The 56,955-nt window shown below is 72.3% G+C and carries 52 protein-coding genes and 1 pseudogene (1 of these 53 only partly in view); 37 read left to right on the top strand and 16 right to left on the bottom strand.

Going from position 1 to position 56,955, the window contains the following annotated elements; all coding sequences use genetic code 11:
• Positions 1–689, top strand: the 3' portion of a protein-coding gene (locus tag IEZ04_RS32120) for a zinc-dependent alcohol dehydrogenase (protein WP_189220509.1). 502 nt of this gene lie to the left of the window's left edge; 689 of the gene's 1,191 nt are visible here — the last part of the coding sequence; its start codon lies beyond the left edge, outside the window; the stop codon is at positions 687–689.
• A gap of 49 nt (positions 690–738) precedes the next feature.
• Here the strand turns inward: IEZ04_RS32120 and IEZ04_RS32115 are convergent, their stop codons facing one another.
• Positions 739–1,800: an ATP-dependent DNA ligase gene (locus tag IEZ04_RS32115; RefSeq protein ID WP_189220508.1), complete on the bottom strand. Its 1,062-nt coding sequence runs from the start codon at positions 1,798–1,800 to the stop codon at positions 739–741.
• A gap of 94 nt (positions 1,801–1,894) precedes the next feature.
• On the opposite strand from IEZ04_RS32115, the gene ligD reads away from it, so the two are divergent.
• Positions 1,895–2,911: a non-homologous end-joining DNA ligase gene (gene ligD, locus IEZ04_RS32110; RefSeq protein WP_189220507.1), complete on the top strand. Its 1,017-nt coding sequence runs from the start codon at positions 1,895–1,897 to the stop codon at positions 2,909–2,911.
• Between the two features lie 62 nt (positions 2,912–2,973).
• Here ligD and IEZ04_RS32105 read toward each other — a convergent pair whose 3' ends face one another.
• Positions 2,974–5,184: an OmpL47-type beta-barrel domain-containing protein gene (locus IEZ04_RS32105; RefSeq protein ID WP_189220536.1), complete on the bottom strand. Its 2,211-nt coding sequence runs from the start codon at positions 5,182–5,184 to the stop codon at positions 2,974–2,976.
• 44 nt (positions 5,185–5,228) lie between these two features.
• Positions 5,229–7,658, bottom strand: coding sequence for a ThuA domain-containing protein (locus IEZ04_RS32100; protein ID WP_229821422.1), 2,430 nt, complete (start codon positions 7,656–7,658; stop codon positions 5,229–5,231).
• A gap of 269 nt (positions 7,659–7,927) precedes the next feature.
• Between IEZ04_RS32100 and IEZ04_RS32095 the strand changes: the two genes are divergently transcribed.
• The 3 genes from IEZ04_RS32095 to IEZ04_RS32085 all read left to right on the top strand — a co-directional run bounded on the left by IEZ04_RS32095 (position 7,928) and on the right by IEZ04_RS32085 (position 10,423).
• Entirely contained in the window at positions 7,928–8,896 is a 969-nt protein-coding gene (locus IEZ04_RS32095) for a multicopper oxidase domain-containing protein (RefSeq protein ID WP_189220505.1), read from the top strand.
• A 111-nt stretch (positions 8,897–9,007) separates the two neighbouring features.
• Complete coding sequence (locus IEZ04_RS32090) at positions 9,008–10,066, top strand: LacI family DNA-binding transcriptional regulator (protein ID WP_189220504.1); 1,059 nt, start codon at positions 9,008–9,010, stop codon at positions 10,064–10,066.
• Between the two features lie 105 nt (positions 10,067–10,171).
• Positions 10,172–10,423: a WhiB family transcriptional regulator gene (locus tag IEZ04_RS32085; protein ID WP_189220503.1), complete on the top strand. Its 252-nt coding sequence runs from the start codon at positions 10,172–10,174 to the stop codon at positions 10,421–10,423.
• Between the two features lie 88 nt (positions 10,424–10,511).
• On the opposite strand, the gene IEZ04_RS32080 is transcribed toward IEZ04_RS32085, so the two are convergent.
• From IEZ04_RS32080 to IEZ04_RS32070, 3 genes and pseudogenes are all read right to left on the bottom strand, one after another.
• Positions 10,512–11,486: an acyl-ACP desaturase gene (locus IEZ04_RS32080; RefSeq protein WP_189220535.1), complete on the bottom strand. Its 975-nt coding sequence runs from the start codon at positions 11,484–11,486 to the stop codon at positions 10,512–10,514.
• Between the two features lie 235 nt (positions 11,487–11,721).
• Positions 11,722–12,379 (bottom strand): annotated as a pseudogene (locus tag IEZ04_RS32075) (hypothetical protein); the annotation flags it as partial.
• A gap of 204 nt (positions 12,380–12,583) precedes the next feature.
• On the bottom strand, positions 12,584–14,200 hold the full coding sequence (locus IEZ04_RS32070) for an ABC-F family ATP-binding cassette domain-containing protein (protein ID WP_189220502.1): 1,617 nt from the start codon (positions 14,198–14,200) through the stop codon (positions 12,584–12,586).
• Between the two features lie 345 nt (positions 14,201–14,545).
• Between IEZ04_RS32070 and IEZ04_RS32065 the strand changes: the two genes are divergently transcribed.
• Complete coding sequence (locus IEZ04_RS32065) at positions 14,546–15,208, top strand: GOLPH3/VPS74 family protein (protein WP_189220501.1); 663 nt, start codon at positions 14,546–14,548, stop codon at positions 15,206–15,208.
• 15 nt (positions 15,209–15,223) lie between these two features.
• Here the strand turns inward: IEZ04_RS32065 and ssgD are convergent, their stop codons facing one another.
• A complete protein-coding gene (gene ssgD, locus IEZ04_RS32060) occupies positions 15,224–15,640 on the bottom strand; it encodes a spore wall synthesis regulator SsgD (RefSeq protein WP_189220500.1) in 417 nt (138 codons plus the stop codon).
• A 310-nt stretch (positions 15,641–15,950) separates the two neighbouring features.
• Here ssgD and IEZ04_RS32055 point away from each other — a divergent pair, with 310 nt between their 5' ends.
• From IEZ04_RS32055 to mmpA, 3 genes are all read left to right on the top strand, one after another.
• Positions 15,951–16,280 (top strand): plasmid stabilization protein, encoded by a 330-nt coding sequence (locus IEZ04_RS32055; RefSeq protein ID WP_189220499.1) that lies wholly within the window; start codon positions 15,951–15,953, stop codon positions 16,278–16,280.
• 47 nt (positions 16,281–16,327) lie between these two features.
• The gene (locus IEZ04_RS32050; RefSeq protein ID WP_189220498.1) at positions 16,328–17,020 is read left to right on the top strand and encodes an endonuclease V; all 693 of its coding nucleotides are present in this window, start codon (positions 16,328–16,330) and stop codon (positions 17,018–17,020) included.
• A 62-nt stretch (positions 17,021–17,082) separates the two neighbouring features.
• Positions 17,083–17,229 carry a morphogenic membrane protein MmpA gene (mmpA, locus tag IEZ04_RS32045; protein ID WP_189220497.1) on the top strand — a complete coding sequence of 49 codons (147 nt, stop codon included), beginning with the start codon at positions 17,083–17,085 and terminating at the stop codon, positions 17,227–17,229.
• Between the two features lie 60 nt (positions 17,230–17,289).
• Here mmpA and IEZ04_RS32040 read toward each other — a convergent pair whose 3' ends face one another.
• Complete coding sequence (locus tag IEZ04_RS32040) at positions 17,290–18,468, bottom strand: saccharopine dehydrogenase family protein (protein WP_189220496.1); 1,179 nt, start codon at positions 18,466–18,468, stop codon at positions 17,290–17,292.
• A gap of 186 nt (positions 18,469–18,654) precedes the next feature.
• Between IEZ04_RS32040 and IEZ04_RS32035 the strand changes: the two genes are divergently transcribed.
• From IEZ04_RS32035 to IEZ04_RS32020, 4 genes are all read left to right on the top strand, one after another.
• Entirely contained in the window at positions 18,655–19,788 is a 1,134-nt protein-coding gene (locus tag IEZ04_RS32035; RefSeq protein ID WP_189220495.1) for a CaiB/BaiF CoA transferase family protein, read from the top strand.
• A gap of 79 nt (positions 19,789–19,867) precedes the next feature.
• Positions 19,868–21,082 (top strand): acetyl-CoA C-acetyltransferase, encoded by a 1,215-nt coding sequence (locus IEZ04_RS32030; protein ID WP_189220494.1) that lies wholly within the window; start codon positions 19,868–19,870, stop codon positions 21,080–21,082.
• A gap of 45 nt (positions 21,083–21,127) precedes the next feature.
• Positions 21,128–23,302, top strand: coding sequence for a 3-hydroxyacyl-CoA dehydrogenase NAD-binding domain-containing protein (locus IEZ04_RS32025; protein WP_189220493.1), 2,175 nt, complete (start codon positions 21,128–21,130; stop codon positions 23,300–23,302).
• 98 nt (positions 23,303–23,400) lie between these two features.
• Complete coding sequence (locus IEZ04_RS32020; RefSeq protein ID WP_189220492.1) at positions 23,401–24,063, top strand: SDR family NAD(P)-dependent oxidoreductase; 663 nt, start codon at positions 23,401–23,403, stop codon at positions 24,061–24,063.
• A 21-nt stretch (positions 24,064–24,084) separates the two neighbouring features.
• On the opposite strand, the gene IEZ04_RS32015 is transcribed toward IEZ04_RS32020, so the two are convergent.
• The gene (locus IEZ04_RS32015) at positions 24,085–24,840 is read right to left on the bottom strand and encodes a MerR family transcriptional regulator (protein ID WP_189220491.1); all 756 of its coding nucleotides are present in this window, start codon (positions 24,838–24,840) and stop codon (positions 24,085–24,087) included.
• Positions 24,841–25,078: 238 nt separating this feature from the next.
• Between IEZ04_RS32015 and IEZ04_RS32010 the strand changes: the two genes are divergently transcribed.
• The 4 genes from IEZ04_RS32010 (at position 25,079) to IEZ04_RS31995 (ending at position 30,245) form a co-directional block, all read left to right on the top strand.
• Positions 25,079–26,545 (top strand): amino acid permease, encoded by a 1,467-nt coding sequence (locus IEZ04_RS32010; protein WP_189220490.1) that lies wholly within the window; start codon positions 25,079–25,081, stop codon positions 26,543–26,545.
• Between the two features lie 127 nt (positions 26,546–26,672).
• Complete coding sequence (locus IEZ04_RS32005) at positions 26,673–27,080, top strand: hypothetical protein (protein ID WP_189220489.1); 408 nt, start codon at positions 26,673–26,675, stop codon at positions 27,078–27,080.
• Between the two features lie 144 nt (positions 27,081–27,224).
• Positions 27,225–28,949 (top strand): BCCT family transporter, encoded by a 1,725-nt coding sequence (locus tag IEZ04_RS32000; RefSeq protein ID WP_189220488.1) that lies wholly within the window; start codon positions 27,225–27,227, stop codon positions 28,947–28,949.
• Positions 28,950–29,201: 252 nt separating this feature from the next.
• Positions 29,202–30,245 carry an oxidoreductase gene (locus tag IEZ04_RS31995; protein ID WP_189220487.1) on the top strand — a complete coding sequence of 348 codons (1,044 nt, stop codon included), beginning with the start codon at positions 29,202–29,204 and terminating at the stop codon, positions 30,243–30,245.
• 69 nt (positions 30,246–30,314) lie between these two features.
• On the opposite strand, the gene IEZ04_RS31990 is transcribed toward IEZ04_RS31995, so the two are convergent.
• The 3 genes from IEZ04_RS31990 to IEZ04_RS31985 all read right to left on the bottom strand — a co-directional run bounded on the left by IEZ04_RS31990 (position 30,315) and on the right by IEZ04_RS31985 (position 33,986).
• Positions 30,315–32,702 (bottom strand): Tex family protein, encoded by a 2,388-nt coding sequence (locus IEZ04_RS31990; protein WP_189220486.1) that lies wholly within the window; start codon positions 32,700–32,702, stop codon positions 30,315–30,317.
• Positions 32,703–32,868: 166 nt separating this feature from the next.
• Positions 32,869–32,994: an LPFR motif small protein gene (locus tag IEZ04_RS35715; RefSeq protein ID WP_268245711.1), complete on the bottom strand. Its 126-nt coding sequence runs from the start codon at positions 32,992–32,994 to the stop codon at positions 32,869–32,871.
• Between the two features lie 125 nt (positions 32,995–33,119).
• Entirely contained in the window at positions 33,120–33,986 is an 867-nt protein-coding gene (locus IEZ04_RS31985) for an SCO6745 family protein (protein WP_189220485.1), read from the bottom strand.
• A 151-nt stretch (positions 33,987–34,137) separates the two neighbouring features.
• Between IEZ04_RS31985 and IEZ04_RS31980 the strand changes: the two genes are divergently transcribed.
• A complete protein-coding gene (locus IEZ04_RS31980) occupies positions 34,138–35,109 on the top strand; it encodes a GlxA family transcriptional regulator (RefSeq protein WP_189220484.1) in 972 nt (323 codons plus the stop codon).
• Between the two features lie 15 nt (positions 35,110–35,124).
• Positions 35,125–35,766, top strand: a complete 642-nt coding sequence (locus IEZ04_RS31975; protein WP_189220483.1) for a DJ-1/PfpI family protein — start codon at positions 35,125–35,127, stop codon at positions 35,764–35,766.
• Between the two features lie 9 nt (positions 35,767–35,775).
• Here the strand turns inward: IEZ04_RS31975 and IEZ04_RS31970 are convergent, their stop codons facing one another.
• Positions 35,776–36,525, bottom strand: a complete 750-nt coding sequence (locus IEZ04_RS31970) for an enoyl-CoA hydratase/isomerase family protein (protein ID WP_189220482.1) — start codon at positions 36,523–36,525, stop codon at positions 35,776–35,778.
• Positions 36,526–36,594: 69 nt separating this feature from the next.
• On the opposite strand from IEZ04_RS31970, the gene IEZ04_RS31965 reads away from it, so the two are divergent.
• Positions 36,595–37,311 (top strand): HdeD family acid-resistance protein, encoded by a 717-nt coding sequence (locus IEZ04_RS31965; protein ID WP_189220481.1) that lies wholly within the window; start codon positions 36,595–36,597, stop codon positions 37,309–37,311.
• A 173-nt stretch (positions 37,312–37,484) separates the two neighbouring features.
• A complete protein-coding gene (locus IEZ04_RS31960) occupies positions 37,485–37,997 on the top strand; it encodes an ATP-binding protein (protein WP_189220534.1) in 513 nt (170 codons plus the stop codon).
• Positions 37,998–38,016: 19 nt separating this feature from the next.
• Here the strand turns inward: IEZ04_RS31960 and idi are convergent, their stop codons facing one another.
• The 3 genes from idi to IEZ04_RS31945 form a co-directional block, all read right to left on the bottom strand.
• Positions 38,017–38,610 (bottom strand): isopentenyl-diphosphate Delta-isomerase, encoded by a 594-nt coding sequence (gene idi / locus IEZ04_RS31955; RefSeq protein ID WP_189220480.1) that lies wholly within the window; start codon positions 38,608–38,610, stop codon positions 38,017–38,019.
• A gap of 123 nt (positions 38,611–38,733) precedes the next feature.
• Positions 38,734–39,264: a GNAT family N-acetyltransferase gene (locus tag IEZ04_RS31950; RefSeq protein ID WP_189220479.1), complete on the bottom strand. Its 531-nt coding sequence runs from the start codon at positions 39,262–39,264 to the stop codon at positions 38,734–38,736.
• A gap of 43 nt (positions 39,265–39,307) precedes the next feature.
• On the bottom strand, positions 39,308–40,246 hold the full coding sequence (locus IEZ04_RS31945) for a cation diffusion facilitator family transporter (protein ID WP_189220478.1): 939 nt from the start codon (positions 40,244–40,246) through the stop codon (positions 39,308–39,310).
• A 485-nt stretch (positions 40,247–40,731) separates the two neighbouring features.
• Between IEZ04_RS31945 and IEZ04_RS31940 the strand changes: the two genes are divergently transcribed.
• The 16 genes from IEZ04_RS31940 to IEZ04_RS31870 all read left to right on the top strand — a co-directional run.
• A complete protein-coding gene (locus tag IEZ04_RS31940) occupies positions 40,732–42,549 on the top strand; it encodes a DUF5941 domain-containing protein (protein ID WP_189220533.1) in 1,818 nt (605 codons plus the stop codon).
• Positions 42,546–43,298 carry a phosphocholine cytidylyltransferase family protein gene (locus tag IEZ04_RS31935; RefSeq protein WP_189220477.1) on the top strand — a complete coding sequence of 251 codons (753 nt, stop codon included), beginning with the start codon at positions 42,546–42,548 and terminating at the stop codon, positions 43,296–43,298. Before IEZ04_RS31940 ends, IEZ04_RS31935 begins: the two co-directional genes overlap by 4 nt.
• Positions 43,286–44,347 carry an iron-containing alcohol dehydrogenase family protein gene (locus tag IEZ04_RS31930; RefSeq protein WP_189220476.1) on the top strand — a complete coding sequence of 354 codons (1,062 nt, stop codon included), beginning with the start codon at positions 43,286–43,288 and terminating at the stop codon, positions 44,345–44,347. Before IEZ04_RS31935 ends, IEZ04_RS31930 begins: the two co-directional genes overlap by 13 nt.
• On the top strand, positions 44,325–45,104 hold the full coding sequence (locus IEZ04_RS31925) for a CDP-alcohol phosphatidyltransferase family protein (RefSeq protein ID WP_189220475.1): 780 nt from the start codon (positions 44,325–44,327) through the stop codon (positions 45,102–45,104). Before IEZ04_RS31930 ends, IEZ04_RS31925 begins: the two co-directional genes overlap by 23 nt.
• The gene (locus IEZ04_RS31920; protein WP_189220474.1) at positions 45,105–45,989 is read left to right on the top strand and encodes a glycosyltransferase family 2 protein; all 885 of its coding nucleotides are present in this window, start codon (positions 45,105–45,107) and stop codon (positions 45,987–45,989) included.
• Between the two features lie 96 nt (positions 45,990–46,085).
• The gene (locus IEZ04_RS31915) at positions 46,086–47,015 is read left to right on the top strand and encodes an ABC transporter permease (RefSeq protein WP_189220473.1); all 930 of its coding nucleotides are present in this window, start codon (positions 46,086–46,088) and stop codon (positions 47,013–47,015) included.
• A complete protein-coding gene (locus IEZ04_RS31910; protein ID WP_189220472.1) occupies positions 47,008–47,784 on the top strand; it encodes an ABC transporter ATP-binding protein in 777 nt (258 codons plus the stop codon). The genes IEZ04_RS31915 and IEZ04_RS31910 overlap by 8 nt, the downstream gene beginning before the upstream one ends.
• A 481-nt stretch (positions 47,785–48,265) precedes the next feature.
• On the top strand, positions 48,266–49,168 hold the full coding sequence (gene hpnC, locus IEZ04_RS31905) for a squalene synthase HpnC (protein ID WP_189220471.1): 903 nt from the start codon (positions 48,266–48,268) through the stop codon (positions 49,166–49,168).
• Positions 49,165–50,115: a presqualene diphosphate synthase HpnD gene (gene hpnD, locus IEZ04_RS31900; protein ID WP_189220470.1), complete on the top strand. Its 951-nt coding sequence runs from the start codon at positions 49,165–49,167 to the stop codon at positions 50,113–50,115. The genes hpnC and hpnD overlap by 4 nt, the downstream gene beginning before the upstream one ends.
• The gene (locus IEZ04_RS36115; protein WP_373296392.1) at positions 50,115–50,291 is read left to right on the top strand and encodes a DUF6380 family protein; all 177 of its coding nucleotides are present in this window, start codon (positions 50,115–50,117) and stop codon (positions 50,289–50,291) included. The genes hpnD and IEZ04_RS36115 overlap by 1 nt, the downstream gene beginning before the upstream one ends.
• Positions 50,288–51,769, top strand: coding sequence for a hydroxysqualene dehydroxylase HpnE (hpnE, locus tag IEZ04_RS31895; RefSeq protein WP_189220469.1), 1,482 nt, complete (start codon positions 50,288–50,290; stop codon positions 51,767–51,769). The genes IEZ04_RS36115 and hpnE overlap by 4 nt, the downstream gene beginning before the upstream one ends.
• Positions 51,766–52,902: a polyprenyl synthetase family protein gene (locus IEZ04_RS31890; RefSeq protein WP_189220468.1), complete on the top strand. Its 1,137-nt coding sequence runs from the start codon at positions 51,766–51,768 to the stop codon at positions 52,900–52,902. The genes hpnE and IEZ04_RS31890 overlap by 4 nt, the downstream gene beginning before the upstream one ends.
• 169 nt (positions 52,903–53,071) lie before the next feature.
• Positions 53,072–55,075 (top strand): squalene--hopene cyclase, encoded by a 2,004-nt coding sequence (gene shc / locus IEZ04_RS31885; protein WP_189220467.1) that lies wholly within the window; start codon positions 53,072–53,074, stop codon positions 55,073–55,075.
• A 1-nt stretch (position 55,076) separates the two neighbouring features.
• Positions 55,077–55,718, top strand: a complete 642-nt coding sequence (locus tag IEZ04_RS31880) for a 5'-methylthioadenosine/S-adenosylhomocysteine nucleosidase family protein (RefSeq protein ID WP_189220466.1) — start codon at positions 55,077–55,079, stop codon at positions 55,716–55,718.
• A gap of 5 nt (positions 55,719–55,723) precedes the next feature.
• Positions 55,724–56,785 carry an adenosyl-hopene transferase HpnH gene (gene hpnH, locus IEZ04_RS31875; protein ID WP_189220465.1) on the top strand — a complete coding sequence of 354 codons (1,062 nt, stop codon included), beginning with the start codon at positions 55,724–55,726 and terminating at the stop codon, positions 56,783–56,785.
• Positions 56,782–56,955, top strand: a 174-nt coding sequence (locus tag IEZ04_RS31870) for a flavodoxin-dependent (E)-4-hydroxy-3-methylbut-2-enyl-diphosphate synthase (protein ID WP_189220464.1), incomplete at its 3' end; no start/stop codon positions are given. The genes hpnH and IEZ04_RS31870, both read left to right, overlap by 4 nt.

Raw genomic sequence — 56,955 nt, 5'->3', positions numbered from 1 at the left:
GGCAGGCCGTGCAGTACGCGCACGTCCCGCCCGGCGGCACCGTCGCCGTGCTCGGCCTCGGGCCCATCGGGGACATGGCCTGCCGGGTCGCCCAGGTGCAGGGCGCCTCGCAGGTGTTCGGCGTGGACCTGGTCCCGGAGCGGCTGCGCCGGGCGCGCGAGCGGGGCGTGGAGACCTTCGACCTGACGGAGTTCGACGACCGGAAGGACCTCGTCGCGGCGATCCGCGACCGCACCGGCGGGCGCGGCCCGGACTCCGTGATCGACGCGGTCGGCACGGAGGCCCACGGCAGCGAGGCGGCCCGCTTCGCCCAGACGGCGGCCGGGCTGCTGCCGCGGGCGGTCGGCGCGAAGGTCGCCGAGCACATGAACGTGGACCGGATGGCCGCCTTCTACACGGCCATCGACCTGGTGCGGCGCGGCGGCACCATCTCGCTGTCCGGCGTGTACGGCGGTACGGCCGACCCGCTGCCGATGCTCACCATGTTCGACAAGCAGATCCGGCTGCGCATGGGCCAGGCCAACGTCCGCAACTGGATCGACGAGATCCTGCCGCTGCTGACGGACGACGACCCGCTGGGCGTCGAGACCTTCGCCACGCACCGCGTACCGCTGGACGAGGCGCCCCAGGCGTACCGGCGGTTCCAGAAGAAGGAGGAGGGGACGGTGAAGGTGCTGATGAAGCCGTAGCACCTGTGCAGGGGCGCGGGGCCGTGCCGATGTGCGGCCCCGCCGTGCGTCACCCGAGAATCCGCCGGAGGTCGTACCGCACCGGCTCCTCCAGTTGCTCGTACGTGCAGCTGGAGGCCGTGCGGTCCGGGCGCCAGCGCCGGAAGCGGGCCGTGTGTCTGAAGCGGGTCCCGTTCTCCATGTGGTCGTAGGCCACCTCCGCCACCCGTTCGGGCCGCAGCGGCACCCAGGACAGGTCCTTCTTCCCCGTCCACCGGCTCGGCCCCCCGGGCAGCCGCGCCGTCTCGTGTGCCTCCTCGTCCGACCACGCCGCCCAAGGGTGTTCCGCCGCGTCCGCCAACCGCAGCGGCTCCAGTTCCGCCACCAGCTCCGCGCGCCGCTTCATCGGGAACGCCGCGCTCACGCCGACGTGCTGGAGGGTGCCCCCGGTGTCGTACAGGCCGAGGAGGAGCGAGCCGACCACGGGGCCGCTCTTGTGCAGCCGGTAGCCCGCGACCACCACGTCCGCCGTGCGCTCGTGCTTGATCTTGTACATGGCGCGCTCGCCCTGCCGGTAGGGCAGCGTGAGGGGCTTCGCGACCACCCCGTCGAGGCCGGCCCCCTCGAACTCCTCGAACCACTTCCCGGCCACCTCCCGGTCGGTCGTCGCGGGAGCGATGTGCACGGGCGCGGTCGCCCCGGACAGGGCCCGTTCCAGCAGGGCCCGGCGGTCGGCGAGCCGCACGTCGAGCAGTGTCTCGTCGCCGAGTGCGAGCAGGTCGAACGCGACGAAGGACGCGGGGGTCCGCTCGGCGAGGGTGCCGACCCGGGAGGCGGCCGGGTGGATGCGCTCGGTGAGCGCGTCGAAGTCGAGTCTCCCCTCACGTGCGATCACGATCTCGCCGTCCAGCACGCACCGCTCCGGCACCCGCTCCCGCACCGCCTCCACCAGCTCGGGGAAGTACCTGGTCAGCGGTTTACCGTTGCGGCTGCCCAGCTCGACCTCGGCGCCGTCGCGGTACACGATCGCCCGGAATCCGTCCCACTTCGCCTCGTACTGCATGCCGGGCGGGATCCGTGCCACGGGCTTGGCGAGCATCGGCATGACGGGAGGCATCACCGGGAGATCCATGCTGCCGATTCTGACCAATCACGTGTCGCTTCGCCCGATGTGGTCCGGAATGTCCGGTGTGCGAGGTATGTGTGATACGCCTACCGTGGCTCGCATGGGTGAAGCGGTGGAGCTGGAGGCGGGCGGCAGGACGGTACGGCTGTCCAGCCCGGACAAGGTCTACTTCCCCGAGCGCGGTTTCACCAAGCTCGACCTGGCCCGGTACTACCTCGCCGTCGGCCCCGGCATCCTGCGCGCCCTGCGCGACCGCCCCACCACCCTGGAGCGCTACCCGGAGGGGGTGGCCGGCGAGTCGTTCTTCCAGAAGCGGGCCCCCGGGAACAGGCCCGACTGGATCCCCACGGCCCACATCACCTTCCCCAGCGGCCGCAGCGCCGACGAGATGTGCCCCACCGAGGCCGCCGCGGTGCTGTGGGCCGCCCAGTACGGCACGTTCACCTTCCACCCCTGGCCCGTACGGCGCGCGGACGTCGACCACCCGGACGAGCTCCGCATCGACCTCGACCCGCAGCCCGGCACGGACTACGCCGACGCCGTGCGCGCCGCCCGTGAACTGCGCGAGGTGCTCCACGAGTACGGCGGACTGCGCGGCTGGCCCAAGACCTCGGGCGGCCGTGGCCTGCACGTCTTCGTACCCATCCGGCCGGACTGGACCTTCACCCAGGTGCGGCGCGCCGCCATCGCCGTCGCGCGGGAGCTGGAGCGGCGGATGCCGGACCAGGTGACCAGCGCCTGGTGGAAGGAGGAACGGGGGAGCAGGATCTTCGTCGACTACAACCAGACGGCGCGGGACCGCACGATCGCCTCCGCCTACTCCGTGCGCCCCCGCCCGCACGCCCCGGTCTCGGCCCCGCTGACCTGGGAGGAGGTCGGAGACGCGGTACCGGACGACTTCGACCTCGCCACCATGCCCGCCCGCTTCGCCGCGCTCGGTGACGTGCACGCGGACATGGACGACCACGCCTTCTCCCTGGAGGCCCTGCTGGAGCTGGCCTTCCGCGACGAGCACGACCACGGGCTCGGCGACCTGCCGTACCCGCCGGAGTACCCGAAGATGCCGGGAGAGCCGAAGCGGGTGCAGCCGAGCCGGGCGAGGAAGACGGCGGGCTGACCGCAGGAGTGCGTGGTGGGGAGGGCGTCCGCCCTCCCCACCACGACCGGCACCACCGGTCGTCACAGCTCCCTGATCCGGACGTCCCGGTACGACACCACGTCCGTCACGCCGTGGACCTGGAGCCCGATGTAGCCGGAGGAGTACCGCCGGCCGTCCGTGCCCGGGTCGTCGGAGCGCGCCGGGTAGAACTCCTGGCCGCCCGTGTTGTCGAACTCGTTGATCAGCACGCCGTTGCGGTACACCGAGTAGTGCTGGTCGACCACGCGGATCTCGTAGTCGTTCCAGGTGCCCTTCTCGGTGACGCCCGCACCCGCCAGACCCACCCGGTCGAAGCCGTAGACCGAGCCGGTCTTGTACATGTCGCCGTCGGGCCGGTCGTGCACCTGGATCTCGTGCCCGTACTTGATGGCGACCCACTCGGGCCGCGACTCCTCCGGATGGTCGTGGACGTACGGGAACCGCACGAACACGCCGCCGTTGGTGTACGCCGTGCCCGGCGCGTCGTCACGCCACTGGAGCTTCAGCGAGAAGTCGCCGTACTTGCGCTCCGGGAACCACAGCATGCCCATGCCGTCCCGGGTGGTGCCCGAGGTGATCGAGCCGTCCTCGTTCAGCCCGAAGGAACCGCCGCCCACCTGCTGCCACTTGGCGAAGGACTCCTCGGTACCGTCGAGGATCGCCTGGTAGCCGTCGGTCTGGCCGGGCGTGCCGAGGCCGGACTCACGGGCCGCCGTCCGGATGGCGGTGAGCTCGCGCCGGTCGATGACGCCGTCCTTGCGCAGCTTCTCCGTGACCTCCCGCACGTGCTTCAGGAAGAGCTGCTGGGACGTCCACTCCTTCTCGTCCTCGATCAGCTCGTTGATCCGGCAGCGGTTGTTCGTGAGCCGGTTCGGCACACCGGAGTCGACCGTGCCGACGATGACGGTGAGCCGCTCGTCCCACTCGGCGCACGCGGGCGCGGGCACCCCGCCACCGGCGGCGACCGTGAAGCTCACCGTGCGCGCCTCGGAGGTGTTGCCCGCCTTGTCGCTCGCCCGGTACGCCAGCGAGTGCGCGCCCACGCGGTCCACCACCACGGGGGCGGTGTACGCGAGGTACGGGCCGCCGTCGAGCGAGTACTCGACCGACGCGACACCCGAACCGCCGTGCTCGTCGGTCGCGCTCACCGTGACCTCGGCGCTCTTGAGGTACGCACCGGCGGAGTTCCGCTCGCCCTCGACCGTCACCCCGGTCACCGGCGGTGTGGTGTCCGCCACCGGCGGCTCGGCCACGGTGAACGCCACGCTCTTCACCTCGGACACGTTCCCGGCCCTGTCCGTGGCCCGGTACCGCACCGTGTGCGCGCCCACCTCGTGCACCATCACGGGCGCGGTGTACGGCTGCCACGCGCCGGACTCGCCGAGCGCGTACTCGATGGTGTTGACGCCCGAGCCGGTGTCGGACGCGGAGACGGTGACGGTCGCCATCGCGACGTAGTCGCCCGCGTCGTTCCGCTCACCGGTCACGGTCGCGGACGTCTCCGGGGGTGCCGTGTCGTCCGTGTCCGGTGCGACGACGGTGAACTCGACGCTCTTCTCCTCGGCCGTGTTGCCCGCCGCGTCGACCGCCCGGTAGCGCACCGTGTGGGTGCCGACCTGGTCGACGACCACGGGCGTGGTGTACGGCTGCCAGGCGCCGTCGTCGCCGATCGCGTACTCGACGCGCTCCACGCCGGAGCCGTCGTCGGTGGCGCTGACGGAGACGGTCGCCGAACCGACGTACGCGCCGTCCGCGTTCCGCGTGCCCGCCACCTCGGCCGAGGTCTCCGGCGCGGTGGTGTCCTCGCCGCCGCCCTCGGTGACCACGAGGACGCCCTGCATCTGGCCGTGGCCCGGGATCGTGCAGTGGTAGCGGTACCGGCCGGGCGTCAGCGTGACCTCGGCGGTGTGCCGGCCGCCCTGCGCGTCGAAGGGGTTGGCGAGGATGTTGAGCTGGACGTCGTTGTTGTACTCGGGGTCCGAGACGTCGAACGTCAGCGTGTGCGGCATGCCGGTGGTGTTGCCGGTCGCCTCGCTGTTCTCGAACACGATGGTCGCCGGGCCCGCCACCGCGGTCTCGGGGGCCGTCGTGTAGGAGTTGATGTCGTTGCCGGCGGTCCAGGTCAGCACCTGGTCGGCGGCGGCGACAGCCTCGCCCCCCGCCTCGGCCCCGGCCGCCCCGGGCCGGTCGGCGACGGCCGTGGACGTCAGGCCGAGCACCATCAGCAGGGACGCCAGCAGGGCCGTCCACAGATGCGGACGGGGCCCTCTCGTGGTTCTCGGGTGTCTCGTGGACATCACTGTGCCTTCCTCGCGAGCTGGCCGGCCGCCGGGGTCGGGCCGCCACCGGTGTAGGTGACGCGCCACAGCGCGGACTTGGCGTCCGAGGTGAAGAAGCCGCGCCCGTAGTCGAGGACGTACAGCGCGCCGTCCGGGCCGAACTTCCAGTCCATGAGGTTCTTGATGCCGTCGTTGCCGATCGGCACGATCCCCTTCAGCGACTCGGAGTGGATGGGCACCCCGCCGTCGCCGACCGTCTTCGGGTCGGTGAGGACCGCGTTGCGCGGCTGGTCGGCGTCGTACAGGTCGCCGACGAACCACTTGCCGTCCCAGTAGGCGGGCCACTGCCCGGCGCTCGCGAGGGTCTCGTCGTACCGGAAGACCGGCCCGTTCATCGCGGCCTGCCCGCCGCCCTTCAGCCACGGCAGCAGATAGGTGGCCTCGTCGTTCTCGTACGAGGGCACGCCGCTCGCGTCGCGCGGGAAGTCCGGGGCGCCGCCCTGCGGGGAGTACCAGATGTTGTTGCCCGTCACCGGCGGCAGGTTGACCAGGCCGTCGTTGTTCGGGGACTCGTTCTTCGGCGCGTCGCAGTCGTACCAGCCGAGCGGCTTGGTCGGGTCGGGGAGGTTGCGGTCGCGGTAGGGCTGCTTGTTGCCCATGCAGTACGGCCAGCCGCGGTTGCTCGCCTCGGTGATCGCGGCGAACGTGTCGTACTTGGCCGGGCCCCAGGTCGTCGACGGCGCGCCCGCGTCCGGGCCGACCCAGCCCGCGTAGAGGATGTCGGTCTGCTTGTCGACGAAGATGCGGGCGGGGTTGCGGACGCCCATCACGTAGATCTCACCGCGCGTCTTGCCGCCGCCCTCGGCGGTCTCCTTGCCGGTGAAGAGGTTGCCGTCCGGGATCGTGTACGTGCCGTCCTGCTCGGGGTGGATGCGCAGGATCTTGCCGTTGAGGTTGTTGGTGTTGCCGGCGGTGCGGCGCGCGTCCGCGAACGAGACGCCCTTGTAGTTGGGCTGCGGGTTGTTGCCGGAGTAACCGTCGCTGAACTGGCTGGAGTTGTTGTCGCCGGTGGCGATGTACAGGTTGCCCTTGGAGTCCCAGGCCATCCCGCCGCCCGCGTGGCAGCAGCTGTGGATCTGCACCGGCCACTTCAGCAGCACCTTCTCGCTGCTCATGTCCAGCTTGTTCGTGGCGCGGTTCAGGGTGAAGCGGGAGACGTACCGCTCGGCCATGCGCCTGTCCCGGTCGATGCGGGAGTGCGGGGTGTAGTGCAGGTACACCCACCCGTTCTCCTCGAACCGCGGGTCCAGCTCGATGCCGAGCAACCCCTCCTCGTTCTTGACCAGTTCCTCGCCGCCGCCCTTGTTGCCGAAGACGGTCAGCGACCCGACGAGGGTGACCTGCTTCGTCTTCGGGTCGTAGACGTGGATCTCGCCCTGGCCCTTGCCGATGTCGGGGTTGTTCCAGTCGGTGATGACGGGCTGCGAGGAGTCCTTGCCGCCGCGCCCGATGTAGAAGACGCGCCCGTCGGGCGCCGTCACCAGGCCGTGCGGCTCGCCGATCTGGTCGTTCTGGCCCGGCTGGTTGGGCCGGGTCAGCCGCTCCGCCTCGTAGTTGGACTCGATGGTGGCCGTGCAGTCGGCCTGCGACAGCCGGGTCGTCCACTGCAGGGCGCCGCGCAGGTGCGCACGGAAGTCCGTCTCGTCGTACGACGACACCGTGCCGCCCATGGCCGTGTAGAAGGAACGGCCGCCGTCGTAGTCGCGGCACCAGCTCACCGGGTGGTCCCAGCCGTTCGCGCTCGCGCCGGGGCTGTACGTCGACTCGCGCACCCGCGCCACGGTGTGGACGTCGCCGGAGGGGTTCTCCACCCAGTTCAGCCACTTGTCGAGCCGTTTCCACTGCACCGGCAGGTCCTTGGTCGCCGGGTGCCGCCGGTCGCCCACCTCGACGGTCGCGCGCTGGACGGCCGTCGGGCTCGACGCGGCCGGACGGGCGCCGATCAGCCCGGTGAACCAGTCCGAGTACGGCTCGGCGCGGGCCGCGTCATGGATGCCGAGGAAGCCGCCGCCGGCCTCCATGTACGCCTCCAGACCGGCCTCCTGCTCGGCGTTCAGGACGTCCCCGCCGCCGGTGAGGAAGACGACGGCGTTGAACCGGCTCAGCCGGGTCTCGTTGGTGAAGACGTCGGCATTGCCGGTGGCGACGGTCGTGAACCGCTGGTCGGCCGCGCCGGTCAGCCCGATCTGCTCGACGGCCTCGATGCCCGCGTCGACGAGCGGGGACTCCTCTCCGGCCGCCGCCGACCCGTAGAAGACGAGAACCCGGGCGTCGGCGCCGCCCGGCGGGGACTTGATCGACATCGTTGTCAGGGCCGGATCGGACGCGGGCCGGGCGTTCGCGGCGGGGCCCGTGAGGACTCCCGCGACGACGACACCGGCGGCCAGAGCGGCAGCCCGGCCGCGTCTCGCTCCGCGCGAACCTCTCAGGGGCCAGGGTCGGTGATGCGGTGTGCGCCGCATGTGGTCCTCCACCCTCGTTGGTCACAGCAACAGCGCCAAGAAGCTAGACCTCTTTTCACGGCACGCCAATAGGTATGACCGGGATGGAACGAACTTTGTCCTGAGTGTGGAAAAACGAGGACGACGCGGCTACGGTCGCACAGGCTCTTCTCAGTCAGCTCCGTCTTTTCTCGTACACCGGTGGGGAGTTCGGCATGGACAGGCGCGGCTTCAACCGGCGGGTGCTCCTGGGCGGAGCGGCCGTCGCGACATCGACATCGTTGTCACTCGCCCCGGAGGTCAGCACCGCCGCGGCCGGGCCGCGCACGGCGCCCGCCGGCGGCGAGACGCGGCACATGAAGCTCTACATCGAGGAACTCGCCGACGGGCAGATGGGCTACGGCCTGGAGAAGGGCAGGGCGACGGTGCCCGGGCCGCTGATCGAGCTCAACGAGGGCGACACCCTGCACATCGAGGTGGAGAACACCATGGACGTGGCAGCGAGCCTGCACGTCCACGGGCTGGACTACGAGATCACCAGCGACGGCACCAGGATGAACAAGAGCCATGTCGAGCCGGGCGCCACCCGCACCTACACCTGGCGCACCCACGCCCCGGGCCGCCGCGCGGACGGCACCTGGCGGCCGGGCAGCGCCGGTTACTGGCACTACCACGACCACGTGGTGGGCACCGACCACGGCACCGGCGGCCTGCGCAAGGGCCTGTTCGGCCCGGTGATCGTCCGCAGGAAGGGCGACATCCTGCCCGACCGGACCGTGACGGTCGTCTTCAACGACATGCTGATCAACAACCGGCCGGCGCACTCGGGGCCCGACTTCGAGGCCACGGTGGGCGACCGGGTCGAGTGGATCGTGATCACGCACGGCGAGTTCTACCACACCTTCCACATGCACGGTCACCGCTGGGCGGACAACCGCACGGGCCTGCTGACCGGCCCCGACGACCCCAGCCAGGTCATCGACAACAAGATCTGCGGGCCCGCGGACTCCTTCGGTTTCCAGGTGATCGCGGGAGAGGGCGTGGGTGCGGGCGCGTGGATGTACCACTGCCACGTCCAGAGCCACTCCGACATGGGGATGGTGGGCCTGTTCCTGGTGAAGAAGGCGGACGGGACGATCCCCGGGTACGACCCGGGGGACCACGGGCACGGCCACGGGCACTGAGGCCGGGGGCCGAGGGCTCGGCGGCGCGCGGTCCACCCGGCTCGGGGAGCGTTCCCACACGGGCACGTACCGGGACTATCCTGACCGGGACCGCCGATGAGGAGTCCCGAAGTGACCGAGACAGCGCCCCGTCCCACCCTGGAGGCCGTGGCCGCGCTGGCCGGGGTGTCGCGGGCGACCGTCTCCCGTGTCGTCAACGGCGGCGCGGGCGTGCGCGAACAGCTGGTCGAGCGGGTGCGCCGGGCCGTCGAACAACTCGGGTACGTGCCGAACCAGGCCGCCCGCAGCCTGGTCACCCGGCGGCACGACGCCGTCGCCGTCGTCATCGCCGAGCCCGAGACACGGGTCTTCGCCGACCCCTTCTTCGCGCTCCAGCTCCGCGGCATCAGCAAGGAACTGACCGAGCACGACTGCCAGCTGGTCCTGCTCCTCACCGAGGGGCGGGACGACCACGCGCGCGTGGCCCGGTACCTGGCGGGCGGGCACGTCGACGGCGCGCTCGTCTTCTCCCTGCACCTCGACGATCCGCTGCCGCGGCTGATCCGCGGTGCCGGCGTGCCGACCGTGTTCGGCGGCCGGCCCGGCTGGGGGAACGGCGCGCGCGGCACGACGCCCACGCTGTACGTCGACAGTGACAACCGGGGCGGCGCACGGGACGCCGTGCGGCACCTCGTCGGTCTGGGCCGCACACGTGTCGCGCACATCACCGGCCCCCTCGACCAGACCTCCGCCGTGGACCGGCTCGACGGGTACCGGGACGTCATGGAGGACGCCGATCCACGACTGGTCGTGGAGGGCGACTTCACCCCGGCGGGCGGTGAACGCGCCGTGCGTCAACTTCTGGACCGCTGCCCGGACCTGGACGCCGTCTTCGCCGCGAACGACCTGTCCGCGTCGGGCGCCCTGCGGGCCCTGCGCGCGGCCGGGCGCCGCGTTCCCGAGGACGTCGCCGTGGTCGGCTTCGACGACATGCTCCCGGTGGCCGAACAGACCGACCCGCCCCTGACGACGGTCCGGCAGGACACCGAGGAGATGGGCCGCCTGATGGCCGGCCTGCTGCTGCGCGGACGGGGCCGCCGGGGCGGCGGCCGCCAGGCCGGGGAGGACGCGGAAGGCACACCGTCCGGCGTCGTCCTGCCGACCAAGCTGGTGCGGCGGGTCTCGGCCTGACGCGAGCGGCCGGACGGACACCGTGCCGAACCCCGAACAAGCAGGTGCGCTGTCGTTGACGCGGCGTTGATCGAACGTTTTTCGCCGCCCGGCACGATCTCCCTCATGTACATCGAGACACCCGCCCCGCCCCACACGGCCTGGCCGGAGCAGGCGCTGTGCGCGGAGACCGGGGCCGACTTCTTCTTCCCCGAGCCGGGGAGCTCCGTACGGGAGGCCAAGCGCATCTGCGGCATGTGCGCGATGCGTTCCGCCTGCCTGGAGTACGCCCTCGCCAACGACGAGCGCTTCGGCGTCTGGGGCGGCCTGTCGGAGAAGGAACGGCTCCGTCTCCGGCGGGCGCACCAGCAGACATGAGTGCGTGAGCGCGAAGCGCGGCGCCGGCGGCCGAGGCGGGGGGCGTCCGGGTGACCCGGCGTCCCGCCCCGGCCGGAGCGGGACGCCGCTACTTCTGGCCCCGCGCCGCCATCCGCGCCCGCCGGGCCGCCAGCCTCTCGTCGAACTTGCGCGCCTCCGCGTCCAGTCCGTCCATGTAGAGCCCCAGCTCCTCCTGGGCCTTCAGGCCCTCCGGGCCGAGCCCGTCGATCTCCTCGAGCTTGAGGAAGCGCAGCACCGGCTGGAGCACGTCGTCGTGGTGGATGCGCAGGTTGTACACGCCGCCGATGGCCATCTGGGCGGCGGCGCGCTCGAAGCCGGGCATGCCGTGGCCCGGCATGCGGAAGTTCACGACCACGTCGCGGACCGCCTGCATGGTCAGGTCGGGCGCGATCTCGAACGCCGCCTTCAGCACGTTCCGGTAGAAGACCATGTGCAGGTTCTCGTCGGTCGCGATGCGCGCCAGCATGCGGTCGCAGACCGGGTCGCCGGACTGGTGGCCGGTGTTGCGGTGCGAGATGCGCGTGGCCAGCTCCTGGAAGGCGACGTACGCGACGGAGTGCAGCATCGAGTGCGCGTTGTCCGACTCGAAGCCCTCGCTCATGTGCGCCATGCGGAACGCCTCGAGCTTGTCCGGGTCCACCGCGCGCGAGGCGAGCAGGTAGTCGCGCATCACGATGCCGTGCCGGCCCTCCTCGGCCGTCCACCGGTGCACCCAGGTGCCCCACGCGCCGTCGCGGCCGAAGAGCGTGGCGATCTCGTGGTGGTAGCTGGGCAGGTTGTCCTCGGTCAGCAGGTTGACCACGAGGGCGATGCGACCGATCTCGGTGACCTTGGACTGCTCCTTGTCCCAGGCCTCACCGTCCTCGAAGAAGCCGGGGAAGTTGCGGCCGTCGCTCCACGGCACGTACTCGTGCGGCATCCAGTCCTTGGCGACCTTCAGATGCCGGTTGAGTTCCTTCTCGACCACTTCCTCCAGTGCGTACAGCAGCCGGGCGTCGGTCCATTCGGACGGGCTGCCGAGGTGGGGAGAGGCGATCGACACAGTGGTCTCCAGGGGGACGGGGACAACGTACACATGCATGGCCACGCGCGCGTGGCCCGAACCTACGGCATCGTAGGCTACGAGACCGTAGGTTACGAAACCGTAGGTTAAGAATGGCGTAAAGGGTGCTGATCAGCGGCTTTTTCGGGCGCGTGACGGTATGCCGACGGCCCCACGGACCGTGAGGTCGCGGGGCCGAACGGGTGAGGGTGCGTCAGGTCCGTTCACCCGGACGGGCGCGCGGCCGGCGCCGTACGCCCTGGTCGCCGCCCCGGCCGTCGAAGAGGTCCGGGGCCTGCTCCGCCGCCATGTCCAGGGCGTCGGCGACGGAGTGGCCGCCCCCGGCAGTCGCCGCAGGTCGTCGTCACCGGGTCCATGAACGCCAGGTCGGTGCAGAGGACGCCCCGCCCCTGGCAGGTCCCGCACGCCCCCGCCGAGTCGAAGCTGAACAGTCCCGCGTCGGCGCCCGTCTCGCGCGCGAAGATCTTCCGTACGGTGTCCACGACGCCGAGGTACGTCGCCGGCGTCGACCGTGCGGAGATGCCGACCGACGACTGGTCGACCACCACGGCGTCCGGGTGCGCCGCCGTGAACTCGCCGGACGCCGGCGTGCTCTTGCCGGACCCGGCGACCCCGGTGGCCCCGGTGACCCCGGCGACCCCGGTGGCCCCGGTGACCACCGTGAGCACCCCGGTGGGGAACGTGACGGTCACGTCCCGCAGGCTGTTCCGACGGGCGCCCTTCACCCGCAGCCCGCCCGTCGCCCGCCGCGGCCAGTTCGGGGATGTTCGTCCAGGTCTGCCCGTGCCAGGTGCCCGCGGCGAACGGCGGGAACAGCACCGCGCCGCCCGCCAGGGACCTGTCCGTGTCGAGGATGCGGTCCCAGGCGGGCCGCACCGTGCGGCCGAGCCCGTCGCACTGTCGGGCACATCCCGGACGGGTCGTCGAACACGGTCGGCCGGCCCTTCGGGATGCGGAGATCGACGTCCTCCAGGTTGTTCTCCCGGACCCCTGCGATACGGATGTGACGGGGGTCGGCGTGGTCCATGCGCCCGGCGCCAGAAGGATCACCCGACCGCTTCCGTCGGGATCGAGGGTCAATCCATGGCTTCCTTCGTGATCTCCCTCAGCTCCCCGTCCTCCAGCAGCAGCCACCGGGTGATGCCGATGGAGCCCAGGAACGGCATGTCGTGACTGGAGACGATCAGCGCCCCCTCGTACGACCCCAGGGCCGTGGTGAGCTGCCGCACGCTCGCCATGTCGAGGTTGTTCGTCGGCTCGTCGAGCATCAGCAGCTGCGGCGCGGGCTCCGCCAGCATCAGCGCGGCCAGCGCCGCCCGGAAGCGCTCCCCGCCGGAGAGCGTCCCGGCCGGCTGGTCGGCCCGCGCACCCTTGAACAGGAAGCGGGCGAGGCGGGCCCGGATCCGGTTGTTGGTGGCGTCCGGCGCGAACCTGGCCACGTTCTCGGCGACCGTCAGTCCGTCGTCGAGCACGTCGAGCCGCTGCGGCAGGAAACGCAACGGCACGTGCGCCGTCACCTCGCCGGACACCGGCTCCAAGTCGCCCGCGATCGTGCGCAGCAGCGTGGTCTTGCCCGCGCCGTTGCGGCCGAGCAGCGCGATCCGCTCCGGCCCGCGCAGATCGAGGACGCCGCCGGCCTTCGCGCCGTACCGCAGCTCCAGGTCCTGGACCGTGAGCACGTTCCGGCCCGGCGGCACCGCCGTGTACGGCAGCTCGACGCGGATCTCGTCGTCGTCCCGCACCGCCTCCGCCGCCTCGTCGAGGCGCTCCCTGGCCTCCGCGAGCCGTTCCTCGTGCAGGATGCGGTGCTTGCCCGCGGACTCCTGGGCCGCGCGTTTGCGCAACCCCATGACGATCTTCGGTTCACGCTTCTGCTCGTACATCTTCTGCCCGTACTTCTTGCGGCGGGCGAGCTTCACCTGCGCGTCGACCAGCTCGCGCTGCTGCTTCTTCACGTCGGCCTCGGCGACGCGCACCATCCGCTCGGCGGCCTCCTGCTCGGCGGCGAGGGCCTCCTCGTACGCCGAGTAGTTGCCGCCGTACCAGGTGACCTCGCCGGACCGCAGGTCCGCGATCTGGTCCATCCGGTCGAGGAGTTCACGGTCGTGGCTGACCACGACCATCACCCCGGACCAGGACGCGACGGTGTCGTACAGCCGGCGGCGCGCGTACAGGTCGAGGTTGTTGGTCGGCTCGTCGAGCAGCAGGACGTCCGGGCGGCGCAGCAGCAGCGCGGCGAGCCGCAGCAGCACCGACTCACCGCCCGACACCTCGCCGAGGCGGCGGTCCAGGTCGATGTGGCCGAGCCCGAGCTCGCCGAGGGTCGCCCGGGCGAGCTCCTCGACGTCCCAGTCGTCCCCGACGGTCGTGAAGTGCTCCTCCGCCACGTCGCCCGCCTCGATGGCGTGCAGCGCGGCGCGGACGTCCGCGATGCCGAGCGCCCGGTCGACCCGCAGGCCGGTGTCGAGCGTGACGTTCTGCGGGAGGTATCCGACCTCGCCGGCCACCCGGACCGTTCCGGCGGCCGGGGCGATCTCCCCGGCGATCAGTTTGAGCAGGGTTGACTTGCCCGATCCGTTGACGCCGACGAGTCCGGTGCGGCCGGGGCCGAAGGCGGTCTGCAGGCCGTCGAAGACGGGCGTGCCGTCGGGCCAGGCGAAGGAGAGGGCGGTGCAGGTGATGGAAGCTGACATGGCGGCCTCACGGTTGCTTGGTGCGGTCAGGGGCAGACGCGTGAGAGACACCGCGGGGCGGGAGCGAGCGAGGAGGGCCGGGGAGAGGGACCGGGAGGGACGACGGTCCGGGGAGGCCCCGCGCCGGAGGACGGCTCGTACGCCGAGGTCACACGCTGCGCACACACACGACGGTGTGTTCACGCGGTGTCTCAGGACCTCAGACGAGCAACGTCCTTCTCCAATCGGCGGCAACAGAACCGCGAGAACCGTACGAAGGCGCTCGGCGCCCTGTCAACGCATTAACGTGGGTTCCGGCCCCGGCCCCGTTCCGGCCCGGTTCCGGCCCCGCCGAGGAGGAGACCCGTGCTCGACGGCCCGCTCTCACTGCCCGCCCGGCTGTACCTGCTGGCCTGGGACACCAGGCGGCTCAGGCTCACCGGTGCGACCCGCCTGGAGCACCTGGTACGGGCCGGCGCCCTGACCGAACTGGCCCAGCGCGGACTGCTCGTGGACGACGACGGCATCGTCACGCCCGCCGACCCCGACGCCCGTACCGGGGACCCGGTCCTGGACGGACTGCTGGAGCTCGTCGAGGAGTCCCGGCCGCGCTCCTGGAAGACCTGGGTGACCTCGCGGGCCCGCGTCACCCTCGACGCCGTACAGGCCCAGCTCGCCGCGGGCGGCTCGCTGCGCGCGGAGAAGCGGCGGGTGCTCGGCGTGTTCCCGACCGTGGAGTACGGGCTGGAGCGGGTGTCCGTCGTGGAGGCGCTGCAGGAGGGGGCCCGGGAGATCCTCCGGGGGCCGGTTCCGGTGGAGGCCGTACACGAGCGGGACGCGGCCCTGGTCGCCCTGGCCGCCACGGCGGAACTGCGCACGCTCGTCGCGGGCAGGGAGCGCAGGGCCCACAGGGCGCGCATCGAGGCGCTGACCGAACGCGGCGGCGCGGCCGCCCCCGCCCTGCGGAAGGTGCTCCGGGAGGCGCGCACCGCACTCCTCGTGACGGCGACGACCACGACCGTCACCTGAGGCGGGAGCCGTCGCTCAGGCGGCGTCCCGCATCAGCTCCGCGAGATCGTGGTCCAGGTCGACCTGGAGGTGCTCGCGCCCGAGGGGCACCTCCTCGGTCGTACGGTCCAGGAAGCGCCGCACCTCGTCGGCACGGACGTGCACCACGGCCGTGCCCTCGGGGGCGTGGAACTCCACGACCAGACGCTCGTACCCGTACGGCCGCACCCGCACGTCGCCGTGCCCGGCATGCTCCTCCATGCCGTCCACCAGCAGGTCGCGGGCGAACGTCCAGCAGACGTCCACGCCCTCGAGCGTGGCCGGGGCCGGGAAGGTCATCCGGACGGCGAAGGGGTCGCGCCGGTCGTAGTGGAGCGTGGCGGGAATGCTCGGCATCCGCGGCGCGGCGGCGACGAGGCGGGCCTCAACGGGCTGCTCGATGACGGTGGACAACGCCTTGCTCCCTCGTGACGGCTGGACGGACTGGCGAACACGGCCCGGGCACTTGAAGAGACGCGGGATCGACTCACTTCGTGCACGTGGGATGCGAGTGACCTCTGTCACCGGATCCATTCACTGTGGCGATCCATCTCACGTCCCGCAGTGCGGGGACATTCGAGAGGACACCGGCACACGGCCCGCGGTTCCCGCCGCGGGCCAACTGGACGCGGGCGGGGGAGCGGACGGGCGGCGCGCATCCGCGAAAGGGATGTGCGACCGCCGTACAACGGGTACTCGGCTTCGCAGAAGGGAAGGAGTGACCATGCCAAGCGGTTCGAGCCCCAAGCGGGAACGTCAGTACGAGCACATCAAGGAGAGCGCCCAGGACCGGGGCGAGAGCAAGCGGCGCGCCGAGGAGATCGCCGCCCGGACCGTCAACAAGGAGCGGGCCAGGTCCGGCGAGTCGAAGACGGCCAGCCGCACCTCCACGAAGGACATGTCCTCCGGCAGGCGCGGCGGGCAGCGCTCGGGCAAGGGGTCCCAGGGGCAGACGTACGACCAGCTGTACGCGGAGGCCAAGCGCCGCAACATCCGCGGACGTTCGGACATGAACAAGAGCGAGCTGCAGAAGGCGCTCGGCGGCAAGTCCTGAGCCCGGCGCGGGCACCCGGACGCGGGAACCGTAGGCTCGGCACCACCATGACGACCGTGCGGATCCCCGCGGGCTGGCCCGCGACCGAAGAACAGGCCCGGGCCGTGCAGGAGGAGCTGCGCGGCGAGGTGGTCCTCGACGAGACGGGGCCGGCCCCCGGAACGGGGCACGTGACCGGGGTGGACGTCGCCTACGACGACGGGCGCGACCTGGTCGCGGCGGCGGCCGTGGTCCTGGACGCGGCGACCCTCGGCACGGTCGCCGAGGCCACGGCGGTCGGCCGGATCCCGTTCCCCTACGTGCCCGGGCTGCTCGCCTTCCGGGAGCTTCCCGCCGTCCTGGCCGCCCTGGAGGCGCTGCCGTGCGCCCCGGGACTCGTCGTCTGCGACGGGTACGGGCTCGCCCACCCGCGCCGCTTCGGCCTCGCCAGCCACCTCGGCGTCCTCACCGGCCTCCCCGCGATCGGGGTCGCCAAGAACCCGTTCACCTTCCGTTACGACGATCCGGCCCCCGCGCGCGGGAGCACGTCACCGCTCCTCGCGGGCACCGAGGAGGTGGGCCGGGCCCTGCGCACCCGGGACGGCGTCAAGCCGGTGTTCGTGTCGGCCGGTCACCGCGTGGACATCGGGAACGCGTGCGCGCACACCCTCGCGCTCACCCCCGGCCACCGGCTCCCGGAGACCACCCGCCGGGCGGACGCGCTGTGCCGGCGAGCGCTCAGAGAGGCGAGTGCGGCCTGAGTACCCGGTCTGAGTATCCGGACGGATGTGAGTTCGGCGTTCCGATGGGCACCCTGGGTTCCATGACGACTCGCCGCGCTCCGAAATCCGCCGCCGGTTCCGTCCGTCCCGCCGACCGTGCCGTGACGGCGGGCATGCTGCTCGCCGTGCTCGCAGGCATCGCCTGGCTCGTCGGGATGGTCTGGACGGTGACCGGGTGGGCGCACTGAGGTCCCGCGCGACCCGGGGCCCGCGCTGCACGAGCCCCGGCGCACGGCGTACCCGGCGGTCTACCGGGTGGCCGCCACCCGGAAGGTGATCCCCGCCGCGCGCAGCCGCTCGATCAGCGCGTCGCCCATCGCGACCGCCGTCGTGACCTGGCCCGCCGTGGGCGGCAGCTCGTCGAGGGCCAGGCTCAGCGCGGACTCCGCGAACATCTTCGCCGTCTCGCCGTACCCGGGATCGCCGCCCGCGACCTCCGTGAAGACACGGCGTCCGCCGCCCTCGCCCACGAACCGCACCGAGAACCAGCTCCTGGCCCGCTTCTCCGCGCTCGGCCCGTCACCCGACGCCAGCCGCGCCGTCAGCCGGTCGCGCGCGGGCGGCAGTTGGGCGGCGGCGACCAGCGCGCCCGCGGCGGCGGCCCCGCCCACGGCGTACGGGAGGCTCTCGACGGCCGCGTAGTGGCGGTAGCGGAAGTCCGGTCCGTACCGCTCCAGCGCCCGCGCCGACCGCTCCACGACCTGCCCGTCGATCGTGGGCATCGGCAGCGCCCACGCGCCGACCTCCGGCGCGAACCGCGGCGGGCCCAGCGGCGCGTGCACCCGCCGCCCCGGCGTGCGCGGCTCGTGCCGCCGCCGGTCCCGCGCCGCGGCCCGCAACTGCCGCCCGCGCGAGAGCTGGGTGAGGACGGAGGCCAGTGTGCCGCCCGAGACCGCGCCGTCGGCCCGCACGTACCCGTCCACGGTGATCGGCACGTCCTCCGGGAGCCGGCGCACGGTGAAGTACGCCCCCAGGTCGTGCGGGACGGAGTCGAAACCGCAGGCGTGCACCAGCCGGGCCCCGGTCTCCCGCGCGCGCGTGTCGTGCCGCACGTACGCCAGGTCCACGAACTCCGGCTCGCCGGTGAGGTCCAGGTAGTCCGTCCCGGCGTCCGCGCACGCGGCCACCGGTTCCCGGCCGTACGTCAGATAGGGGCCGACCGTCGTGGCCAGCACGCGGGTCGCGCGGGCGAGTTCGCGCATCGACGCGGGGTCGGTGACGTCCGCCGGGAGCACCCCGACGTCCTCACCGCCGGGCAGCCGCTCGCGCAGCCGCTCCAGCTTCTCCGCGCTGCGGCCCGCGACCGCCCACCGCAGGTTCTCCGGCGCGTGCGCGGCGAGGTACTCCGCCGTGAGCCCGCCGACGAACCCGGTGGCCCCCAGCAGCACGATGTCGTACGCGCGTCCCGTTCTGTCCTGCACGCTCATGACACTCCTCAGCCTCCACTGCCGCGTGGTTGTCGGTGGCCGAGGCTAGCGTGGCGTGCCTCGGGTGGGCCGCCCGGCCGTCCGGGTAGCGTGGCCAAGCGCTTGCTCTCCCGGGTCTTGTGTCCGGTGGAACGCGTTCCTAGCATCGTCGGTGTTACATCGGAATTGTCATACGCAGGGGGTGCGATGACAGTGGCAGAGGCGCCCGGGCCCGGTCCGCTCAGCGGCGTGCGCGTGGTCGAGCTGGCCGGCATAGGGCCGGGGCCGTTCGCGGCGATGCTGCTGGGCGACCTCGGCGCCGACGTGGTCCGGGTGGACCGGCCCGGCGGCACGGCCCTCGTCGTCGACGCCGACCACGACGTCACCAACCGCAACAAACGTTCGGTGATCGTCGACCTGAAGGCCGAGGACGGCCCCGGCCTCGTCCTCGACCTGGCCGAACGCGCGGACGTCCTCATCGAGGGCTTCCGCCCGGGCGTCGCCGAGCGCCTCGGCGTCGGCCCCGACGCCTGCCACGCCCGCAACCCCCGGCTCGTCTACGGCCGCATGACCGGCTGGGGCCAGCAGGGCCCGCTCGCCCCGCGCGCCGGGCACGACATCGGCTATCTCGCGCCGACCGGCGTCCTCGGCATGATCGGTGCCCCGGACGGACCGCCCGCCGTCCCGGCCAACCTCCTCGGCGACTACGCGGGCGGCTCGCTCTACCTCGTCGTCGGCGTCCTCGCCGCCCTGCACCACGCGCGCGAGACGGGCACCGGCCAGGTGGTGGACGCGGCGATCGTGGACGGCGCCGCGCACCTGTCCACGCTGATCCACGGCATGCTCGCCGCCGGCGGCTGGCAGGACCGGCGCGGCGTCAACCTCCTCGACGGGGGCTGGCCCTTCTACGGGACGTACGAGACGGCCGACGGCGCGTACATGGCGGTGGGCGCCCTGGAGGAGCACTTCTACGACGAGTTCACCGAACGGCTCGGCATCGCGGGCCAGGCACCGGACCGCCGGGACCCGGCCCGCTGGGAGGAGCTGCGCGAGACGGTCGCGGCCCGTTTCAGAACCCGTACGCGCGCGGAGTGGACGGCCCGTTTCGAGGACTCCGACGCGTGCGTGGCCCCCGTGCTCTCGCTGCGCGAGGCGCCGCACCACCCCCACCTCGCCGCGCGCGGCACCTTCATCGAGGTGGCCGGGGTCACCCAGCCCGCCCCCGCGCCCCGCTTCTCCGCCACCCCCGCCTCCGTGCGCGGCGGTCCCGCCCGGCCGGGCGCGGCCGCCGCGGACGTGGCCCATGACTGGGGCATACCCGGTCTGCTCAAGGACGGCTGACGACCAGCGGCGGCAGGCACCCGCTCCGCGCCGCCCCGGCCGCCCCCACCACCCTCCCGCCCTCCGAAAGGCCACACCCGTGAGCACCGAAGCGTATGTGTACGACGCGATCCGCACCCCGCGCGGCCGCGGCAAGGCGAACGGCGCCCTGCACGGCACCAAGCCCATCGATCTGGTGACCGGACTGATCCACGAGGTCCGGCGCCGCTTCCCGGACCTCGACCCGGCGGCGATCGACGACATCGTGCTCGGCGTCGTCGGACCGGTCGGCGACCAGGGCTCCGACATCGCCCGCATCGCCGCGATCGCCGCCGGACTCCCCGACACGGTCGCCGGCGTCCAGGAGAACCGCTTCTGTGCCTCGGGCCTGGAAGCCGTCAACATGGCCGCAGCCAAGGTCCGTTCGGGCTGGGAGGACCTGGTCCTCGCGGGCGGCGTCGAGTCGATGTCGCGGGTGCCGATGGCCTCCGACGGCGGCGCCTGGTTCGCCGACCCGATGACCAACATCGCCACCAACTTCGTACCGCAGGGCATCGGCGCGGACCTCATCGCCACGATCGAGGGCTTCTCCCGGCGCGACGTCGACGAGTACGCGGCGCTGTCGCAGGAGCGCGCCGCCACGGCCTGGAAGGACGGCCGCTTCGACCGGTCCGTCGTCCCGGTCACCGACCGCAGCGGGCTCGTCGTCCTCGACCACGACGAGCACCTGCGGCCCGGCACCACCGCCGACTCCCTCGCGAAGCTCAAGCCGTCCTTCGCGGACATCGGCGACCTCGGCGGCTTCGACGCCGTGGCGCTGCAGAAGTACCACTGGGTCGAGCGGATCGACCACGTCCACCACGCGGGCAACTCCTCCGGCATCGTGGACGGCGCCGCCCTGGTCGCCATCGGCTCGAAGGAGGTCGGCGAGCGTCACGGCCTCACCCCGCGCGCGCGGATCGTCTCCGCGGCCGTCTCCGGGTCCGAGCCCACCATCATGCTCACCGGCCCCGCGCCCGCCACCCGCAAGGCCCTCGCCAGGGCCGGACTGACCATCGACGACATCGACCTCGTGGAGATCAACGAGGCCTTCGCCGCGGTCGTCCTCCGCTTCGTCAAGGACATGGGCATCTCGCTGGACAAGGTCAACGTCAACGGCGGCGCCATCGCGCTCGGGCACCCCCTGGGCGCCACCGGAGCCATGATCCTCGGCACGCTCGTCGACGAACTCGAGCGCCAGGACAAGCGGTACGGCCTCGCCACCCTCTGCGTGGGCGGCGGCATGGGCATCGCCACGATCATCGAGCGCCTGTAACCCCGGCGGACCACGAGACCTCCCACGAGACCGGAGAACCACGTCATGACCGAGTCCACCACCATCCGCTGGGAACAGGACGGGACCGGAGTCGTCACCCTCGTCCTCGACGACCCGGACCAGTCCGCCAACACCATGAACCAGGCCTTCCGGGCCTCCATCAAGGCGGTCGCCGACCGCGCGGAGGCCGAGAAGGACACGATCCGCGGGATCATCTACACGTCGGCGAAGAAGACGTTCTTCGCGGGCGGCGACCTCAAGGACATGATCAGGATCGGTCCCGGGGACGCGCAGGCCGCCTTCGACACCGGCATGGAGATCAAGGACGCGCTGCGCCGCATCGAGACGCTCGGCAAGCCGGTCGTCGCGGCGATCAACGGCGCGGCCCTGGGCGGCGGTTACGAGATCGCCCTCGCCAGCCACCACCGCGTCGCCCTCGACGCGCCCGGCTCCAAGATCGGCCTGCCCGAGGTCACCCTGGGCCTGCTCCCGGCCGGCGGCGGCGTCACCCGCACCGTGCGCCTCATGGGCATCGCCGACGCGCTGCTGAAGGTGCTCCTGCAAGGCACCCAGTACACCCCGCAGCGGGCCCTGGAGAACGGCCTCGTCCACGAACTCGCCGCCACCCCCGAGGAGATGCTCGCCAAGGCCCGCGCCTTCGTCGACGCGAACCCCGAGTCGCAGCAGCCCTGGGACCGGCCCGGCTACAAGATCCCCGGCGGCACCCCGGCCCACCCGAAGTTCGCGGCGAACCTGCCCGCCTTCCCGGCCAACCTGCGCAAGCAGCTGAACGGCGCCCCCTACCCGGCGCCCCGCAACATCATGGCGGCCGCCGTCGAGGGCTCCCAGGTCGACTTCGCGACGGCGCAGACCATCGAGGCCCGCTACTTCACCGAGCTGCTCACCGGCCAGACCGCGAAGAACATGATCCAGGCGTTCTTCTTCGACCTGCAGGCCGTCAACTCCGGCGCCAGCCGCCCCCAGGGCATCGCGCCCCGCAAGGTCGGCAGGGTCGCCGTCCTCGGCGCCGGGATGATGGGCGCGGGCATCGCCTACGCGTGCGCCCGCGCGGGCATCGACGTCGTCCTGAAGGACGTGTCCCTGGAGGCCGCCCTCAAGGGCAAGGGCTACTCCGAGAAGCTGTGCGCCAAGGCCGTCGGCAAGGGCCGTACGACGAAGGAGAAGGCCGACGCGCTGCTCGCCCGCATCGAGCCCACCGCCGAGGCCGCCGACCTGGCGGGCTGCGACGCCGTGATCGAGGCCGTCTTCGAGGACGAGACCCTCAAGCACAAGGTGTTCCAGGAGATCGAGAACGTCGTCGCACCGGACGCCCTGCTGTGCTCCAACACCTCCACCCTGCCCATCACCGGGCTCGCCGAGGGCGTGGAACGGCAGGCCGACTTCATCGGGCTGCACTTCTTCTCGCCCGTCGACAAGATGCCCCTCGTCGAGATCATCAAGGGGCGCAGGACCGGTGACGAGGCCCTGGCCCGCGCCTTCGACCTCGTCCGGCAGATCGACAAGACCCCGATCGTCGTCAACGACTCGCGCGGTTTCTTCACCTCCCGGGTGATCGGCCACTTCATCGACGAGGGCGTCGCCATGGTCGGTGAGGGCATCGAACCCGCGTCGGTCGAGCAGGCGGCGGCCCAGGCGGGCTACCCGGCCAAGGTGCTCTCCCTCATGGACGAGCTGACGCTGACCCTGCCCCGGAAGATCCGTCAGGAGACGCGGCGGGCCGTCGAGGAGGCGGGCGGCACCTGGACCCCGCACCCCGCCGAGGCCGTCGTGGACCGCATGGTCGACGAGTTCGGCCGCACCGGGCGCAGCGGCGGCGCCGGCTTCTACGAGTACGGCGAGGACGGCAGCCGCGGGCGGCTCTGGCCCGGCCTGCGCGAGCACTTCACCGAGCCCGGCAAGCAGATCCCGTTCGAGGACATGCAGGAGCGGATGCTGTTCTCCGAGGCGCTGGACACCGTCCGGCTGCTGGAGGAGGGCGTGCTGACCTCCGTCGCCGACGCCAACATCGGCTCGATCCTCGGCATCGGCTTCCCCGGCTGGACCGGTGGCGTGCTCCAGTACATCAACGGCTACGAGGGCGGACTGCCCGGCTTCGTGGCCCGCGCGCGGGAGCTCGCCGAACGCTACGGGGACCGCTTCCTGCCGCCGGCGCTGCTGGTGGAGAAGGCGGAGCGGGGCGAGGTCTTCGGCGACGGCTGAGGCACCGCCCCGGGGGCCGCACGCGGCGGGAGCGCGTCCGGACGCGTGAGCGGATCGCGCTCTTGCCCGGCCCCGGCGGCTCACCGAGACTCGGCCGCATGGAGACACGCACCGCGCTGGTGACCGGAGCGGCACAGGGCCTGGGACAGGAGTTCGCCGTCGCACTCGCCGGACGCGGCTTCCGGGTCGCGGGGCTGGACACCGTTCCGCAGCCGGAGACGGCCGGGAAGATCCTCGACTACGTGGAGCTGACCGCCGACGTCACCGACGAGCAGCAGCTGCGGCAGGCGCTGGAACAGGCCGTGGACCGGTTCGGCACGCTGCACGTGCTGGTCAACAACGCGGAGACCGTACCCCAGGCGGAGTTCGAGGACGTCACGCCCGAGGAGTGGCGCCAGGTGATGCGGTACAACCTGGAGGCACCGTTCCTGCTGACCCGTGCCGTCCTGCCGTACCTGAAGGCGGCGGGCTGGGGCCGCATAGTGAACATCGCCTCGTCGGCCGTCCTGACCGCCCCGCCGACGATGGTCCCGTACGTCACCTCCAAGGCGGCCCTGATCGGCTTCACCCGGGTGCTGGCCTCGGCCCTCGGCCCGTACGGCATCACCGTCAACGCGATCGCCCCCGGCGCGGCGGGTGCCGGGCCGGGCGGCCAGCAGCCCGCCGACCTGGTGTCGACCCTGCTGTACATGGTGGACGAGGGCAGCGGCACCCTGACCGGTCAGACGCTCAATGTGGGGGGCGGCCCGGTACCGGGGTGAGGCCCGCGCCCCCGGGGCCGCTCAGGGCTTCCTCAGCCACTCCCGCAGCTCCTCGCGCAACGACCGCTGGAACGTCGTCAGCAGCGCCTGGACGACCAGCGGCTCCATGTCCGCCGACAGCGACCGCACCGCCTCCGGATCACGTTCGGCGACCGCGTCGCGCAGCAGCCGTGACAGGGCGTGCGCCGCCGCACGGGAGTGGTCCAGGAGCACGGTGCGGGCCGCCATGATCGTCTCCTGGGACAGCGGCACGTCGAGGAGCTGGACACCGAGGGGGAGCAGACCGGTGTCGACGCGGTAGGTGACGTCCGAAGACCCGGCGGAGTCGGCGGACCCGACGGAGTCGACGGAGTCCTCCCTGGCGTCCCGCACGGTCGAGAGCACGTCCATCGCGCCCAGCCGTGCCACGTCCTCGTCGCCCAGCGCACGGCCCGCCAGGCGTTCCAGTTCCCGCCGGGTCACGGTCTCCACGGTCTCCGGTGCCCAGGAGGCCACCACCGCGCGGTGCACGGCGAGGTCGCGGACGCTCGGTTCGGGCGGCAGCCGCCGGAGGTAGCGTTCGACGGCCGCGAGCGTCATGCCCTGCCGCTGGAGCGCGTCGATGAGCTCCAGCCGGGCCAGGTGCTCCCGCCCGTACCGCCCCACCCGGCGCGGACCGATCTCGGGTGGCGGCAGCAGCCCCCGGGTCCCGTAGAAGCGGACCGTGCGTACCGTGACACCCGCCCGCGCGGCCAGTTCGTCGACGGTGAGGGTGGGCTCCTGGGCGTCGGTCGTCATGTACAGCAGTATCACTGTCCCACCAATGGTGCGAAAGCCGTCGAGGCCACCGGTGACCAGGGCACACGTCCCTCGCGATCATGTGACATGCGCCGCTCTGTGAGATGCGTTACCGCGCGCGGGAGGGCCTCCGGGAGAGGGTGGGCGGTTGGTCTGTGCTCCTGTCCGGGGTGCGGACCAGGCACAACGGAAGACCCGGGCGGACGCCGCCCGGGAATACCAGGAAGTAGAGCCACCCGTGAGCAAGGACGCCGTCTCCTCGGCACCGGCCGCACCACACACGTCCGCGGCCCCGAGGCCCGCGGACGCGGGCGACGCCGGTTACAGCAAGGACCTCAAGGCCCGCCACGTCAACATGATCGCCATCGGGGGAGCGATCGGCACCGGCCTGTTCCTGGGCGCCGGCGGGCGCCTGAACAACGCGGGCCCCGCGCTCGCCCTCGCCTACCTGGTCTGCGGCGTCTTCGCCTTCTTCGTCGTCCGGGCCCTCGGCGAGCTGGTTCTCTACCGCCCCTCCTCGGGCTCGTTCGTGTCGTACGCGCGCGAGTTCCTCGGCGAGAAGGGCGCGTACGTCTCCGGGTGGATGTACTTCCTCAACTGGTCCACCACCGGCATCGCCGACATCACCGCGATCGCGCTCTACACGCACTACTGGAGCACGTTCACCGACATCCCCCAGTGGGTGCTGGCCCTGATCGCCCTGGCCGTCGTCCTGGTGGTCAACCTGATCTCGGTGAAGATCTTCGGTGAGCTGGAGTTCTGGTTCGCGATCATCAAGGTCGTCACCCTGATCGTGTTCATGCTCATCGGCATCTTCCTGCTGGTCACCCAGCAGGACGTCGGCGGACAGACACCCGGCATCGATGTCATCACGGACAACGGCGGTGTCTTCCCGCACGGGATCATGCCCGTCGTCATCGTCCTGCAGGGCGTCGTCTTCGCGTACGCGGCCCTGGAGCTGGTCGGTGTCACCGCGGGCGAGACCGCCGAGCCCGAGAAGGTCGTCCCGCGCGCGGTGAACTCCATCATGTGGCGCGTCGGCCTGTTCTACGTCGGCTCGGTCGCCCTGCTGGCCCTGCTGCTGCCCGGCTCGTTCTACTCGGCCGACGAGAGCCCCTTCGTCACCGTCCTGTCCCGGATCGGCGTCCCGGCGGCGGGCGACGTGATGAACCTCGTCGTCCTCACCGCCGCGATGTCCTCGCTGAACTCCGGCCTGTACTCCACGGGCCGCATCCTGCGCTCCATGGCCATGGCGGGTTCCGCGCCGAAGTTCACCGCGCGCATGAACCGCAGCCAGGTCCCGTACGGCGGCATCCTGCTCACCTGCGGGGTGTGCGTGCTCGGTGTGGGCCTGAACGCCTTCGTGCCCTCCCAGGCCTTCGAGATCGTCCTGAACGTGGCGTCCCTCGGCATCATCAGCACCTGGGTGATCATCATGATCTGTCACCTGGTCTTCGTCCGCCGCGCGCGGGAGGGCCTGGTCGAGCGGCCGTCGTTCCGGCTGTTCGGCAGCCCGGTCACCGAGATCGTCACGATCGCCTTCCTCCTGGGCGTGCTGGTGCTGATGTGGAACGACCCCGAGATCGGCCGCCGCACGCTCCTGCTGATCCCGCTGATCGCGGTCCTGCTGGTCGCGGGCTGGTACGGCATCCGCAACCGCGTCGGACGGCAGCCGGAGCAGGAGCCGGCGGAGCCCGGGAAGTAGCGCCGAAGAGGGGGACGGGCCGCCACGGAGCCCCACGCGGCTCCCGGCGCGCCCCCCATCGGAGTGGTGGCGAACTCTGACGCTTACGAGCGATCCCTCGTACGTCCGAGCGGGTAGGGCAGGGGGTATGGAGCTGCTGTCGTTCCCCATCGGCCCGCCGCACCCGAGGATCGAGCACCTGGTCGTCGCGGCGGCGCTGTTCGCGCTCGCCGTCCTCGTCGCCGTCCGTCTGCTGCGCCGGACCGGCCGTGTCCGCGACGAGCGCGACGAACGCGACGAGCGCCCGGACGCCGCCGGAATCGTCCGGCAGCGCACCGGGGAGCAGCTGGCCGAGGAGGGGAGCGCCGGCCCCTTCGTCCTGGTCGCCCGGGCGGCCCCCGGCGCCCTCCGCCGGCAGGAGCACGCCGGGGGTGCGCCCGAGTGCGCCGCGGCCGAGGCCGAACTGCGCATGTACGTCTCCGAACTCGCCTCGGACCTGGCACACCGCCTGGTGGGTGAGCGCGTCGCGGCGGCCCGCACGGAGCCGCGTCCCTGACCGCGCGTCCCGCTTCGGCTGTCGGCCGCCGGGAACGGACGAGAACGGACACGGATCGGACACGTTTGCGACGCGCGTCACATGTGGCGAGGGTGACGGGGAAAGGAGTAGCTCCGTTCCAGCCATCGGGGAAAGGTTTCACCTGTGACGCACGATCAGCATCGGACACCGAGCTATCACGAGGGAGGGGCGTTCCCGGGTTCCGAAGCGGGCCTCACCGGTGGCGGACGGCCCCAGACGGACCGCATCGTGTTCGGTGTGACGGCCGCGCTCACCCTGGCCTTCGTGCTCTGGGGCGCCATCGCGACCGACTCGCTCACGAGCGTGTCGGACAAGATGCTCGGCGGTCTCATCCACAACGGCGGCTGGGCCTTCATCCTGGCCGCCTCCGCGTTCGTGGTGTTCGCCCTCTGGCTCGCCATCAGCCGCTATGGCCGGATCCACCTGGGGAAGGAGGGAGAGGAACCGGAGTTCCGCACCGTCTCCTGGGTGGCGATGATGTTCAGCGCCGGCATGGGCATCGGCCTGATGTTCTACGGCGTCAGCGAGCCGCTCTCCCACTACATCGACGCCCCGCCGGGCACCGACCCCGCCAACAGCGGGGAACGCATGGAGACGGCGATGGCGACCACCCTCTTCCACTGGACGCTGCACCCGTGGGCGATCTACGCGGTGGTCGGCCTCGCCATCGCGTACAGCACGTTCCGCAAGCGCCGCCGTCAGACCATCAGCGCCGTGTTCACGCCGCTGATCGGTGCGAAGCACGCCAACGGCACCGCGGGCCGGGTCATCGACATCCTCGCCATCATCGCGACCATCTTCGGCTCCGCCGCCTCCCTCGGCCTCGGCGCCCTGCAGATCGGCTCCGGGGTGCAGAAGCTCGACTGGATGGACACGGTCAGCACCGGACTGCTCGTCACCATCATCGTGGTCCTCACCCTGGCCTTCGTCGCCTCGGCGGTGTCCGGCGTGGAGAAGGGCATCCAGTGGCTGTCCAACACCAACATGGTGCTGGCGCTGGTGCTCGCCCTGTTCGTGTTCATCGTCGGGCCCACCATCGTCGTCCTCGACCTGCTGCCCACGTCGGTCTTCGCCTACATCGGCGACCTGGCCGACCTCGCAGGCCGCACCGAGGCCTCCGGCGGGGAGGGCGCCGCGGACTGGCTCGGCAGCTGGACGGTCTTCTACTGGGCGTGGTGGATCTCCTGGACGCCGTTCGTCGGCATGTTCATCGCCCGGATCAGCCGCGGCCGCACGATCCGCCAGTTCGTCGGCGGCGTCATCCTCGTGCCGAGCACGGTCAGCCTGCTCTGGTTCGCCATCTTCGGCGGTACGGCCACGAAGATGCAGGAACAAGGCCGGCTCGGCGACGACACCACTCCCGAGGGCCGCCTCTTCTCCGTGCTCCAGGAGTACCCGGGCGCCACGATCACCTGTCTGCTGGTGATGATCCTGGTCGGCATCTTCTTCGTCTCCGGCGCCGACGCCGCCTCCATCGTGATGGGCACGCTCTCGCAGAAGGGCGCGCTGGAGCCCGGCCGCTTCGTCGTCGTGTTCTGGGGCGTGGCCACCGGTGCCGTCGCCGCCATCATGCTGATGGTCGGCAGCGGTCAGGGCGACGCGCTCACCGGTCTGCAGAACCTCACCATCCTCGCCGCCGCGCCGTTCGTGCTGGTGATGATCGGCATGTGTGTCGCCCTCATGCGCGACCTGCGCAGGGACCCGGTCGTCGTGCGCGAGGAGATGGCGGGCGAGGCCGTCGAACTCGCCGTCATCGAGGGCCACAAGAGGTACGACGGCGATTTCGAGATCCGTATCGGGCCCGGTCCGGGCACCGAGACGGAGGGGGACCCGATCGGCAGGCACTGACCGCGCCGCCGTGCCGCGGGGAGGGGCGGGCGCGCCCCTCCCCGCGGGACACCGCACCGCCCCCGGCACAGCGCCCGGCCCGTCCAGCCGCGCCTCGCCGCATACCCCCTCGACCATCCGTACGCCCGCTCACGCACGTTCACGCCCGTCCCCCCGGGCCGGGCCGCGGACCGCCCGTACCGCCGCGCGGCGGCGGTGGCGGAATATGTCATGCCGTGCTCGGACCGGTCCCGCTCTGGGGATACTCACTGCATGCCTGCCGAGTATGCCGAGTCCGCCGAGTACGCGACCTTCGGCCTGGCACCGGCCATGCGCGCCGGCGGCGTCCTCGCCAACGGCCACTACCAGGTGCACAGGGACTTCGTGGACTTCATCGTCGACGGACGCCCGCTGCTGTTCCGGCTCTCCGACCTCGACGCCGTCTCCCCGCTCGCCTCCGACGTCCCGCCCGCCATCTTCACCGCACACGTGCGGGGGCTGCTGCTGGAGGCCGACGCCCCGCTGGCCGGCGGACGGCACGTCATATACGGCTGTCCCGAGTGCGAGGACCTCGCCTGCGGGGCCGTCACCGCGGTCGTCGAGCGGGACGGCGAGGACTACGTGTGGCGGGACTTCGCCTGGCAGACGCGGGCGGAGGCCGACCTCGCACTGAACGGGTACCACGGCATAGGGCCGTTCCGCTTCCAGGGCGCCGAGTACCGCGACGCCCTGCGCTCCCTGCTCGCCGCGCCCCACGACGGGACCGTGAGCCGCCGCGTGCTCCTCATCGGCGCCCGCGTCGCCGTCCTCGCCCGGCTGGCCGCCGCGCTGCGGACGATCGGCATCGGCGCCGAGATCACCCGGGACGCCGGCGGTGTGACCCCCGACGAGCTGCGCACCTACGGCGCGGTCGCCTTCGGGCGGGCCGTGGACGAGGAGGCGCGCGCCGCCGTACGACACTCGTTCGAACGGGCCGGGGCCGACGTCGCCTACGTCGACGGGCTCGCCCCGATCGTTCCCCTGCTGGTGGCCCAGATCGAGAACGCCCTGGACCGCAGCCCGCCGGAGCGGCGCCGCCTGGTCCGGCTGGTCGCCGCCGACGGCGAGGCGGGCGTCGAGGTCACCTCCACCTGCCGGGTACGGCTGACCGCGTACCGGCTGGACCGGTTCTCCCGCACCCGCACGCACGAGATCTTCGACGGCACCCTGCCGGCCGGCCGCCACCGCATCGCGCTGGACACGAAAACCCTGAAGGGGGAGTCGTTCCTCGTCGCGCGGTCGTCGGGAAGCGTGCTGGTGGAGGCCCTGGCCCGCTGAGGGCGGAAGGCGGGAGCGGGGCCGTACGGCGCGCGGGGCACCCCGCGCGCCGTACGGCCCACTTCGCGCTCAGCGCCCCTTCGGGTCCACCAGACCGGCGCGCCGCAGGGCGTCCGCCATCGCGCTGTTGGCCGGGGGCGGCGCCTGGCGCGAACCGCCTCCGCCGCCGCGGCCCTGCCGCTGCTGACCGCGCTGCTGCTGACCGCGCTGCTGCGGCGGGCGTCCGCCGCGCTGCCGGGCACCGCCGCCCTCCGGCGCCGCCTCGTCGTCCAGCCGCAGCGTCAGCGAGATCCGCTTGCGCGGGATGTCCACCTCGAGGACCTTCACCTTGACGATGTCACCGGGCTTCACCACGTCCCGCGGGTCCTTGACGAAGGTCTTCGACATCGCGGAGACGTGCACGAGACCGTCCTGGTGGACGCCCACGTCCACGAACGCGCCGAACGCCGCGACGTTCGTCACGACACCCTCCAGCACCATCCCGGGCGACAGGTCGGCGATCTTCTCGACGCCCTCCTTGAACGTGGCCGTCCTGAACGCCGGCCGCGGGTCGCGCCCCGGCTTCTCCAGCTCCTTGAGGATGTCGCTCACCGTGGGCAGACCGAACGTGTCGTCCACGAAGTCCTGCGGCCTGAGCGACCGCAGCACCGACGTGTTGCCGATGAGCGCGGCCACCTCCTGGCCCGACGTCTTCACCATGCGCCGCACCACCGGGTACGCCTCCGGGTGCACGCTGGAGGCGTCCAGCGGGTCGGAGCCGCCCCGGATGCGCAGGAAGCCCGCGCACTGCTCGTACGCCTTCGGGCCGAGCCGCGGCACCTTCTTCAGTTCCGTACGGGAGGTGAAGGGGCCGTTGGCGTCGCGGTGCGCCACGATGTTCTCCGCGAGCCCGGAGGTGATGCCGGAGACCCGGGCGAGCAGCGGGGCGGAGGCCGTGTTCACGTCCACGCCGACGCCGTTCACACAGTCCTCGACCACCGCGTCCAGGGAGCGCGACAGCTTCACCTCGGACAGGTCGTGCTGGTACTGGCCGACGCCGATCGACTTCGGATCGATCTTCACCAGCTCGGCCAGCGGGTCCTGCAACCGGCGCGCGATCGACACGGCGCCGCGCAGCGACACGTCCATGCCGGGCAGCTCCTGCGAGGCGAACGCGGAGGCCGAGTACACGGAGGCGCCCGCCTCGGACACCATCACCTTGGTGAGCTTCAGCTCCGGGTGCCTGGCGATCAGCTCACCGGCGAGCTTGTCGGTCTCGCGGGACGCCGTGCCGTTGCCGATCGCGACCAGCTCGACCGCGTGCTCCTTCGCCAGGCGCGCCAGCTTGGCGATGGCCTCGTCCCACCGGTTGGCCGGGACGTGCGGGTGGATGACGTCGGTGGCGACGACCTTGCCGGTCGCGTCGACCACGGCCACCTTCACGCCCGTACGGAAGCCCGGGTCGAGGCCGAGCGTCGCGCGGGTGCCCGCGGGGGCGGCGAGCAGCAGGTCGCGCAGGTTGGCCGCGAACACGCCCACGGCGTCGTCCTCGGCGGCCGTGCGCAGCCGCAGCCGCACGTCGATCCCCAGGTGCACGAGGATGCGGGTGCGCCAGGCCCAGCGGACGGTGTCCTTCAGCCACTTGTCGGCGGGGCGTCCCCGGTCGGCGATCCCGAAGCGCTGGGCGACGATCCCCTCGTACGACGACGGGCCGTCCGTGGGCTCCTCGGGCTCCAGGACGAGGTCGAGGACCCCCTCCTTCTCGCCGCGCAGCATGGCGAGGACCCGGTGCGAGGGCAGCTCGGTGAACGGCTCGGCGAAGTCGAAGTAGTCGGCGAACTTGGCGCCCGCCTCCTCCTTGCCCTCCCGCACCCTGGCGGCCAGCCGGCCGCGCGTCCACATGCGCTCCCGCAGCTCACCGATCAGGTCGGCGTCCTCGGAGAACCGCTCGGTGAGGATCGCCCGGGCGCCCTCCAGCGCGGCCTGCGGATCGGCGACGCCCTTGTCCGCGTCGACGAAGGCCGCGGCGGCGGCCAGCGGGTCGACCGACGGGTCGCCGAGCAGGCCCTCCGCGAGGGGCGCGAGGCCCGCCTCGCGCGCGATCTGCGCCTTGGTGCGCCGCTTCGGCTTGAACGGCAGGTAGATGTCCTCCAGGCGCGCCTTCGTCTCCGCGCCGCGGATCTGCGCCTCGACCTCGGGCGTCAGCTTGCCCTGCTCGCGCACCGAGTCGAGGATCGCCGTGCGGCGGTCCTCCAGCTCCCGCAGGTAGCGCAGCCGCTCCTCGATCGTGCGCAGCTGCGCGTCGTCGAGCATCTCGGTCGCTTCCTTGCGGTAGCGGGCGATGAAGGGCACCGTCGAACCGCCGTCGAGCAGCTCCACCGCGGCCTTCACCTGCCGCTCCCGTACGCCGAGCTCCTCGGCGATCCTGCCTTCGATGGATCCCACTGCGCTGGCCCCGCTGGACCCGGGTGTCGTCACGATCCCGTACCGCCTTCTCCGCTTCAGGTTGCGCGGCAATTGTGGCAGGTGGCACCGACACAGGGGGATCAGGGCAGCACGGCGGGGCGCGGCGAGCACGGATGCGGACGCGGACGTGCGAGGGGGCCGGACCCGATCCGGGTCCGGCCCCCTCGCACGTCCGGGATCAGGCCCGGCGGGTGGAACCGGAGGCGCCGCCGAACAGCCGGGCGAGAGCCCGGAAGGGCAGCGTCACGACGGTGGCGATGGCGGAGCCGATCTGCCGCAGTACGTCTGCGATCGCGCGGAACACGCTTCTCCCCTTTCGTCTCCCGGCCTCACGGCCAGGTGGGAACACGGGTACCGCCTGTGGCGCGTTCCATTCCTCCCGGCGTGCTCCCGGGAAACAGCCGCCTCCGTCGCCTCGCTTCTCGGCTCTCAGCTCCTGCCGAAGGTCCCGGCCGGGTACGCGCCCGCCGCGACCACGGCCGCCGCCAGCGTCCGGCCCAGTTCGGTGAGCCGTTCGACGCCCGCCGCGCCCAGGTGCTCGTAGGGCGCGCGGTCCAGCCGGTCGGTCTCGGCCTCGATGTCCGCGCGCAGGGCGGCGCCCGCGCTCGTCAACCCGCCCTCGCCGTCGAGCAGTCCGCGCTCCCTGAGCCGCGCGGCCGCCGCGTCCCAGTCGTCCCGCGTCCAGCCACGGGTGCCCAGCACCGCCTTCGGGGTCATGCCCTTGCCGGTCGCGGTGTGGCTCACCAGGGCCTCCACCGGGTCGAGTCCCGCGTCGAGCAGCACGGCCAGGTGCCCGTCGCCGCGGTGCTCGCGCAGCAGCGTGGCCGCGTGCCAGAGGGCCAGGTGCGGTGCCTCGGGCACGGGCAGTTCGGCGTGGGCGGCGTAGAGCGGGCGGGCGGTCCTGACGCACGCCTCGGCCGCGCGCAGGGCGAGCTCCGCCGCCTCGGCCACCTCGGGGGAGGCGACGGCCTCGTCGCCGAGCAGCCGTCGCAGCGTCGTGTCGACGACCCGCGCGCGTGCGGCGAGCACGACGGAGGGGGAGGCCTTCTCCCAGACGGCCGGGACGTGCCGCGCCACCAGTTCGTGCCGGAAGTTGGAGAACGTGGCCGTCACCACGCCCGCGCCCACCGGCCCCATGGCCGCGGACCGCACGGCGAAGTACGCCGCGGTGACGTCGTCGATCCCGACGGCGGCCAGCTCCCGTCCCAGGTCGGGCGAGAAGTAGTGCGTCGAGTGCAGCGTGTTGAGGGCCGCCTGGCAGTGTCGTCCGGCGCGCTCCGGCAGGGGTGTGCTCATTGCGGTCACATTACCGACTGGTAGGTACGCGGGGAAGGGGGTACCGGGCGGAACCCCGGGACGCGGCCACCCCGGGCTCCGCCCCTCCATGGCAGAAAAGGTGGGGAACTCGTCATTGTGGCCCTGCCGCCGCCCGCAGCACCATCGACGCATGCGAACCGTCCTGGTCGTCCTCTTCGACGACGTGCAGAGCCTCGACGTCACCGGCCCGGTGGAGGTCTTCCACGGCGCCGGGACCGCCCGTCCGGGGACGTACGACATCCGCACCGCCACCCTGCACGGCGCCCCCGTCCGCACCTCCAGCGGTCTCACCCTCGTCCCCGACCTCTCCTTGCGCGACCTCGCCGGCGCCCCCGCGCCGGACACCCTCCTCGTCCCGGGCGGCCAGGGCGCCCGCAGGCCCGATCCGGGGCTCGTCGACTGGCTGCGCGCGCACGGCCCACGCGCGCGGAGGCTCGTCTCGGTCTGCACGGGCGCGATCCTGCTCGCCGAGGCGGGCCTCCTGGACGGCCGCCGGGCGACCACCCACTGGGCCTACTGCGACACGCTGGCCCACGACCACCCGGACATCGAGGTCGACCCGGACCCCATCTACGTACGGGACGGACACGTCTCCACGTCGGCCGGCGTCACCGCCGGCATCGACCTCGCCCTCGCCCTGGTCGAGGAGGACCTCGGCCGCGACACCGCGCTCACCGTCGCCCGTCACCTGGTGGTCTTCCTGCGCCGCCCCGGCAACCAGGCCCAGTTCAGCGCCCAGCTCGCCGCGCAGACCGCCCGGCGGGAGCCGCTGCGCGAGGTGCAGCAGTACATCACCGAGCATCCCGGCGACGACCTGGGCGTCGAGTCGCTCGCCGCCCGCGCCGGCTTCTCGCCCCGCCACTTCGCCCGCGCCTTCCAGGCCGAGACCGGGACGACGCCCGGCCGGTACGTCGACCGGGTCCGTCTCGAACACGCCCGCCGCCTCCTGGAGGACACCGCCGACGGCGTCGAGGAGATCTCGCGCGCGTGCGGCTACGGCACCCCGGAGGCGATGCGCCGCGCCTTCGTGAAGGCCCTGGGCACGGCCCCGGCGGAGTACCGCCGCCGCTTCCGCCCCGCCCCCGCCGGCCTGGCCGGCTGAACCGGAGGAGAACGCATGTCCCCGCAGATCGCCATCGTCCTGTTCGACCGCTTCACCGCCCTGGACGCCGTCGGCCCGTACGAGACGCTCGGCCGCCTCCCGGGCGCGGAGACCGTCTTCGTCGCCGAACGGACCGGCCCGGTCCGCACCGACACCGGAAGTCTCGCGATCGTCGCCGACAGGACCCTGGCCGAGGTGCCGGACCCCGACATCGTCATCGTCCCGGGCGGCCCGGGGCAGACCCCGCAGATGGACAACGCGGCCCTGCTGGACTGGCTGCGTACCGCCGACGCCACCAGCACCTGGACGACCTCCGTGTGCACCGGCTCCCTGCTGCTCGCCGCCGCCGGACTCCTGAGGGGTCGCCGCGCCACCTCCCACTGGCTGGCCCTCGACACCCTCGGGCGCTACGGCGCCGAGGCGACGGGGGAGCGGGTGGTGTCCGACGGCAAGTACGTCACCGCCGCCGGCGTCTCCGCCGGCATCGACATGGGGCTCACCCTGCTCGGCCGGATCGCGGGCGACGAACACGCCCAGGCCGTGCAGCTGCTGACGGAGTACGACCCGCAGCCGCCCTACGACGCGGGCTCCCCCGAAAAGGCGCCCGCGCACCTCGTCGAGGAGTTCCGCGCGAAGAGCCGCTTCGTCCTCACGTGAGCCGGGTCCTCATCCCGACGTGGTCCAGGTGAAGCGCGGCTGTCTGCGCTCCAGGAACGCGGCGACGCCCTCCGCGGTGTCGCCGCTGCCGCGCACCTGCTCGGCCCAGTAGGCGTCCCGGTCCGTGTGCCCGTTCGCGAACTCCTTGGCCGCGGCCTGCGTCAGCTGCGAACGCGCCACCAGGATGCGGCAGAACTCCGCGACGCGCCCGCCGAGGCCGCCCTCCGGCAGCACCTCGTCGACCAGCCCTGTCCGCAGCGCCCGCTCCGCGCCGATCAGCTCGCCGGAGAACAGGAGGTACTTGGCGGTGGCCGGACCCACCAGCGCCACCAGGCGCCGGGTGGAGGACGCCGGGTACACGATGCCCAGCTTCGCCGGTGTCACCCCGAACAGCGCGCCCTCCTCCGCGAACCGCAGGTCGCAGGCCGCCGCGAGCTGCGACCCGCCGCCCACGCAGTGCCCCCGGACCGCGGCCAGCGTGGGCTTCGGGAACGCCGCGAGCGCCTCCTCGGCGAGCACGGCCAGCCCCTGTGCCTCCTCCGCACAGCCCTGTAGCGTCGAGATGTCGGCTCCCGCGCAGAACGTCGCGCCCTCGCCGGTGAGCACCAGCACCCGTACGGCGGGATCGGCCGCCAGGTCGTCGAGCAGCGGCGGCAGCGCCCGCCACATCCCGGCGGTCATGGCGTTGCGCTTGGCCGGATGGTGGACGACGACGGTGGCGACCCCGTCGGCGACGTCGTGCAGCAGCTGTGGCTCCATGCACGGGATGCTAGCCACCCGCCACCGCCATACGATCAAGAAGGGGCCCGGACCCGAGGAGGCTTCCGCATGGTGGGAACGAAGAGGGCGGGACGGAAGAGCGCGGCCCCGGGGAAGGGGCGGGGGAGCGGGAAGAGCGGGACCGCCGGACTCCGCCGTGGTTTCGGCTGGCTCGCGGCCCTCGGCGTCATCCTGGTGGTCACGGGTGTCGTCGGGCTCGTCTACACCGGTTTCGCCACGCTGACCTCGATGGTCCTGTTCGGATGGCTGCTGCTGGTCGGCGGCGTCGTCGGACTCCTGCACGCGGTCCAGGCGCGCGGCACCGGTTTCTTCTGGCTCGGGGCCGTGGTCGCCGCGCTGAACATCGCGGCCGGTGCGGTCGTCCTCAGGATGCCGACGGTCGCCGCCGAGGCCCTCACCATGTTCGCCGCGCTGCTGTTCCTCACCGGCGGGGTGTTCCGGCTGGCCGGCAGTCTGGTGGTGCGCGGCCCGCAGTTCGGCTGGACGCTCCTGCAGGGCGTCTTCGACCTGCTGCTCGGCATCCTGGTGCTGGCGTCCTGGCCGGGCAGCAGCCAGTACGTCATCGGCACGTTCTTCTCGCTCGCGCTGCTCTTCGACGGGCTCGGCCTGATCGCCACGGGGTACGGCGGCCGGCGCGTCGTCGGCATGGTCTCGGACCGGATGTCCGAGGACGGCGTTCGGGGAGGCGGGGGAGTCGGGGGAGTCGGGGGAACCGGCGGGAAGGGACCGGACGTACCGGGGGACAAACGCGTACAACCCGAATAGTTCGGAAGTCGGCGCGCCGTCGGCAGGGTCGGTCACTGGGCTGCCCGGGGTGGGCAGGCATGGTCGTAAGCCGTCGATACGCGCTGACTTGCGTTCAGTTCATGGGACGGCACGCGCGCCTTCTTAACACTCGACGTGTGGTGACAATCGAGCGCAAGGGTGGCGACCGGACGATGAAGAGCGAGGGGCGGGGGCCGGGCCCACGCCCTGACGGCGGAGACAAGCCGCCCCGCGGGGAGCGCAGAGCGACGGCACCGCTGCCGTACGAGGGGGTCTGGCGGTTCACCGCCCCGGCCGTCGACTCCTCCGTGCCACAGGCCCGGCACACCGTCCGCGACCTGCTCGCCCGGCAGGGCGTACCCATGACGGAGGACCTGACCCAGGGGCTGTTACTGATCGTCTCGGAGCTGGTGACCAACGCGGTCAAACACGCGGCGCTGATGTCGCCGACGCTCGCCGTGGAACTCGCCGTCGGCGCCGAATGGGTGCGGATCGCGGTGGAGGACGGACACCCCTACCGGCCGACCGCCCTGGAGACCGACCACGCGCGCACGGGCGGCCGGGGGCTGCTCCTGGTGCGGGAGGTCGCCAAGGAGGCGGGCGGGGTGTGCGACATGGAGCACACCCCGAGCGGCGGCAAGGTGGTATGGGCGGTCCTCCCGCTGCACCCCGCGCCCCTGCTCTAGACCGCCGGCCCGCCCCGGCTCACCAGCCGGCGGACGGACCCGTCAGCTCCCTGACCGCCGGCCGGGCCGCGTCCAGAACCGTCATGAACCAGGCGGAGAACGTGTCCCGCGCATGCCGTTCGGCCAGCTCGGCGGGTGTCACGAAGGCGGTCGCCCCGACCTCCTCGGTGTCCGGCCGCAGCGGGGACTGCACCAGCCCGACGAAGAGATGGTTGAACTCCTGCTCCACCAGACCCGAGTCCGGGTCCGGGTGGTTGTAACGGACCGTGCCCGCCTCGGCCAGCAGCGACGGGGAGACACCGAGCTCCTCGTAGGTCCGCCGGGCCGCCGCCGCGAAGGGCGCCTCGCCCGGGTAGGGGTGACCGCAGCAGGTGTTCGACCAGACGCCGGGGGAGTGGTACTTGCCCAGGGCGCGCTGCTGGAGCAGCAGCCGTCCGCGTTCGTCGAACAGGAACACGGAGAACGCCCGGTGCAGCTGCCCGGGCGCCTGATGGGCGGTGAGCTTCTCCGCAGTGCCGATCGTGGTGCCGTCCTCGTCGACCAGTTCCAGCAGGATCGGTTCCGTGGTGCCTCGCGGTGCGCTCTGCATCGCGGTGGCGGGTGTGATCGGCATAATCGTCCTTCGCCTCGTTCGTCGAGCCTCAAGTCTGCCGTACTGAACCGGCACACCCGGCACGTCACGGCGCGCCGCCGCCCCGGCCCCGGCACCTTCGGCGGGGGCCGGGACCGGCACGGATCACACGCCGAAAGCGGCCGGATACTTGATCATGCCCGGTGTCACGGACGGAGAACCGTCCAGCACGAGCGCCATCATCGCCTCGTCCGGCACGTCGAAGCCGGCCCGTATCCCGTACGCCGAGGCGGGCGTGAAGCCGAAGCGCGGGTAGTAGCCGGGGTGTCCGAGCACCAGCACGAGCCGCTCCCCGCGCGCGCGTGCCTCCGCGAGCACCGCCCGTACGACGGCGCCTCCGGCGCCCTCGCGCTGCCGGTCGGGCCGTACCGCGACGGGGGCGAGCGCCAGCGCGGGCGCCCCGCCGACATGGCACCGGGTGAGCAGCGCGTAAGCCACGACGGATCCGTCCGGCGCCTCGGCCACGCACGCCAGGTCCAGCCAGGCCCCGGCGTCCGCGCGCAGCGCGTCCACCAGATCGGCCTCCTCGGGGCGCCCGAAGGCGGCGGCGGTCAGCGCGTGCACCTCGGCACGGTCGGCGGCGGTCTCCGGGCGTGTGCGCCAGGGCGGGAACGGCGCGGACACGGTGTCGGTCAAGGCGAGTGCCTCCTGATGCTCGTGGCCGCCGGCGCGGCCGGGCTCAGTGGCACAGTTTCGCCTCGTGCTCCGCGTGACCGCTCGGTTCCAGCTGGAACGTGCAGTGCTCGACGTCGAAGTGGTCGCCGAGGCAGCCCTGGAGTTCGTGCAGCATCTTCTCGTGGCCGAGGGCGTTCAGGGTGCCGGATCCGACGACCACGTGCGCGGAGAGCACCGGCATCCCGGACGTGATGGTCCAGGCGTGCAGGTCGTGCACGTCCTCCACGCCGGGCAGCGCGAGGATGTGCGCGCGCACCTCCGCCATGTCGACGTCCCTCGGGGCCGACTCCAGCAGGACGTCGAGGGTCTCGCGCAGCAGCCGCACCGTGCGCGGGACGATCATCAGGCCGATGAGCAGCGAGGCGATCGGGTCGGCGGCGTGCCAGCCCGTCGTCAGCACGATCACCGCGGAGACCAGCACCGCCACGGAGCCCAGCGCGTCCGCCACCACCTCGAGGAACGCGCCGCGCACGTTCAGGCTCTCCCGCTGGCCCCGCACCAGCAGCGTCAGCGAGACCATGTTCGCCGCCAGACCGATCAGCGCGAACACGATCGTGACGCCGCCCTGCGTCTGCGCGGGGACGAGGAAGCGCTGGACCGCCTCGTACAGCACGTAACCGCCCGCGCCGAGCAGCAGCAGACAGTTGGCCAGTGCGGCGAGGATCTCGGCGCGCGCGTACCCGAAGGTGCGCCGTCCGCTCGCCGGGCGGCCCGCGAAGTGGATCGCGAGCAGCGCCATCCCGAGACCCAGGGCGTCCGTCGCCATGTGCGCCGCGTCCGCGACCAGCGCGAGCGAGTCCGCGACGACGCCACCGACGATCTCGACCACCATGACGGCGAGCGTGATCGACAGCGCCACCCGCAGTCTGCCGCGGTACGCGGCCGTCGCCGTCCCCCCGGACGGCATGCCGTGCGCGTGCCCGTGATCGTGACCGGCCCCCATGGATTCCGCCCTTCTCCGTCCGCTTCGGGATCACCAGTGAACTACGGGTGGGGGGTATCCGGCAACGCGGCACTGAACACCGTTGTCATCTGCTCTGACCTGCGGAAATGACGGAGAGTCGAACCGCAGGTCACAGGGCTCGCGGGAGGCGGACCGGCGAGGCGGGCGCGCCCTCCCCCGCGGGTGTGCGGGGCGGCGACGGCGTGCTCGGCGAGACGGGTGGCGCTCCGCCGGGTGCCGTATGTGCCGCCGTATATGGGCCGATATACGACCGCGGTTTGTGGCGCGGGACCAGAATCACCGATGATGATCGCGGCCGAGGCGGAGCAGAGCCGGTCGAGCGTTCCGTTAACAGGCGGTGAACGCCCGCTTCTCATCATCCGATACCCTCTGCCGACACGCCGCCCGGCCCCCAGTGAGGACCAGGGGCGCCCCACCCACGCACAGGCCGGCGCGCCGCGCCGGCACCCAGGGAGTGAGTTCGTCTGTCGACCGCCATCCTCACCGGTCAGCCGGTCCCCGGATCGTCCCTGGAGGGCGAGCTGCGGGAGCTGGGCTTCGACGTGCGGGTCGCCTCCGACGCCGGTCACGCCGAGACACTGCTCGCCCAGGTGCCCGGCGACCAGCGCGTCGCACTCGTGGACGCCCGCTTCGTGGGCCACCTCCACGCGCTGCGCCTCGGCCTCACGGACCCGCGCTTCCCCGCCGCCGCGCTGCCCGGCGCCGTGACCGTCCGGCCCGCCGCCCGCCAGGCCCTGACCCGTGCCGTCGCCCGTGAGCGCTCCGCCGTGCCCGGTCACGCGACGCCCGCCGGAGCAGACAGCATCGCCGACCGCGTCGCCGCGGCCCTCGAGGCGGACGGCACGGCCGTGCACCGCCCCGAGCTCGGCGCCCTCGTCGCCACGGTCCCCGCCGACCCGCAGGCCCGCAACGAGGCCCGTCAGGCCGTGGCCGCCGTCGACGACGAGGCCGTACGGCTGCGTACGGCGGTGAAGTCCCGCGACGGCTTCTTCACCACGCACTTCGTCAGCCCGTACTCCCGCTACCTCGCCCGCTGGTGCGCGCGCCGGGGCCTGACCCCGAACCAGGTCACCACCGCGTCCCTGCTCACCGCCCTGATCGCGGCGGGCTGCGCGGCCACCGGCACCCGCGGCGGCTACGTCGCCGCCGGACTGCTGCTCCTCCTCTCCTTCGTGCTGGACTGCACCGACGGCCAGCTCGCCCGTTACTCGCTGCAGTACTCGACGCTCGGCGCCTGGCTCGACGCGACCTTCGACCGGGCCAAGGAGTACGCCTACTACGCGGGACTCGCGCTCGGCGCGGCCCGCGGCGGCGACGACGTGTGGGCGCTCGCCCTCGGCGCGATGGTCCTGCAGACCGCCCGGCACGTGGTCGATTTCTCCTTCAACGAGGCGAACGCCGGGGATTCTGCCGCCACCGCCGGCCCCAGCCCCACCGCCGCCCTGTCCGACCGGCTCGACAGCGTCGGCTGGACGGTCTGGGCGCGCCGCATGATCGTGCTGCCGATCGGCGAGCGCTGGGCGCTGATCGCGGTCCTCACGGCGCTCACCACGCCACGTGTCACCTTCGTCGTGCTGCTGGTGGGCTGCGCCTTCGCCGCCTGCTACACGACCGCCGGACGGGTCCTGAGGTCGCTGACCCGCAAGGCGGCGCGCGGTGCGCAGGCGGCACGGGCCCTCGCCCAACTGGCCGACACCGGCTGGCTGGCCGAGGACACGGTCCGCAAGCGGCGCGGCGGCGGCTACGGGGCACCCGTGCTCGTGGTCCTCGGCGCCGCTCTGCTCGTGATCGACGCCGCGGTCTCCGGCTACGGGGACTGGAGCGTCTTCAGCACCGCCTTCGTCTACGCCATCCTGTCCGGCATCGCCGTCTCCGCACCGCTCACCGGCCCCCTGGACTGGCTGGTTCCGCCGGTCCTCCGGGCCGCCGAGTACGGCACGATCCTGCTGCTCGCGGCCCGGGCGGACGTGAACGGAGCGTTGCCCGCGGCTTTCGGGCTGGTGGCGGCCGTCGCCTACCATCACTACGACACGGTGTACCGCATCCGCGGTGGCAGCGGAGCGCCCCCGCGCTGGCTGGTACGGGCGATCGGCGGGCACGAGGGCAGGACGCTGGTGGTCACGGCGCTGGCCGCTTGGCTCACCGCAACGGACTTCACGCTCGCGCTCACGGCCTGCGCCGTGTTCGTGGCACTCGTGGTGCTCACCGAGAGCATCCGCTTCTGGGTCACCGCCCACAGACGCGGCGCACCCGCCGTACACGATGAAGGAGAACCCGCATGATCGGCCTCGTCCTGGCCGCCGGCGCCGGCCGGCGTCTTCGCCCCTACACCGAGACGCTGCCCAAGGCGCTGGTGCCCGTGGTGGGCGAGGGAACCGAGAACGAGCTCTCCGTCCTCGACCTCACCCTGAAGAACTTCGCCGAGATCGGCCTGACCGAGGTCGCGATCATCGTCGGCTACCGCAAGGAAGCCGTGTACGAGCGCCGCGAGGCCCTGGAAGCGAAGTACGGCGTCAAGATCACCCTGATCGACAACGACAAGGCCGAGGAGTGGAACAACGCCTACTCCCTGTGGTGCGGACGTGACGCGATCAAACACTCGGTGATCCTCGCCAACGGCGACACAGTGCACCCGGTCTCCGTCGAGAAGACCCTGCTGGCCGCCCGCGGCGACGGCAAGAAGATCATCCTCGCCCTCGACACGGTGAAGTCCCTCGCCGAGGAGGAGATGAAGGTCGTCGTCGGCCCCGAGGGCGGCATGACGAAGATCACGAAGCTGATGGACCCGGCCGAGGCCACCGGCGAGTACATCGGCGTCACCCTCATCGAGGGCGAGGCCGCCGACGAGCTGGCCGACGCCCTGAAGACCGTCTTCGAGACCGACCCCCAGCAGTTCTACGAGCACGGCTACCAGGAGCTCGTGAACCGCGGCTTCCGCATCGACGTCGCGCCCATCGGCGACGTCAGCTGGGTCGAGATCGACAACCACGACGACCTCGCCAAGGGCCGGGAGATCGCGTGCCAGTACTGACGAGGCTCATCCCCTCGCCGATCGTCGTGGACATCCGCCCGGGTGCCCTCGACGATCTGGCGACGGTCCTCGCGGACCAGCGGATCTCGTCGTCCGGCAGGCTGGCCGTCGCGATCAGCGGCGGCTCCGGGGCCAAACTCCGGGAGCGGATCTGCCCGGCGCTCCCCGTCGCCGACTGGTTCGAGGTCGGCGGTGGCACCCTGGACGACGCGATCAAGTTGGCCGACGCGATGAAGGGCGGGCGTTACGACGCGGTCGTGGGCCTGGGCGGCGGCAAGATCATCGACTGTGCGAAGTTCGCCGCCGCGCGCGTCGGGCTGCCCCTGGTCGCGGTCGCCACCAATCTCTCGCACGACGGGCTGTGCTCGCCGGTCGCCACCCTCGACAACGACGCGGGCCGCGGCTCGTACGGCGTGCCCAACCCGATAGCGGTCGTCATCGACCTCGACATCATCCGCGAGGCCCCGGTCCGCTTCGTGCGTTCCGGCATCGGCGACGCCCTGTCCAACATCTCCGCGGTCGCGGACTGGGAGCTCGCCGCCCGCGAGAAGGGCGAGGCCATCGACGGCCTCGCGGCCGCCATGGCCCGGCAGGCCGGCGAGGCCGTGCTGCGCCACCCCGGCGGCGTCGGCGACGACGGCTTCCTCCAGGTGCTCGCCGAGGGCCTGGTCCTCACCGGTATCTCGATGTCGGTCGCGGGCGACTCCCGCCCCGCCTCCGGCGCCTGCCACGAGATCAACCACGCCTTCGACCTGCTCTTCCCCCGGCGCGCCGCGAGCCACGGCGAGCAGTGCGGCCTGGGCGCGGCCTTCGCGATGCACCTGCGCGGCGCCCACGAGGAGTCGGCCTACATGGCCGAGGTGCTGCACCGGCACGGACTGCCCGTGCTGCCGGAGGAGATCGGCTTCACGGCGGACGAGTTCGTCCGGGTCGTGGAGTTCGCCCCGCAGACCCGGCCCGGCCGCTTCACCATCCTCGAACATCTCGACCTCTCCACCGAACAGATCAAGGACGCCTACGCCGACTATGCACAAGCCATCGGTAGCTGAGCTCCGTCCGGTCGTCCACCCCGCGGGGGTGAAGGACCGGCGCAGCGGCGAGCACTGGGCCGGTCGGCTGTACATGCGCGAGATCTCGCTGCGCATCGACCGCCACCTGGTGAACACCCGGGTCACGCCCAACCAGCTGACCTATCTGATGACCCTGTTCGGCGTCCTCGCCGCCCCGGCCCTGCTGGTGCCCGGCATCTGGGGCGCCGTGCTCGGCGTGGTGGCGGTGCAGCTGTACCTGCTCCTCGACTGTGTCGACGGCGAGATCGCCCGCTGGAAGAAGCAGTACTCGCTCTCCGGCGTGTACCTGGACCGGGTCGGCGCCTACCTGTGCGACGCCGCGGTACTGGTGGGCTTCGGGCTGCGCGCCGCCGACCTGTGGGGCTCCGGACGGATCGACTGGCTGTGGGCCTTCCTCGGTACCCTCGCCGCCCTCGGCGCCGTACTGATCAAGGCCGAGACCGACCTGGTCGGTGTCGCCCGGCACCAGGCCGGAATGGCACCGGTGCAGGAGGCGGCGTCCGCGCCGCGCTCGTCCGGTCTGGCACTGGCGCGCAGGGCGGCATCCGCGCTGAAATTCCATCGACTGGTTCTCGGCATCGAGGCGTCCCTGCTGATCCTGGTCCTCGCGGTCGTGGACACCGTCCGGGGAGACCTGTTCTTCTCGCGGCTCGGGGTGGCCGTGCTGGCAGGCATCGCGCTGCTCCAGACCCTGCTGCACCTCGTGTCCGTCCTGGCATCGAGCAGGCTGAAGTAAGTGAGTAACGGTATGAAGGTCGGCGCGGTCATCATCACCATGGGCAACCGCCCCGACGAGCTGCGCGCCCTCCTGGACTCGGTCGCCAAGCAGGACGGCGACCCGGTCCGGGTGGTCGTCGTCGGCAACGGCTCCCCGGTGCCGGAGGTCCCCGACGGGGTCCGCACCGTGGAACTGCCCGAGAACCTGGGCATCCCCGGCGGCCGCAACGTCGGTATCGAGGCGTTCGGCCCCGGCGGCCGCGACGTCGACATCCTGCTCTTCCTCGACGACGACGGCCTGCTCGCCCACCACGACACCGTCCAGCTCTGCCGGGAGGCGTTCGCCGCCGACCCCGAGCTCGGCATCATCAGCTTCCGCATCGCCGATCCGGACACCGGTGTCACCCAGCGCCGCCACGTGCCCCGGCTGCGCGCCGCCGACCCGATGCGCTCGTCACGGGTGACCACCTTCCTCGGCGGCGCCAACGCGGTCCGTACGAGAGTCTTCGCGGAAGTCGGCGGACTTCCGGACGAATTCTTCTACGCCCACGAGGAAACCGATCTGGCATGGCGGGCCCTCGACGCGGGCTGGATGATCGACTACCGGTCCGACATGGTGCTGCACCACCCGACGACCGCGCCCTCGCGGCACGCGGTCTACCACCGCATGGTCGCCCGGAACCGCGTCTGGCTCGCGCGCCGCAACCTCCCCGCCCCCCTGGTCCCCCTCTACCTGGGCGCCTGGCTGCTCCTGACCCTGCTCCGCAAGCCGTCCGGGCCCGCCCTGAAGGCATGGTTCGGCGGTTTCCGGGAGGGCTGGACCAGCCCGTGCGGCCCCCGCAGGCCCATGCGGTGGCGTACGGTGTGGCGTCTGACACGTCTGGGCCGACCTCCGGTCATCTGACAAGCTCGGCATCTGAGAGCATTCGGCCGTACCCGGTTCCAGGCTGCCGCCTGGGCCCGACCAGGCCGCGCACATTGAGGACGAAAGCTTCCACTCGTGAGTGAGACAACGCAGGACGGCAAGGTCGCGGTGACCGACCGACCGTCACCCGACGACGGGATGACCGCGGCCGAACTGGCCGCCAAGTACGGGCTTTCGGTCAGCGGCGCCCGGCCCGGGCTCGTCGAGTACGTCCGCCAGCTGTGGGGGCGGCGCCACTTCATCGTCGCCTTCTCCCAGGCCAAGCTCACCGCCCAGTACAGCCAGGCCAAGCTCGGCCAGCTGTGGCAGGTGGCGACGCCGCTGCTGAACGCGTTGGTGTACTTCCTCATCTTCGGCCTCATCCTGAACGCCGACCGGGGCCTGTCGCGCGAGGTGTACATCCCGTTCCTGGTCACGGGTGTCTTCGTGTTCACCTTCACGCAGAGCTCGGTGATGGCCGGTGTGCGCGCCGTCTCCGGCAACCTCGGGCTGGTGCGCGCGCTGCACTTCCCGCGTGCCTCGCTGCCCATCTCCTTCGCGCTGCAGCAGCTCCAGCAACTGCTGTTCTCGATGATCGTGCTCTTCGTCGTCGCGATCGGGTTCGGCAGCTACCCGAGCCTGTCCTGGCTGCTGATCGTGCCCGTGCTGGTGCTGCAGTTCCTGTTCAACACGGGCCTGGCGCTGATCTTCGCCCGGGCCGGCGCCAAGACCCCCGACCTGGCGCAGCTGATGCCGTTCGTGATGCGCACGTGGATGTACGCGTCCGGCGTGATGTTCTCCATCCGCGCCATGCTGGCCGACCACCCGGCCTGGATCGCCGACGTCCTGCAGTGGAACCCGGCCGCGGTCTACATGGACCTGATGCGCTTCGCGCTGATCGACGGGTACGGCTCCGAGCACCTGCCCCCGCACGTGTGGGCGGTGGCGTGCGGCTGGGCGGTCGTGGTCGCGTTCGGCGGTTTCGTGTACTTCTGGAAGGCGGAGGAGAGGTACGGCCGTGGCTGAGGCACGTGTTCCCACCGTCATCGCGGACGAGCTGCACATCGTCTACCGCGTCAACGGCGCCAGGACCGGCAAGGGCAGCGCCACCGCCGCCCTGAGCCGCATACTCAGGCGGGGCTCCGACGACGCGAAGCGCGGGGTGCGCAAGGTGCACGCCGTCAAGGGCGTCTCCTTCACCGCCTACCGCGGCGAGGCCATCGGCCTGATCGGCTCCAACGGCTCCGGCAAGTCCACCCTGCTGCGCGCCATCGCCGGCCTGCTGCCCGCGGAGAGCGGCCGGGTCTACACCAACGGCCAGCCCTCCCTGCTGGGTGTGAACGCGGCCCTGATGAACGACCTCACCGGTGAGCGCAACGTCATCCTGGGCGGCCTCGCGATGGGCATGTCCCGTGAGCAGATCAGGGACCGTTACCAGGAGATCGTCGACTTCTCCGGCATCAACGAGAAGGGCGACTTCATCACGCTGCCGATGCGCACCTACTCCTCGGGCATGGCGGCGCGGCTGCGGTTCTCCATCGCGGCCGCCAAGGACCACGACGTCCTGATGATCGACGAGGCCCTCGCCACCGGTGACCGCTCCTTCCAGAAGCGCTCCGAGGACCGCATCCGCGAACTGCGCAAGAAGGCCGGTTCGGTCTTCCTGGTCAGCCACAACAACAAGTCGATCCGCGACACCTGCGACCGCGTCCTGTGGCTGGAGCGCGGTGAGCTGCGGATGGACGGGCCGACCGACGAGGTGCTCAAGGAGTACGAGAAGTTCACGGGCAAGTAGGGCCCGGTCCGCGAAGACCCGGCCGGCTGCCGCCGCCCTCCGGGGCCCGGCCTCGCCGTCCACGTCCCGACCTCGCCGTCCACGTCCCGACCTCGCCGTCCACGTCCCGACCTCGCCGTCCACGTCCCGACCTCGCCGTCCACGTCCCGGCCCCGCCGGACATGCTCCGGTGCGGTCGGGATGTTCTGTGAAGGAAGAGACCCACGGGAACCCTGGGACGGATCGGTGAGTTCTCGTGATGCGCGGGACACCCCGGCGGAGCGCGGCGCGCTGTACAACGTAAGCTGTACCGGTGCCGAATCGCGGCAAGTGGGTCCATAATGCGCGACACCCGGCACTGCCGTGCCGAGCAGACGTGGGCGGCGTGTCCGAAATAGTGTGAAATGCGTCGTCAGTGTAGAACGGGAGATGTGACGGCAATGGCTACGGAGACTCCCCACCTCCACGACGTGCGCGCCGTCCCCGCGTCGGGTGGCGAGCGGTGACGGAACCCGCGACGGCGCGCCCGGGCGGCCCGGAGCAGGGCACCCTTGCCAAGGCGGCCGCCGAGAACTTCCCCGTGGCCCCGTTCTTCCTGCCCAGGGCCTGGCGCGACGACCTCATGGCCGTCTACGGCTTCGCCCGGCTCGTCGACGACATCGGCGACGGCGACCTCGCCCCCGGCGGTGCCGACGCCCGGCTGCTCGGGGTGGCGCCCGGGGAGGCCGAGGACCGCCTCGTCCTGCTCGACGCCTTCGAGGCCGACCTGCGCCGCGTGTTCGACGGCACGCCGCGCCATCCGCTGCTGCGCCGGCTCCAGCCGACCGTGCGCCGCCGCTCCCTCGGTCCCGAGCCGTTCCTCGGCCTGATCGCCGCGAACCGCCAGGACCAGCTCGTCGCGCGCTACGAGACGTACGACGACCTCCTCGCCTACTGCGAGCTGTCCGCCAATCCCGTCGGCCGGCTCGTGCTCGGCATCACCGGTACCGCGACGCCCGAACGCGTCCGCCGCTCGGACGCCGTCTGCACCGCGCTGCAGATCGTCGAGCACCTGCAGGACGTCGCCGAGGACCTCGGCCGCGACCGCGTCTACCTGCCCGCCGAGGACATGAAGCGCTTCCATGTCCAGGAGGCGGATCTCGCCGTCCCCACGGCGGGCGCGTCGGTCCGCGCGCTGGTCGCCTACGAGGCGGAGCGCGCCCGTGACCTGCTCGATGAAGGCATTCCCCTCGTGGGCAGCGTCCACGGCAGGCTGCGACTGCTCCTCGCGGGGTTCGTCGCGGGGGGACGGGCGGCGGTCCACGCGATCGCCGCCGCCGATTACGACGTACTTCCCGGCCCGCCCAAGCCCGGCAAGCTCCGGTTGCTGCATGAGGTGGGCGTGACTCTGCGAGGAGAGGGGTGATCCGAACCGTGGAGTCGGAAGCACTCGTGTCCGCACCGGTACTCGCCGCCTACAGCTACTGCGAGACCGTCACCGGACAGCAGGCCCGTAACTTCGCCTACGGCATCAGGCTGCTGCCGACGGCCAAGCGGCGCGCCATGTCGGCGGTCTACGCGTTCTCACGGCGCGTCGACGACATCGGTGACGGCACGCTCGGGCCCGAGGTGAAGGAGGCCCGCCTGGAGGACACCCGTGGCCTGCTGGCCCGGGTCCGCGACGGGGAGGTCGACGAGGACGACACCGATCCGGTGGCGGTCGCCCTCGCGCACGCGAGCCGGCAGTTCCCGATCCCGCTCGGCGGCCTCGACGAGCTCATCGACGGCGTCCTGATGGACGTGCGCGGCGAGACCTACGAGACGTGGGACGACCTGAAGCGGTACTGCCGCTGTGTCGCGGGTGCCATCGGGCGGGTCTCGCTCGGCGTGTTCGGCACGGAACCCGGCGCGCGCGGCGCCGAACGCGCGGCCGAGTACGCCGACACGCTGGGGCTCGCGCTCCAGCTCACCAACATCCTGCGGGACCTGCGCGAGGACGCCGAGGGCGGGCGCACCTACCTGCCCGCCGACGACCTCGCCAAGTTCGGCTGCTCCGCCGGTTTCGCCGGGCCCGTCCCGCCGTCCGACTCCGACTTCGCGGGCCTCGTCCACTTCGAGGTGCGCCGGGCACGCGCCCTCTTCGCCGAGGGCTACCAGCTGCTGCCCATGCTCGACCGGCGCAGCGGCGCCTGCGTCGCCGCCATGGCCGGCATCTACCGCCGTCTGCTCGACCGCATCGAGCGCGAACCCGAGGCCGTGCTGCGCGGCCGGGTCTCCCTGCCCGGGCGCGAGAAGGCGTACGTCGCCGTGCGCGGCCTGTCCGGGCTCGACGCCCGGCACGTGTCCCGCCGGGCCGACAGGAGGCGCACGTGATGGGGAATACCGGCAATACCGGCCATGCCGGCAGTGTGGACAATGCGGTCCAGGGTGGCTCCATCGGCGACAAGCGGTACGCAACCCTCCGCCCGTGCGCCGCGTCCCCGACGGCGACGGCCCGCCGTGCACCGGCCGGGCAGCACGGCCCGGCCGCGGGGGAGGGCACCCGATGAGCGACGGCACACGGTCCGAGGCCGGGCGCACGGCCGTCGTGGTCGGCGGCGGGCTGGCCGGCGTGACCGCGGCGCTGTCACTGGCCGACGCGGGAGTGGCGGTCACCCTGCTGGAGGGACGGCCGCGGCTCGGCGGACTCGCCTTCTCCTTCCGGCGCGGCGAACTCACCGTCGACAACGGACAACACGTCTACCTGCGCTGCTGCACCGCCTACCGCTGGTTCCTCGACCGGATCGGCGGGGCCGCGCTCGCACCGCTGCAGGATCGTCTCGACGTGCCCGTCCTCGACGCCGCCGGCCGGCCGGGACGGCGGCTCGGACGGCTGCGCCGCGACGCCCTGCCCGTACCGCTGCACCTCGGGCGCTCCCTCGCCACGTACCCGCACCTGTCGCTCGCCGAGCGCGCCGGGGTCGGCCGCGCGGCGCTCGCGCTCAAGGGACTCGACCTCGCGGATCCCGCGCTCGACGACCGGGACTTCGGCGGCTGGCTGGCCGAACACGGCCAGTCGCCGCGTGCCGTCGAGGCGCTGTGGGACCTGGTGGGCGTCGCCACCCTCAACGCGGTCGCGGGGGACGCCTCCCTCGCGCTCGCCGCGATGGTGTTCAGGACCGGGCTGCTGTCCGACCCGGGCGCGGCCGACATCGGCTGGGCCCACGTCCCGCTGGGCGACCTGCACGACGGGCTCGCCCGCCGGGCGCTCGACGCGGCGGGCGTCCGTACCGCCCTGCGGACCCGCGTCACCTCCGTCACTCCTGCGCCGGACGGGCGGTGGTCGGTCGGGACGTCGGGCGAGCGCCTCGACGCGGACGCGGTCGTGCTCGCCGTACCCCAGCGCGAGACGCACGGACTGCTGCCCCGGGGCGCGCTCGAGCACCCGGAGCGGCTGCTGGACATCGGCACCGCGCCCATCCTCAACGTCCACGTCGTGTACGACCGGAAGGTGCTGAACCGGCCGTTCTTCGCGGCGCTGGGCAGCCCCGTGCAGTGGGTGTTCGACCGGACCGAGGCCTCCGGGCTGCGGACGGGCCAGTACCTGGCGCTGTCCCAGTCGGCCGCGCAGGACGAGATCGACACGCCCGTCGCCGAGCTGCGCGAGCGCTACCTGCCGGAGCTGGAACGGCTGCTGCCGGGCGCGCGCGGAGCCGTCGTCGAGGACTTCTTCGTCACCAGGGAGCGCACGGCCACGTTCGCCCCCGCACCCGGCGTCGGACGGCTGCGGCCCGGCGCCCGTACCAGGGTTCCCGGCCTCTACCTGGCCGGAGCGTGGACCGCCACGGGGTGGCCCGCGACCATGGAGGGTGCGGTCCGCAGCGGCATCGGCGCGGCGTCCGCCGCGCTGGCCGCCCTGGACCGGCCCCGCGACCACCTCTTCGACTTCGACGAGGCGGCCGGCCGTACCCTCCCGGGGGACGGGCCCCGGACGTCCGGCCGGGCACCCGAGACGGCCGGTGTCTCCCCGAGAGGCGGACTCCGGTGAAGGCCGGGACGCGCGCGGCGGACCCCCGCACCCCCCACACAGCAACAAGAGGAGAGACTGTGCCCACTGTGCCCCCGGCCCCGACGGCCGCTCGAGAGACCGCGGTCGACGTGACCGCGCTCCTGGAGCGCGGTCGGACCCTGGCCACGCCGGTGCTGCGGGCGGCCGTCGACCGTCTGGCGCCGCCCATGGACACCGTCGCCGCCTACCACTTCGGCTGGATCGACGCCGCGGGCAACCCCGCCGAGGGCGACGGCGGCAAGGCCGTGCGGCCCGCGCTCGCCGTGCTGTCCGCCGAGGTCACCGGGGCCGCACCGGAGACCGGCGTGCCCGGCGCGGTCGCGGTCGAACTGGTGCACAACTTCTCCCTGCTGCACGACGACCTGATGGACGGCGACGAGCAGCGCCGGCACCGCGACACCGTGTGGAAGGTGCACGGCCCCGCCCAGGCCATCCTGGTCGGCGACGCGCTCATGGCGCTGGCCAACGAGGTGCTGCTGGAGCTCGGCACCGTGGCGGCCGGCCGCGCCACCCGGCGGCTGACCACCGCCACCCGCGCCCTCATCGACGGCCAGGCCCAGGACATCTCCTACGAGCACCGCGACCGCGTCAGCGTCGAGGAGTGCCTGGAGATGGAGGGCAACAAGACCGGCGCCCTGCTCGCCTGCGCCTCCTCCATCGGCGCGGTCCTCGGCGGCGCCGACGACGCCACGGCCGACGCGCTGGAGCGCTACGGCTACCACCTCGGCCTCGCCTTCCAGGCCGTGGACGACCTGCTGGGCATCTGGGGCGACCCGGAGTCCACCGGCAAGCAGACCTGGAGCGACCTGCGCCAGCGCAAGAAGTCCCTGCCGGTCGTGGCCGCGCTCGCGGCGGGCGGCCCGGCCTCCGGGCGGCTCGGCGAGATCCTCGCCGCCGACGCCGGAAGCAGCGACTTCGAGAACTTCTCCGAGGAGGAGTTCGCCGCCCGCGCCGCCCTCATCGAGGAGGCCGGCGGCCGGGAGTGGACCGCCGAGGAGGCGCGCCGCCAGCACCGGGTCGCCCTCGACGCCCTGGACACGGTGTCCATGCCGGACAGGGTGAGGGACCGGTTCGTGGCCCTGGCCGACTTCGTCGTCGTACGGAAGAGATGACCACTCCCGCGTCAGCGCTGATCATGATCGGTCGAATAAGCCTCGCATAGTCGCCGGCCGGTGCCCCCCGGACGTCTCGGCCCCGCCCGGGCGGGGGGCTCCCCAGCACTTCAGCACCGGCCGACGGCGGACCCGCAAGCAGAGACACCACCTGCACGAAGGGGAAGCCATGACAGCGACGACCGGCGGAAGTGCCGGGGCCCTGCCGCCCCGGACCGCCTCGGCCAGCGACACCGACAGCGACACCCCCGCGGCGGCGGGGGGCCCGGACGCCGCCGTCCGCGCGATGCGGCGCGCCACCGACTTCCTGCTCGCGCGCCAGGACGCCGAGGGCTGGTGGAAGGGCGACCTGGAGACCAACGTCACCATGGACGCCGAGGACCTGCTGCTCCGTCAGTTCCTCGGCATCCGGGACGAGGAGACCACACGCGCGGCCGCCCTGTTCATCCGCGGCGAGCAGCGCGAGGACGGCACCTGGGCGACCTTCCACGGCGGGCCCGGGGAGCTCTCCACCACCATCGAGGCGTACGTCGCGCTGCGCCTGGCCGGGGACGCCCCGGACGCGCCGCACATGGCACGGGCGGCGCAGTGGGTCCGCGCCCAGGGCGGCATCGCGGCCGCACGCGTGTTCACCCGGATCTGGCTCGCCCTGTTCGGCTGGTGGAAGTGGGAGGACCTGCCCGAACTTCCGCCGGAGGTGATCTGGCTGCCGAAGTGGGTGCCCCTCAACATCTACGACTTCGGGTGCTGGGCACGGCAGACGATAGTGCCGCTCACGATCGTCTCGGCGCAGCGGCCGGTGCGGCCCGCGCCCTTCCCGCTGCGGGAACTGCACACGGACTCGGACCGGCCGCGCCCGGCCCGGCGCCGCCTACCGCCGGCCGGCTGGGGAGGAGCCTTCCAGCAGCTCGACCGGCTCCTGCACGGCTACCACCGGGTGGCGCCGCGATGGCTGCGCCGGGCCGCCATGAACACCGCCGCGCGCTGGATCATCGAGCGGCAGGAGAACGACGGCTGCTGGGGCGGCATCCAGCCGCCGGCCGTGTACTCGCTCATCGCCCTGCACCTGCTCGGCTACGACCTCGAGCACCCCGTGATGCGCGCGGGCCTCGCCTCCCTCGACCGGTTCGCGGTGTGGCGCGAGGACGGCTCCCGGATGATCGAGGCCTGTCAGTCACCCGTGTGGGACACCTGCCTCGCCACCATCGCACTGGCCGACGCCGGACTGCCCGCCGACCACCCGCAGCTGGTGCGGGCCGCGGACTGGATGCTCGGCGAGGAGATCGTCCGGCCCGGCGACTGGGCGGTGCGCACCAAGCGGCTGGCGCCCGGCGGCTGGGCGTTCGAGTTCCACAACGACAACTACCCCGACATCGACGACACCGCCGAGGTGGTGCTGGCCCTGCGCCGCGTGCGGCACCCCGATCCCGAGCGGACGGACCGGGCGGTCGCGCGCGCGGTGCGCTGGACCCTCGGCATGCGGTCCAGGGACGGCGCCTGGGCCGCCTTCGACGTCGACAACACGAGCCCCTTCCCCAACCGGCTGCCGTTCTGCGACTTCGGCGAGGTCATCGACCCGCCCTCCGCCGACGTCACCGCCCACGTGGTGGAGATGCTCGCCGTCGAGGGCCTCGCGCACGATCCGCACACCCGCCGCGGCGTCGAGTGGCTGCTCGCCGCCCAGGAGCCGAACGGCTCGTGGTTCGGGCGCTGGGGCGTCAACCACGTCTACGGCACCGGATCGGTGGTGCCCGCGCTGACCGCCGCCGGGCTGCCCGCCGCGCACCCCGCGATCCGCCGGGCCGTGGCCTGGCTGCAGACCGTGCAGAACGACGACGGCGGCTGGGGCGAGGACCTGCGCTCCTACCGCGAGGAGCAGTGGATCGGGCGCGGCGCCTCCACCGCCTCCCAGACCGCGTGGGCCCTGATCGCGCTGCTGGCCGCCGGCGAGCGGGAGTCGAAGGCCGTGGAGCGCGGCGTCGAGTGGCTCGCGGGCACCCAGCGCGAGGACGGCTCCTGGGACGAGCCGTACTTCACCGGCACCGGTTTCCCCTGGGACTTCTCGATCAACTACCACCTCTACCGGCAGGTCTTCCCGCTCACCGCGCTCGGCCGGTACGTCCACGGCGATCCGTACCGCGACAGGACGGCCGCACCGCCCCAGGGGAGCTGACGTGGACGGCCCGCCCCCCGCGGTCCCGCTGCTGGTCGTCTGTGCGCTCGGCGTCGAGCGGCTCGCCCTGCGGGGCGGCGGTGGCGGTGACGCCGCCGGTCCGGTCACCCTGCTGCGCACCGGCATGGGGCCGCGGGCGGCCGGGCGTGCGGTCTCCCGGGCGCTCGGCGACCCGGCGCTGCGCGGCGCGGCGGTCCTCGTCACCGGGTTCTGCGCCGGGCTCGCGCCGGGCATGCGCCCCGGTGACCCGGTGGTCGCCACGGAGACCCGCGCCCCGGACGGCGCCGTTACGCCATGTGCGCGGACCGGCCCGCTGGCCGGCAAACTGCGCCGGGCCGTACCGGGCCGCACCGTCCACACGGGGCCGCTCGCCGGTTCCGACCACGTCGTACGCGGTCAGGAGCGGTCCGCGCTGCTCAGAACCGGCGCGATCGCGGTCGACATGGAATCCGCCGTCACACTCCAGTGCGCGGTCCGCGCGGGCGCACACCCGGTTGCGGCCGTCCGGGTGGTCGTGGACGCTCCAGAACATGAACTGGTCCGGATAGGCACGGTGCGCGGTGGAATATCAGCTTTCCGCGTCCTTCGTTCCGTCCTGCCCGCTTGTCTCGAATGGCACCGTTCCTTGCTCCCCAGGAGGTGAGCCAGATGGCCATGCCGCTCCGCCAGTCCCTCAAGGTGGCGACCTACCTCGCCGAACAGAAGCTCCGCGGGCGGGACAAGTTCCCGCTCATCGTCGAACTGGAACCGCTCTTCGCCTGCAACCTGAAGTGCGAGGGCTGCGGCAAGATCCAGCACCCCGCGGGCGTGCTCAAGCAGCGCATGCCCGTCGCCCAGGCCGTGGGCGCCGTGCTGGAGTCGGGCGCCCCGATGGTGTCGATCGCCGGCGGCGAGCCCCTGATGCACCCGCAGATCGACGAGATCGCGCGTCAGCTCGTGGCCCGGAAGAAATACGTCTTCCTCTGCACCAACGCGCTCCTGCTGCGCAAGAAGATGGACCTGTTCCGGCCCTCGCCGTACTTCGCCTTCGCCGTGCACATCGACGGACTGCGCGAGCGGCACGACGAGTCCGTGGCCAAGGAAGGCGTGTTCGACGAGGCGGTGGAGGCCATCAAGGAGGCCAAGGCGCGCGGCTTCCGGGTCACCACCAACTCCACCTTCTTCAACACCGACACCCCGCAGACCGTCGTCGAGGTGCTCGACTACCTGAACGACGACCTCCGGGTCGACGAGATGATGATCTCGCCCGCCTACGCCTACGAGAAGGCACCCGACCAGGAGCACTTCCTCGGCGTGGAGCAGACCCGCGAACTGTTCCGGAAGGCCTTCGCGGGCGGCAACCGGCGCCGCTGGCGGCTCAACCACTCGCCGCTGTTCCTCGACTTCCTGGAGGGGAAGGTCGACTTCCCGTGCACGGCCTGGGCCATCCCCAACTACTCGCTCTTCGGCTGGCAGCGGCCCTGCTACCTGATGAGCGACGGCTACGTGTCCACCTACCGGGAACTGATCGAGGACACCGACTGGGAGTCCTACGGCCGCGGCAAGGACCCGCGCTGCGCCAACTGCATGGCGCACTGCGGCTACGAGCCCACCGCCGTCCTGGCCACCATGGGCTCCCTGAAGGAGTCCCTGCGCGCGATGCGCGAGACGGTCACCGGAGGCCACGGCCCGGGCAAACGGGTACCGGAGGAATCGCGGGTGACGTCATGACGGCCGTCGCCCTGGGCGTTCCGGGCATGCCGCCCCGCCCGCTCGCGAAACGCCGCGTCTCGCGGCGTATCCAGGTCGGCTCCGTGGCGGTGGGCGGGGACGCGCCCGTTTCGGTCCAGTCGATGACCACGACGCGTACGTCGGACATCGGTGCGACGCTGCAGCAGATC

The sequence above is a fragment of the Streptomyces ruber genome (genome assembly GCF_014648075.1).
GTDB classification, from domain to species: domain Bacteria; phylum Actinomycetota; class Actinomycetes; order Streptomycetales; family Streptomycetaceae; genus Streptomyces; species Streptomyces ruber.
This window is presented reverse-complemented; position numbering and strand designations above follow the sequence as displayed.

Bases quoted from the DNA above. Each gene is read 5' to 3' on its own strand.
- IEZ04_RS32115 (WP_189220508.1), bottom strand. From the start codon at position 1,800: ATGGATCTCCCGGTGATGCCTCCCGTCATGCCGATGCTCGCCAAGCCC.
- ligD (WP_189220507.1), top strand. From the start codon at position 1,895: ATGGGTGAAGCGGTGGAGCTGGAGGCGGGCGGCAGGACGGTACGGCTG.
- IEZ04_RS32095 (WP_189220505.1), top strand. From the start codon at position 7,928: ATGGACAGGCGCGGCTTCAACCGGCGGGTGCTCCTGGGCGGAGCGGCC.
- IEZ04_RS32085 (WP_189220503.1), top strand. From the start codon at position 10,172: ATGTACATCGAGACACCCGCCCCGCCCCACACGGCCTGGCCGGAGCAG.
- IEZ04_RS32070 (WP_189220502.1), bottom strand. From the start codon at position 14,200: ATGTCAGCTTCCATCACCTGCACCGCCCTCTCCTTCGCCTGGCCCGAC.
- IEZ04_RS32055 (WP_189220499.1), top strand. From the start codon at position 15,951: ATGCCAAGCGGTTCGAGCCCCAAGCGGGAACGTCAGTACGAGCACATC.
- IEZ04_RS32050 (WP_189220498.1), top strand. From the start codon at position 16,328: ATGACGACCGTGCGGATCCCCGCGGGCTGGCCCGCGACCGAAGAACAG.
- mmpA (WP_189220497.1), top strand. From the start codon at position 17,083: ATGACGACTCGCCGCGCTCCGAAATCCGCCGCCGGTTCCGTCCGTCCC.
- IEZ04_RS32040 (WP_189220496.1), bottom strand. From the start codon at position 18,468: ATGAGCGTGCAGGACAGAACGGGACGCGCGTACGACATCGTGCTGCTG.
- IEZ04_RS32035 (WP_189220495.1), top strand. From the start codon at position 18,655: ATGACAGTGGCAGAGGCGCCCGGGCCCGGTCCGCTCAGCGGCGTGCGC.
- IEZ04_RS32025 (WP_189220493.1), top strand. From the start codon at position 21,128: ATGACCGAGTCCACCACCATCCGCTGGGAACAGGACGGGACCGGAGTC.
- IEZ04_RS32020 (WP_189220492.1), top strand. From the start codon at position 23,401: ATGGAGACACGCACCGCGCTGGTGACCGGAGCGGCACAGGGCCTGGGA.
- IEZ04_RS32015 (WP_189220491.1), bottom strand. From the start codon at position 24,840: ATGACGACCGACGCCCAGGAGCCCACCCTCACCGTCGACGAACTGGCC.
- IEZ04_RS32005 (WP_189220489.1), top strand. From the start codon at position 26,673: ATGGAGCTGCTGTCGTTCCCCATCGGCCCGCCGCACCCGAGGATCGAG.
- IEZ04_RS31995 (WP_189220487.1), top strand. From the start codon at position 29,202: ATGCCTGCCGAGTATGCCGAGTCCGCCGAGTACGCGACCTTCGGCCTG.
- IEZ04_RS31985 (WP_189220485.1), bottom strand. From the start codon at position 33,986: ATGAGCACACCCCTGCCGGAGCGCGCCGGACGACACTGCCAGGCGGCC.
- IEZ04_RS31980 (WP_189220484.1), top strand. From the start codon at position 34,138: ATGCGAACCGTCCTGGTCGTCCTCTTCGACGACGTGCAGAGCCTCGAC.
- IEZ04_RS31975 (WP_189220483.1), top strand. From the start codon at position 35,125: ATGTCCCCGCAGATCGCCATCGTCCTGTTCGACCGCTTCACCGCCCTG.
- IEZ04_RS31970 (WP_189220482.1), bottom strand. From the start codon at position 36,525: ATGGAGCCACAGCTGCTGCACGACGTCGCCGACGGGGTCGCCACCGTC.
- IEZ04_RS31965 (WP_189220481.1), top strand. From the start codon at position 36,595: ATGGTGGGAACGAAGAGGGCGGGACGGAAGAGCGCGGCCCCGGGGAAG.
- IEZ04_RS31960 (WP_189220534.1), top strand. From the start codon at position 37,485: ATGAAGAGCGAGGGGCGGGGGCCGGGCCCACGCCCTGACGGCGGAGAC.
- idi (WP_189220480.1), bottom strand. From the start codon at position 38,610: ATGCCGATCACACCCGCCACCGCGATGCAGAGCGCACCGCGAGGCACC.
- IEZ04_RS31945 (WP_189220478.1), bottom strand. From the start codon at position 40,246: ATGGGGGCCGGTCACGATCACGGGCACGCGCACGGCATGCCGTCCGGG.
- IEZ04_RS31935 (WP_189220477.1), top strand. From the start codon at position 42,546: ATGATCGGCCTCGTCCTGGCCGCCGGCGCCGGCCGGCGTCTTCGCCCC.
- IEZ04_RS31925 (WP_189220475.1), top strand. From the start codon at position 44,325: ATGCACAAGCCATCGGTAGCTGAGCTCCGTCCGGTCGTCCACCCCGCG.
- IEZ04_RS36115 (WP_373296392.1), top strand. From the start codon at position 50,115: ATGGGGAATACCGGCAATACCGGCCATGCCGGCAGTGTGGACAATGCG.
- hpnE (WP_189220469.1), top strand. From the start codon at position 50,288: ATGAGCGACGGCACACGGTCCGAGGCCGGGCGCACGGCCGTCGTGGTC.
- shc (WP_189220467.1), top strand. From the start codon at position 53,072: ATGACAGCGACGACCGGCGGAAGTGCCGGGGCCCTGCCGCCCCGGACC.
- hpnH (WP_189220465.1), top strand. From the start codon at position 55,724: ATGGCCATGCCGCTCCGCCAGTCCCTCAAGGTGGCGACCTACCTCGCC.